The following is a 55,889-nucleotide window of genomic DNA, read 5'->3' as shown; positions in this document are numbered from 1 at the left end:
CATCTTACTCATACTACAAACTATCTACCTAACTGACTACACATCTTACTGAACACTGTCTCTTTCGTCTCTCACGTTCTATTCGTCTTTTTTTTTTTTTTCAAGCAGAAGACGGAATACGAGTTTTCTGCCTGTCTCGTGGGCTCGGAGATTTGTATAAGAAACAGGGGGTGCACACCGGCGACTCGGTCACCGTCGCGCCCGCCATGACGCTGACCGACCGGGAATACCAGCGGATGCGGGATCTGGGCATCGCGATCCTGCGCGAGGTCGGCGTCGACACCGGCGGCTGCAATATTCAGTTCGCGATCAACCCGACCGACGGCCGGCTGATCGTCATCGAAATGAACCCCCGGGTGTCCCGGTCCAGCGCGCTGGCCTCCAAGGCCACCGGCTTTCCGATCGCCAAGATCGCGGCCAAGCTGGCGATCGGCTACACCCTGGACGAAATCGTCAACGACATCACCAAGGAGACGCCGGCCTGCTTCGAGCCCACCCTGGACTATGTCGTGGTCAAGGCGCCGCGGTTCGCGTTCGAGAAGTTTCCCGGCGCCGACCCGACCCTGACCACCACTATGAAATCAGTCGGTGAGGTAATGTCGTTAGGCCGCAACTTCATCGAGTCGCTGGGCAAGGTGATGCGGTCGCTGGAGACCGACCGGGCCGGCTTCTGGACCGGACCCGACCCTGACGGCGGCGTCGATGAGGTGCTGACCCGGCTGCAGACACCGACCGACGGACGCCTCTACGACATCGAGTTCGCATTGCGGCTGGGCGTGTCGGTGGAACAGGTCGCCAAGGCTAGCGGGGTGGACCCGTGGTTCGTCGCCCAGATCGGCGAACTGGTGGCGCTGCGCGAGGAGCTGACCGCGGCGCCCGTGCTCGGCGCCGAACTGCTGCGACGCGGCAAGCACAGCGGGCTGTCCGACCGCCAGATCGCGGCGCTGCGACCGGAGTTGGCCGGCGAGGCCGGGGTGCGCTCGCTGCGCGCGCGGCGCGGCGTGCACCCGGTGTTCAAGACGGTGGACACCTGCGCGGCCGAGTTTGAGGCCAAGACGCCTTACCACTACAGCAGCTACGAACTGGATCCCGCCGCGGAGAGCGAGGTCGCGCCGCAGACCGAGAAGCCCAAGGTGCTGATCCTGGGGTCAGGACCGAACCGGATCGGCCAGGGCATCGAGTTCGACTACAGCTGTGTGCACGCGGCAACCACGCTGAGCCAGGCCGGTTTTGAGACGGTGATGGTCAACTGCAACCCCGAGACGGTGTCCACCGATTACGACACCGCCGACCGGCTCTACTTCGAACCGCTCACGTTCGAGGACGTCCTGGAGGTATTCTGGGCCGAAGCACAATCCGCGGAGGGCGGGCCGGGCGTGGTGGGCGTCGTCGTCCAGCTCGGCGGTCAGACTCCCTTGGGGTTGGCCCAGAGCCTGGCCGACGCCGGTGTTCCGATCGTCGGCACCCCGCCCGAGGCCATCGACCTAGCCGAGGACCGCGGCTCGTTCGGCGATGTGCTGACCGCGGCGGGGCTGCCGGCGCCGAAGTACGGCACCGCAACCACTTTCGTGCAGGCCCGCCGGATCGCCGACGAGATCGGCTACCCGGTGCTGGTCCGCCCGTCCTACGTGCTGGGCGGTCGCGGCATGGAGATCGTGTACGACGAAGAGACGCTGAAAAGTTACATCACCCGCGCCACCCAGCTCTCACCCGAGCACCCGGTGCTGGTCGACCGGTTCCTCGAGGATGCGGTCGAGATCGATGTCGACGCGCTCTGCGACGGCTCCGAGGTGTACATCGGAGGAATCATGGAACACATCGAGGAAGCCGGCATTCACTCCGGCGACTCGGCGTGCGCCCTGCCGCCGGTGACGCTGGGGCGCAGCGACATCGAGAAGGTGCGCCGCGCGACCGAGGCCATCGCGCACGGTATCGGCGCGGTGGGTCTGCTCAACGTGCAGTACGCTCTCAAAGACGACGTGCTCTACGTGCTGGAGGCCAACCCGCGGGCCAGCCGTACCGTGCCGTTCGTCTCCAAGGCCACCGCCGTTCCGCTGGCCAAGGCGTGCGCGCGGATCATGTTGGGCACTACCATTTCCCAGCTACGCGACGAAGGCATGCTGGCGGCCTCCGGGGACGGCGCCGCGGCGGATCCGTACGCCCCGATCGCGGTCAAGGAGGCGGTGCTGCCGTTCCACCGGTTCCGCCGCGCCGACGGCTCAGCCATCGATTCGCTGCTGGGCCCGGAGATGAAATCCACCGGCGAGGTGATGGGCATCGACCGCGACTTCGGCACGGCCTTCGCCAAGAGCCAGACCGCCGCCTACGGTTCGCTGCCCGCGCAGGGCACCGTGTTCGTCTCGGTGGCAAACCGGGACAAGCGCTCACTGGTCTTCCCGGTCAAGCGGCTGGCCGATCTGGGCTTCCGCGTGCTGGCCACCGAGGGAACTGCGGAAATGTTGCGCCGCAACGGAATTCCATGCGACGAGGTCCGCAAGCACTTCGAGGCGCCACGGCCCGGGAGGCCGGAGGTATCGGCGGTCGAGGCGATCCGGGCCGGTGAGGTCGACATGGTGATCAACACCCCGTACGGCAACTCCGGCCCGCGCATCGACGGCTACGAAATCCGTTCCGTCGCGGTGTCGGTCAACATTCCGTGTGTCACGACGGTGCAGGGGGCGTCGGCTGCGGTGCAGGGCATCGAGGCCGGCATCCGCGGCGACATCGGGGTGCGATCGCTGCAGGAGCTGCACAGCATGATAGGGCCGAACGGGTATGCTGACACGGCCCTGGCAAAGGGCGTCAGGTGACCGGGTTCGGGATCCGGCTGGCCGCGGCGAAGTCGAGCCGTGGGCCGCTGTGCCTGGGCATTGACCCGCATCCCGAACTGCTGCGGGCCTGGGGGCTGCCGACCACCGCCGACGGGCTGGCCAGGTTCTGCGACATCTGCGTCGACGCCTTCGCCGGATTCGCTGTCGTAAAGCCTCAGGTGGCTTTCTTCGAGTCTTACGGCGCCGCCGGCTACGCGGTGCTGGAACGCACGATCGCCGCGCTGCGCTCTGTCGGGGTGCTGGTAGTGGCCGACGCCAAGCGCGGCGACATCGGGACGACGATGGCCACCTACGCGGCGGCCTGGGTCGGCGACTCGCCGCTGGCCGCCGACGCGGTGACCGTCTCGCCCTATCTGGGCTTCGGCTCGTTGCGGCCGTTGCTGGAAACCGCCGCCGCGCACGACCGGGGGGTGTTCGTGCTTGCGGCGACGTCCAACCCGGAGGGCGGGACCGTGCAGCGCGCCACCTTCGACGGGCGCACCGTGGCCCAGCTGGTCGTCGACCAGGCCGCGGTGGTCAACCGGTCCACGCATCCGCCGGGGCCGGGTTACGTCGGGGTGGTGGTCGGCGCGACGGTCTTCGAGGCGCCCGATGTGAGCGCGCTGGGAGGACCGGTGCTGGTTCCCGGGGTAGGAGCGCAGGGCGGGCGTCCCGAGGCGCTTGGCGGCCTCGGTGGGGCCGCGCCGGACCAACTGCTACCCGCGGTGGCCCGCGAGGTGCTGCGGACCGGGCCGAAGGTGGTGGATCTGCGTGCGGTGGGCGAGCGGATGCTGGACGCCGTGGCGTACCTCAGCACCTGAGACAGCACCCGAAACGGCACCCCAGACAGCGCCCAGTAACGGCACCGCCGGCGACCCGGTTAACCGCTCGCGCCGGCTCCCGCGCCCGCATCCATGCGTCGACCTGGGGTTTGTCGGCTGCGCGACACGCGCGACGCGCCGCGGCAAATCGTGATCCCTCGCACGGCTACTTCCGAGCGTCGTCCGCCGGGCCGCGGGTGCCGCCGTCACCCCCTCCGGGCTGGGACACAAAAGTGCAGGTAAAGGTCGGATTGGCAGGTCATTTCGGGGCCGCGCAGCGCCCGCGCGAACACCGGATACGGACGTCGCCAGCGATGCCCGAGCATGGCCGCGCCCGCGTGCTTGGGCGGGGCACAAGCTGGGCATTTGAGCTCATAACCTGGGGGTCGGGTTAGATTTCGTCAGGAACCGTGAGTACGGTCGTCTCCGCTGGGCTCAAGAGCGCTCGGCCGAGACAAAAGATTGATCAGATACGGAGGAATCGTGGCCCTTCCCCAGTTGACCGACGAGCAGCGCGCGGCCGCGTTGGAGAAGGCGGCTGCCGCACGTCGAGCCAGAGCAGAGCTGAAAGACCGCCTCAAGCGGGGCGGCACCAACCTCACCCAGGTACTTAAGGACGCCGAGAGCGACGAAGTCCTGGGCAAGATGAAGGTGTCCGCGCTGTTGGAGGCGTTGCCGAAGGTGGGCAAGGTCAAAGCGCAGGAAATCATGACCGAGCTCGAGATCGCCCCGACCCGCCGCCTGCGTGGTCTCGGCGATCGCCAGCGTAAGGCCCTGCTGGAAAAGTTCGGCTCCGCCTAGCTTGCCGCCAATGCAGGCCGCATGGCCTGTGGGCGCACCCGCCGAGGCGCGCCAATGAGCGCCGATGGGGGACCGGACGTCGAGCACGTCGCGTGTCCTGAGTCAGCAGGCCAGGGTCGTGTGGTCGTGCTGTCCGGTCCCTCGGCGGTCGGCAAGTCGAGCGTGGTTCGGTGTCTGCGCGAGCGCATACCGAACCTGCACTTCAGCGTCTCGGCCACCACGCGGGCGCCGCGTCCCGGCGAGGTCGACGGTGTCGACTACCACTTTGTGAGCGCCGCCCGCTTTCAGGAACTGATCGACGAGGGCGCCCTGCTGGAGTGGGCCGAAATCCACGGCGGACTGCAGCGGTCGGGCACTTTGGCGGCGCCCGTACTGGCCGCGACCTGCGCGGGATTCCCGGTGCTCATCGAGGTGGACCTGGCCGGTGCTCAGGCGATCAAAAAGGCCATGCCAGAGGTCATCACGGTGTTTTTGGCGCCGCCGAGCTGGGAAGACCTGCACGCCAGGCTTGTCGGACGGGGCACCGAGACGCCCGAGGCGATGGCGCGCCGACTGGAGACCGCCCGGGTGGAACTGGCCGCCCAGGATGACTTCGACCGGGTGGTGGTCAACAGGCAATTGGAGTCTGCCTGCGCAGAATTGGTATCCTTGCTGGTGGGAAACGCGCGTGGCACGGCATGAGCCGACTCGCCAGGCGCGAGAATCAGGGTTTTAGCCGTTTCACCGCTCTTGAGCAGGTCAAGCGCCAGGAGAAAGTCTTAGTGAGTATGCCGCAGTTCAACACATCGCTGTCTGCCGTCGACCATTTCGATCCGTCGTCCGGCGTTCAGCACGCCTACGACACCCCGCTGGGCATCACCAATCCGCCCATCGACGAGTTGCTGGACCGCGTCTCGAGCAAGTACGCACTGGTGATCTACGCTGCCAAGCGCGCCCGGCAGATCAACGACTACTACAACCAGCTCGGCGAGGGCATCCTCGAGTACGTCGGACCGTTGGTCGAGCCGGGTCTGCAGGAAAAGCCGCTCTCGATCGCGATGCGTGAAATCCACGGCGACCTGCTCGAACACACCGAAGGCGAATAACGGGCCCGGGCCGGACGCGCCGTGATCATCATGGGCAACCGCTTCAGCGAGGAAGGGCCCGCATAGGTGGACCGCAAGCGGGTCGTAGTCGGCGTCTCCGGGGGGATCGCCGCGTACAAGGCATGTACCGTCGTTCGACAGCTCGCCGAGGCCGGCCATGACGTCCGTATCATCCCCACCGAATCCGCGTTGCGCTTCGTCGGGGCCGCCACTTTCGAGGCGCTCTCCGGCCACCCGGTGCATACCGGCGTTTTCTCCGACGTCCCCGAGATGCCCCACGTTCGGCTCGGCCAGCACGCGGATCTGGTGGTGGTAGCCCCTGCGACGGCCGACCTGCTGGCCCGCGCCGTGCACGGCCGCGCCGACGACCTGCTGACCGCGACATTGCTTACGGCGCGCTGTCCTGTGCTGTTAGCGCCCGCAATGCACACCGAGATGTGGCTGCACCCGGCCACGGTCGACAACGTGGCCACGTTGCGCCGCCGGGGCGCCGTGGTGCTGGAACCGGCATTCGGACGGCTCACCGGCGCCGACAGCGGCAAGGGCAGGCTGCCGGAGGCCGAGGAGATCACCACCCTGGCCCACCTGCTGCTGGAGCGCCCCGACGCGTTGCCGTACGACCTCGCCGGCCGCAAGCTGCTGGTGACCGCCGGGAGTACCCGCGAGGCGATTGACCCGGTGCGCTTCATCGGCAACCGCAGCTCGGGCAAGCAGGGCTACGCCGTCGCGCGGGTCGCCGCCCAGCGCGGTGCCGAGGTCACGCTGATCGCCGGGCACACGGTCGGGCTGATCGATCCGGCCGGCGTCGAGGTGGTGCACATCAGCTCGGCGCAGCAGCTGGCCGACGCCGTCTCCAAGCACGCACCCGATGCCGACGTGTTGGTCATGGCCGCCGCGGTCGCCGACTTCCGGCCGGCGCAGGTTGCTGCCGCGAAGATCAAAAAGGGCCCGAACGACAAAGACGAACCGCCGACGATCCGCCTGGTCCGCAATGACGACGTGTTGGCCGGCGCTGTGCGCGCCCGAGCCCACGGCGAGCTGCCCAACATGTGGGCTATCGTGGGCTTCGCCGCCGAGACCGGGGACGCCAACGGCGACGCGTTGTTCCATGCCCGGGCGAAGTTGCGCCGCAAGGGATGTGACCTGTTGGTCGTCAACGCCGTCGGCGACGGCAGGGCATTCGAGGTGGACAACAACGACGGTTGGCTGCTGGCGTCCGACGGCACCGAGTCGGCCTTGCAGCACGGGTCGAAGACGTTGATGGCCAGTCGGATCGTCGACGCGATCGCGACGTTCCTGGGGACAGCGGATAGCGCTCGGTTGCAATCGCCCGGCTCAACCGATTGAGTTGAGGGCGCCTAAAATAATTTGCCTAACTAACATTAGTCATGTATGGAAGGAAGACGCAGTGAGCGAAAAGGGTCGGCTGTTTACCAGTGAGTCGGTGACCGAGGGGCACCCCGACAAGATCTGCGACGCGATCAGCGACTCGGTCCTCGACGCACTTCTGGCGCAGGACCCCCGCTCACGTGTCGCCGTCGAGACGCTGGTGACCACCGGGCAGGTGCACGTCGTCGGCGAGGTCACCACGACCGCCAAAGAGGCGTTCGCCGACATCACCAACACCGTGCGCGAGCGCATCTTGGAGATCGGCTACGACTCCTCGGAAAAGGGCTTCGACGGTGAGACCTGCGGCGTCAACATCGGCATCGGCCGCCAGTCGCCCGACATCGCGCAGGGCGTCGACACCGCCCACGAGACCCGCGTCGAGGGCGCGGCCGATCCGCTGGACGCCCAGGGCGCCGGCGACCAGGGCCTGATGTTCGGTTACGCGATCACCGACACCCCGGAGCTGATGCCGCTGCCGATCGCGTTGGCCCACCGGTTGTCCCGGCGGCTGACCGAGGTCCGCAAGAACGGGACGCTGCCCTACCTGCGCCCGGACGGCAAGACCCAGGTCACCATCGAATACGAGGACGACGTCCCGGTGCGCCTGGACACCGTCGTGGTCTCCACCCAGCACGCTGACGGCATCGACCTGGACAAGACGCTGGACCCCGACATCCGCGAGCGCGTGCTCAAGTCCGTGCTCGACGAGCTGGCGCACGAAACCCTGGACTCGTCGTCGACCCGGGTGCTGGTCAACCCCACCGGCAAGTTCGTGCTTGGTGGCCCGATGGGCGACGCCGGCCTGACTGGCCGCAAGATCATCATCGACACCTACGGCGGCTGGGCGCGGCACGGCGGCGGCGCCTTCTCCGGCAAGGACCCGTCCAAGGTGGACCGGTCGGCGGCGTACGCGATGCGCTGGGTGGCCAAGAACATTGTGGCCGCCGGGCTGGCCGACCGGGTCGAGGTGCAGGTGGCCTACGCCATCGGCAAGGCCGCCCCGGTCGGGCTGTTCATCGAGACGTTCGGCACCGCGATCGTCGACCCGGTCAAGATCGAGAAGATCGTCCCCGAGGTGTTCGACCTGCGGCCCGGCGCGATCATCCGTGACCTGGACCTGCTGCGTCCGATCTACGCGCAGACCGCCGCGTACGGGCACTTCGGCCGCACTGACATCGAGCTGCCGTGGGAGCAGCTGAACAAGGTCGACGACCTCAAGCGCGCCATCTAGCCCGGCAGCGGGTGACTTGGGTCCTAGAGCGGGTAGCCCGTCGATGCTGTGCTGGTTGCGCTTGACGGCACGCACGTAGGTCTGCTCGTCCGCCTTGGCGTGGTAGGTGTGGTCCAGCACCGGACGGTCGTCGACGAGCTCGTAGTAGGGTACCGCGAATCCGCAGGCATCGGCGATGCGCTCCACGTCGACGACGATGGCGGCGCGAACACCGGCTGGTGCCCGAAATGCGTCAGCAGACCGGGGAATTCGTCATCATCCGGGCGCATCGCGCGCCCGGTGCCGAACAGCCGCAGGATCCGCGAGTTGCGGCTGAACGAGCAGAACATCAACGTGATCCGGCCGTTGTCGCGCAGGTGTGCGGTCGTCTCCACCCCGCTGCCGAACAGGTCCAGGTAGGCGACGGTGTGATCGTCGAGCACGGCGAAGGTGTCCCGATATCCCTTGGGGAGAGGTTGATTCGCCCACCCTCGGACGGCGCGGTGGCGACGAAGAAACATGGCCTGCCGATGATGAATTCTCGCAGCGACTCATCGCGACTCGAAAACTCCTTTGCCACGTGCCGAGCTTAGCGTCGCTCGTTCAACGGGCGTGGATCAACCGGCCGTGCGCGATCAGGCCGGCTTGCTTGAGCCGCTTGCTGCGGACGCTAACGTCGTAGGCCTGGATGTGGTCGACGGTGCCCAGACGCTGCGTCAGGTAGCCGTACAGATCCGCTGGCCCGCGGCAGATCACTACGACCATCACGTTGGCGGGCCACCTCGGGTCGGCGGACCAGCGCCTCGGCGAGCCGGGGGAGATCGTCCGGTTTTGCCCTGACGCGGACCCTCACTGGCATTCGCCGTATACCCCGTGGATTCACCACGCCGATCACGCGCAGCACCCCGTCGCGGCGCAGGCTCCGGTAGCGCCCCGTGCGACGGTCTGTTCACCGGTACCGATGAGCTCGGCGATGCGCCGGAACGACGCCCGCGACGAGACCTGCAGCGCGTGCAGAATATGTGCGTCAAGGGCTTCACATTATGCGTCAAGGGCTTCACATTATGCGTCAAGGGCTTCACATTATGCGTCAAGGGCTTCCATTATGAGGAAACTCTACGTATTACGCGCAGAGCGCGCCTATTTCTGACGATGAGAGGGGTTTTCCTCGCCAAACTAGATGGCGCACCTGACCATGGACTCACATCCTTTCGGCATCGGAGGTACCCGTGGTCGCGACCAATCTGCTGGCCGCCGTCAATACCGACATCAACGGGGAGGTTGTGCTGTGAAAGTGGGAGTTGGCCTGCCGAACCACATCGCCGACGTTTCCGGGCCCGCCATCACCCGATGGGCACGTCGCAGCGAAGAGGTCGGCTTCGAATCCGTCGCGACGATCGACCGGCTGTTCTACCCCGGCGTGGACTCACTGATTGCCCGGGCCACCGCGGCCGGCGCCACCGCCCCGACCGACCCTGATAACCAATGTGCTACTGGCCCCCTGTATCCGGCGGTTCCGCTGGCTAAGCAACTCGCCAGCCTGGCCCGGATATCCGGCGGTCGGATGGTCGTCGGACTGGGTGTGGGCAACCGACCAGATGGTACGCCAGCACGGGCGCCGATTTCCACGGATCCTAGACACGCAGGTAAAGCGGCTGCGCAGCCCGTGGGCCGGCGAAGCGGTTGCCCAGGCCACCCCGGTATGTCCTGTGCCCGTGCAGACTCCGCCGCTGTTCGTCGGACGGTCCGCCGCTGCGGTGCACAGAGTGATCACCCTCGGCGACGAGTGGGCGGCCGGTGCCGTGCGCGAGTACGACGAGCAGGCGGAGCTGGTGCGCATTCGCACCGGCTGGCAGGCCGCGGGGTCGGCCCGGCGTTCATACCTGCAGGAATCGGTGAACTTCGGGCTCGGACCGGCCGAGGCCGTCGCAGCGGGGAGGGATCAGCTGGAGTGGTACTACGGATTCGCTCCGCACTACGGACAGCTCAACGTCGCCGATATGGTCTGTTCGGCGGCCGACGCCCGCGACACCGTCAGCCGGTATCGAGACCTCGGCTTCGATCGGCTGCTCTTCCATCCGACGACCGAGTCGGTCGAACAGCTCGATCGCCTCGCGGATGCGATTCTCTGAGGTCGTTGCGGCGCAGCGATTTCAGGTGCCGACGCCCGTGAATCGGTAGTCGGCAAGGTCGATACGACGGCTACGCCAATGCGCTTCGAGCGTGGTCGACGGCCGGATCGGGACGTCACCGTTCTTGTCGAAGTAGTAACTGTTGGCCAGCTTGCAACTGTCCTGCCAGAAGATCTGCCGGTGCCACTTGCGCATCATCTCGGCGAAGTAGCAGGCGTTGGCCTGCTCGGTGACTTCGACGCGGGTCGCGCCGAGCCGCCGGGCCCGCTTGATACACCGCACCATGTGATGGGTCTGCGTCTCGATCAGCGCGAAATACGAAGAGCCGACGTAACCGTAGGGCCCCATCACGCTGAACATGTTCGGGAAGCCCGGAACGCTGACGACCTCGTAGGCCTGCAGCCGGTGCTGGCTCCGGAATTGGGCCAGTGTCACACCAGCACTGCCGGTGATCGCGAAGGTCGGCATGCTGTCGGGGTCCATCACCTGGAAACCGGTGGCTAGGATCAGCACGTCGATATCGTGGTGTTCGCCGTCGGTGGTGGCCACCGGTCCGGGGGTCACCTTGTAGATCGTTTTGGTGACCAGCCGCACGTTGTCGCGGTTGTAGGTGGCCAGGTACTCGTTGTGGAAGCCCGGCCGCTTGCAGCCCACCGCGTACCGGGGGTGAGCCGCTCACGCACGTCCGGATCCTCGACCTGCTGCGCAAGATAGCGGCGCCCCATCTCGCCCATCCGCTTGGCCAGCGGAACTACCGTGAAGTACTGCGCGGCGATGGTGAAGGTCAATTCGACGAAGGCCTGACTGAGCAGCCGCTGCACCATCGTGCCGCCCGGAATCCGCATCGCCCAGCGCGCCGCCGGCGGCAGTGGCACATGGAACTTGGGGAAGCACCATATCGGAGTGCGCTGAAATACGGTGAGCTGGTTGACAATCGGTGCGAGCGGGATCACCTGCACGGCGGATGCCCCGGTGCCGATGATGCCGACCTGCTTGCCGGTCAGATCCTGGTCGTGATCCCAGCGCGGTGTGCATGGTGACGCCGTCGAAGGAGTCCACACCGTCGATGTCCGGCAGGTTCGGCACGGTAAGCACGCTGCTGGCCGAGATCAGGAACCTGGCCGTGATTTCCCCGCACGGGTCGGTCTGCACCCTCCACACCGAGTGTTCGTCGTCGAACTCGGCGACAAGGACCTTGGTGTTGAACCGGATTCGCGACCGCAGTCCGTACTTGTCGACGAAGTGTTCTGTGTAGGCCTTCAGTTCCCGGCCCGGCGCGTAGGTGCGTGACCAATGCCGGCTCTGCTCGAAGGAGAACTGATAGGAGAACGACGGGATGTCCACGGCGATGCCGGGAAGGTGTTCCAGTGCCAGGTGCCGCCGACCCCGTCGCCCGCTTCGATCATCAGGTAGTCGTGCAGGCCGGCCTTGTCGAGCTTGATCGCGGCACCGATACTGGAGAACCCGGCGCCGACGATCACGGTCTCGTAGTCGGGTTTGATCTGGTGACGCATCGGAGGGCTCCGTTTTTCCTAGGGGTGCAACGCCTTTCGTAACGCCTTCAAGCCACGTTCGGTCGCAGCCGCGGCGCTGGGAACCACCGGGGCGAAGCTGGCATAGCCGTGCACCAGGGTCGGCTCGTTGCTTAGCTCGGTGGGCACGCCCGCGGCATTGAGCAGCTCGGCGTAGCGCGCGCCATCGTCGCGCAGCGGGTCGTGGCCCGCGGTGCCGATGAAGGCTGGCGCGAGTCCCGACAGGCTGGCGGCGTTGGCCGGGGCGAGGGTGACCGGCAGCGCCGCGGGGTCGGCGAAGTCGATGTGGGGCGGAAGGTACCAGGACAGGAAGGCGTCGATGCCCTCCCGGTCCAGGATCGGCGCGAAGGCGTTCTCGGTGTGCGACGGCAGCGACAGATCGCCCGTTGCGACGGGATACCACAGCAGCTGGAACGCCAGCCGGGGCCCGCCGTTGTCGCGGGCCAGCAGCGCCATGACCGCGGCGAGGTTGCCACCCGCCGAATCGCCGGCGACGGCGATGCGGTTCGGGTCACCGCCCAGCTCGGCGGCGTGCGCCCCGACCCACTGCAGGGCGGCCCAGCAGTCGTTGACCCCGGCGGGATACCGGTGCTCCGGGGCGAGCCGGTAGTCCACCGACACGACGATCGCCTCGGCGCCGACGGCGTGCGCGCGGGCAACGTGGTCGTGGGTGTCCAGGTCGCCCAGACAGAAACCGCCGCCGTGATAAAACACCACGACGGGTGAGAGCTTGGCGGCGGTGGGCGGCCAGTAGATCCGGGCCGGTATGTCGGTGAGGTCGCCGTGGCCGATCGTGCACTGTTCGATCCGCAGCTCGGGCAGCATCTCCGCCGGCACCTTGAGCAGCTTGAGCCGCTCACGGGCGAGCTCGACGCCGTCGTCGGCGCTGAAGGCCATCGGGAACGCGTCGAGCAACGCCTTGAACGTCGGATCGATCTCCGGTCGGGCGAGGTTAGACTCACTCATCAGACCACGGTACAACCGGCGACCATTGCTGCAGGGCGGCGCGCAGCGCGGTCAGACCCCGCTCCATTTCGGCGGTGGCGGCGGGCACCACACCCGCATAGCCGAGGTAACCGTGCACCAGCGTCTCGGCGTTGTGCACCTCGGTGGGCACGCCCGCGGCGGCCAGCAGCTCCCCGTACCGAAGGCCGTCGTAGCGCAGCGGGTCGTAGCCGGCCACCTCTGATATAGGTTGGCGGCAGCCCGGCCAGGTCCGTAGCCCGGCCCGGCGCCATCCCGACCGGCGGGTTGGCCAGGTCCGCGTCACCGACATACCAGCGGGAGAACTGTGCGATGGCCTTGGTGTCGAGGATCGGTGCGCTGGCGTTCTCGGCGAACGACGGCAGCGTTGCGTCCCAGAGCACCGACGGATACCACAGCAGCTGGAAAGCGAGCGTCAAGCCGCCCTCGTTGCGAGCCCGCTGGGCGACCGCCGCCGCGAGGGTTCCGCCCGCGGAGTCCCCGGCGACGGCCATTCGGGTGGGGTCGGCACCGTGCGCGGCCGCCGCGTCGCGGCCCACGCGTTCTCGACGGCCGCCGGATACGGGTGCTCGGGAGCCAGCCGGTAATCGACCGACACCACGACCCCGCCGGCGCCCACCGCGTGCTGGCGGGCGGTGCCGATCGCGGGTGTCCAGGTCGCCGATGACGAAAACCCGCCGCCGTGGAAATACACCACGACAAGCGGTGTCGCATCGGAATCGGTTGGCGGTCAATAGATCCGGATGTTGATGGGGCTTTCCGGGCCGTCGATGGTGAGATCCTCGACCCGCAGTTCGGGATGCACGGGCTGGCGCGGCAGATCGCGAAACCGCTGACGTGCGGCGTCGATGCCGTCGTCGGTGGATAGTCGGAACGGAACCGCGTCGAGTACCTTGTCGAGTACCTTCAGCAAGATGGGGTCGATAGGAGGTTTCTCGTCGGCTTTGTCGAAGCGGGGCATGGAGGTACCGTACGCACACTCCGCGTGCTGACGGGCGGCTGGGTGGCGGCCTGCTGGGCGGGCATCGCCTACGGCGTGTACCTACCGTGATCGCGGTGCAGTCCCCACCCGGGATGGCGCTCACCGGACAGTCCGCCGTTCAAGGCGCTGATGGCGTTGCTGCTGACCGTGGCCGCGCGCTCACCCCATCGTTAGCGAACGACGCTGGCTGATGCACGCGTTTTTACTGTCGGCTACCGGCGACTGGCGGCTGGCCATCCCGTGGTGGACCATGTCGTTCGTGCTGGGGCTGGCGGCGTTTTTGTGCGCGCACCTGTGCTTCATCGGCGCGATGTCCCCGCTGGTCGTTAAGGGCGTGCTGTCGCGGGCCTGGATCGTAGTGATAGTGCTGCTGTGTCTTACGCAGCCGCGCTGCTGGTCTGGTTCTGGCCGCATCTGGGCCAGGACAACCTGAAGTCCTGCCGGTGACGGTGTACGTCGTGGCCGGGCAGGGCCGCACCCGACGATGACGCCAAGCCCGTCGAAGGCTGACTGTCGGCGGTCGCTGCTACGGTGTGGCCACGAACGGTAATCATGGCGGCAAACAACGTATTTGGTGACTCGAGGGCGCCATGAGCGCGCGCACACCCGTCGAGGTGGAGTCGATTGCCCGGGTGCTGCCGATGCTGTCCGCGCCGCACCTGGATCGCGAATTCGACTACCTTGTGTCGGCCGAGCAGTCCGACGACGCGCAGCCCGGGGTTCGGGTGCGGGTCCGGTTCCACGGCCGGCTGGTCGACGGGTTCGTGTTGGAACGTCGCAACGACACCGATCACGCCGGCAAGCTGGGCTGGCTCGATCGTGTGGTGTCGCCCGAGCCGGTGCTTACCCCGGAAATCCGCCTACTCGTCGACGCCGTGGCCGCGCGCTACGCTGGGACCCGCCCGGACGTGCTGCGGCTGGCGATCCCGGCACGGCACGCCCGGGTCGAGCGCGAGGTCACCGCGATCCCGCCCCCCGCGCAGGTCGCGCCCGTCGACCCATCCTGCTGGGAGGTCTACGGCCGGGGCGCACAGTTTCTGACCGCGCTGGCCGAATCGCGGGCCGCCCGCGCCGTGTGGCAGGCGCTGCCGGGGGAGCAGTGGGCGGACCGGTTCGCCGAGGCCGCCGCGGAGACGGTCCGCGCCGGCCGCGCGGTGCTGGCGATCGTGCCCGATCAGCGGGATCTGGACGCGCTGTGGTTGGCCGCTACCGCCCGAATCGGCCCCGACAGCGTCGCGGCGTTGTCGGCGGGGATCGGCCCGGCCGCCCGCTATCGGCGCTGGCTGTCGGCACTGCGGGGCACGGCGCGGATGGTGATCGGAACCCGCAGCGCGGTCTTCGCACCGCTGACCGATCTGGGGCTGGTGATGGTCTGGTCGGATGCCGATGACAGCCTGTCCGAGCCGCGCGCACCGTACCCGCACGCCCGTGAGGTGGCGATGCTGCGCGCGCACCAGGCGCGGTGCGCGGCGCTGATCGGCGGCTATGCCCGCACCGCCGAGGCGCACGCCCTGGTGTGCAGCGGATGGGCGCACGACATCGTCGCCACCCGGCCCGTGGTGCGGGCACGCACGGCGCGGGTGGTCGCGCTCGACGACACCGGCTACGCCGCCGAGCGCGACCCGGCCGCGCGCTCGGCACGGATTCCGTCCATCGCATTGCGCGCCGCCCGTTCCGCGCTGGAGGGCGGCGCCCCGGTGCTGGTGCAGGTGCCCCGCCGCGGCTACATACCGTCGCTGGCCTGCAACCGCTGTCGCACCGTCGCGCGCTGCCGGCATTGCACCGGGCCCCTGTCGCTGGCCGAGTCGTTGCAGCAGGGCGGACCGGGCGCGGTATGCCGGTGGTGCGGACGGGGCGAGCCGGTGCTGCGCTGCGCGCTGTGCGGGTCGGAGTCGGTGCGCGCGGTGGTCATCGGGGCACGGCGCACCGCTGAGGAGCTGGGCCGCGCCTTCGCCGGGACGCCGGTGATCGCCTCGGCCGGCGACGCGGTCGTGGCCGAGGTCGCCGCCCGGCCCGCCCTGGTGGTCGCGACGCCGGGTGCCGAGCCCCACGCGGATGGCGGCTACGGGGCAGCGCTGCTGTTGGACACTTGGGCGTTGCTGGGCCGGCAGGACCTGCGGGCCGCCGAGGACGCGCTGTGGCGCTGGATGAGCGCCGCGGCGCTGGTGCGTCCCCGCGGCGGGGTGGTGACGGTGATCGCCGAGTCGGCCAACCAGACCGTGCAAGCGTTGATCCGCTGGGATCCGGTCGGTCACGCGGAGGCGGAGCTGACGGGTCGCGGTGAGGTCGGCCTGCCGCCCGCCGTGCACATGGCGGCCATCGACGGGTCGGCCGCCGCGGTGACCGCGCTGCTGGAGGCGGCTCGGCTTCCCGACGGCGCCGAGCTGCTCGGCCCCGTCGACCTGCCGCCGGGGGTGTGCCGCCCGCCTGGCACCCCGACCGGCTTGCCGGTGAGCAGGATGCTGGTGCGGGTGCGCCGCGAAGATGGCCTGGAATTGGCGACGAGTCTGCGGCGCGGCATCGGCGTGGTCAGCGCTCGGCAGGAGAATAAACCGGTCCGGGTGCAGATCGATCCGCTGCAAATCGGTTAGTGCGGCCACCGAGCGGAAACGCTTGTGCGCAGGATATTATGCATGAGAAATGGTCTTTTCCCTATGTCATTCGGGGCGGTGCACTTTCAACTGTTCAGCCCGGTTCCGGGCATGGGAAGGGAACGCTGAATGACCACGGAGGACGTGACGGAAGTCGACGATTCGCTGGATGTCATCAACTGATGCGCTGATCACCGCCCCCGGTTGCTGGTGAGCATCTCGGCGCGGGCGATCGCCCAGTTCGACGAAACCATCGCGATGGCACAATTTTGGACCCTGGTGATCCTGTCGCATCGCGGCCCGGTGAACCTGGCCACACTGGCCAATCTGCTGGGGTGCAGCCGTCGGCAACCGGGCGGATGGTCGATCGACTGGTCGCCGCCGGCCTGATCGCCTCCCGCACCCGACGTCGCGCCGCGAGCTGATCGCCGCGCTCACCAAACGCGGCCGCGACGTGGTGCGCCGGGTCACCGCGTACCGGCGCACCGAGATCGCCGCGATCGTGGAGAAGATGCCGCCAGCTGAGCGTCAGGGCCTGGTACGCGCCCTGACGGCGTTCACCGCGGCCGGCGGACCCGACGCGTCGGTCGATATCGATCTCTAGGGATCGCTACCGCCTTTCGGCGGTGACCAACAGGTACTCCCACCCCATGGTGCCGTCGGTCAGATACTCCTGCGCCAGTTCGATGAGCTGGGCGTCGAGTTCGGCGACCAGCACCCGATTGTGGGAGATGTTGGCGTAGGCCTCGATCGTCGGGCCGTAGTGATTCTTGAAGTAGTCGTGAACCGCTGTGGCGCAATCGAATCGGCGAACGTCCAGCGTGCTTCGCACCGTAGTGATGCGACCCACCCGATCGCCCAGGAGTCCGGCGACGTAGCGTTCACGTCCCCAGAGCGCCGCCGGCGGCACGGCCGGCGACAGGCTCGGCCGGTACGGCCGGATGGTGGCCAGCATGCGGCCGAAGAATCCTTCAGGGGTCCAGCTGATCACCCCGATCGTCCCGCCCGGACGGCAGACCCGGACCAGCTCGTCGGCCGCGCGCTGATGGTCGGGCGCGAATTGCACGCCGATCGCCGACATCACGACGTCGAACGCCCCATCGCCGAACGGCAGGGCGTGCGCGTTAGCCTCCCGGTAGTCCAGCGTTAACCCGCGCGCCGCGGCGCGGGACCGGGAGCGTGCCAGCAGCTCCGGCGTGAGGTCGGTGGAAACGACGGCGGCACCGGTCGCGGCCGCGGGCAGGGAGATATTGCCCGACCCGGCGGCGACGTCGAGAACTCGGACGTCAGCTCCAATACCTGTGGCGGACACCAAGATTGGGCCCAGCGGCGCCATCACTTCTTCGGCCATCAGGGCATAATCGCCCAGCGCCCACAGCGCCCGATGCATGGTCGCCAGGTCTTCGCGGCTGGTGGTGTCGAGCGTCATCGGACCTCCCGAGTCGGTGGCAGGGCACCGGCTCGCCAGTGAATAGTGCCCTTTAGAAATAGTATGTATAAACAACAATGTAGCTAGGTAACATTGGCGTTTGCTGAGCAGCGGTTGAAAGGCGGCTGGGAGCACGGATCGCGCGACGCGGATGCCACCTTCCTAGACTGTGCCCGTGCGTCTTGTCTTCGCCGGAAGCCCCGAACCGTCGCTGCCCTCGTTGCGCCGCCTCATCGATTCGCCTCGCCACGAGGTCGTCGCCGTGCTGACCCGGCCCGATGCCGCCGGGCGCCGCGGTACGCCGCAGCCGTCGCCGGTGGCCCGCGAGGCGCTCGACCGCGGCATCCCGTTGCTGCGGCCCTCGCGGCCGAAGTCGCCGGAGTTCATCGCCGAACTGGCCGAGTTCGCGCCCGACTGTTGCCCGGTGGTGGCCTACGGCGCGCTGCTACGCGAGGGGCTGCTGGCGGTGCCGCCGCGCGGGTGGGTCAACCTGCATTTCTCGCTGTTGCCGGCTTGGCGCGGCGCGGCGCCCGTCCAGGCCGCCATCGGCGCGGGCGACTCGATCACCGGAGCGACGACCTTTCAGATCGAATCCAGTCTCGACTCCGGACCGGTCTACGGCGTCGTCACCGAAACGATCCAGGCCACCGACACCGCGGGAGATCTGCTTGAGCGACTTGCCGTTTCGGGCGCGGCCTTGCTGTCGGCCACGCTGGACGGCATCGAGGACGGCACCCTGACGCCGCAGCCGCAACCATCCGACGGGGTCAGCATCGCGCCGAAGATCACCGTCGAGAAGGCGCGGGTGTGCTGGGACCTGCCGGCCGCGGTGGTGGAGCGCCGCATCCGCGCCGTCACGCCCAACCCCGGCGCCTGGACGATGATCGGCGACCTGCGAGTCAAGGTGTGGCCGGTGCATGTCGATTTGGATGCCCCAGAGGTGTTGCCGCCCGGCGCTATTCAAGTAGATCGCAAATGCGTGCGGATTGGGACTGGGTCGGAACCGGTGCGGCTGAACATGATTCAGCCGTCCGGCAAGAAACTCATGAACGCCGTCGACTGGGCGCGCGGGGCGCGTCTCGACGCGGGGACGCGGGCATCATGAGATCGGCCCCCAAACAGCGCCGGCCCGCCCGGCCGAGACGGCACAAACCGCTGGATCCGGCCCGGGCCGCCACTTTTCAGGTGCTGCGCGCCGTCAGCGAGCGCGACGCCTACGCGAACCTGGCTCTGCCCGCGCTGCTGCGTGACCGCGGCATCACCGGACGCGACGCGGCGTTCGCCACCGAGCTGACCTACGGCACCTGCCGTACCCGCGGGCTGCTCGACGCGGTGATCGCCGAGGCCGCCGGACGCCCGCCGGAGACGATCAATCCGGTACTGCTCGATCTGCTGCGGATGGGCAGCTACCAACTTTTGCGCACCCGCGTCGACGCGCACGCCGCGGTTTCCACCACGGTGGAACAGGCTGGTATAGAATTCGATTCGGCGCGAGCAGGTTTCGTCAATGGTGTGTTGCGCACCATCGCAGGGCGGGACGAGAAATCCTGGCTGGACGAGCTGGCTCCCGACCCGGCCCGCGACCCGATCGGGCACGCCGCGTTCGTACGTGCCCACCCGCGCTGGATCGCCCAGGCCTTCGCCGACGCGCTTGGCGCGGACGCCGGCGACCTCGACGCCGTGCTCGCCAGAGATGATGAGCGCCCACAGGTGCACCTGGCGGCCCGCCCGGGCGTGCTCAGCACGGCGAAGCTGGCCGATGCGGTCGGTGGCACGGTGGGCCGTTACTCGCCGTACGCGGTGTACCTGCCGGGTGGTGATCCCGGACAACTGGCACCCGTGCGCGACGGGCAGGCCCTGGTGCAGGACGAAGGCAGTCAGTTGGTGGCCCGCGCGCTCACCCTGGCGCCGGTCGATGGGGATACCGGACGGTGGCTCGATTTGTGCGCCGGGCCGGGCGGCAAGACCGCGCTGCTGGCCGCGCTGGGCGCCGAGCGCGGCGCCCGGGTCACGGCCGTGGAGCCATCGCCGGCGCGGGCGGAGCTGGTCGCCGAGAACACCCGGGGGCTCGACGTCGAGGTGCGGCGGGTCGATGGGCGCGAGAGCGGCCTCGAGCCGGGTTTCGACCGGGCGCTCGTCGATGTGCCCTGCACCGGGCTGGGGGCGTTGCGCCGGCGGCCCGAGGCGCGCTGGCGCCGACAGCGCTCCGACGTGCCGGCCCTGGCCAAGCTGCAGCGCGAGCTGCTGGGCGCCGCGATCGCGCTGACCCGCCCCGGCGGTGTGGTGCTGTACTCGACCTGCTCGCCGCACCTGGCGGAGACGCTCGGGGTGGTAGCTGACGCGCTGCGGCGGCATCCGGTGTCCGCCTTGGATACTCGTCCGTTGTTCGAGCCCGCGGAGTCGGGCGACGGACCGTATGTGCAATTGTGGCCGCACCGGCACGGCACCGACGCCATGTTCGGGGCGGCGCTGCGCCGCCTGGCGTGAGGGCAAGCGCCGGCCCTCGATAGGCTGGCGGATATGGCTGGCAGCACTGAAGGACCCCTGGTAGCGCCGTCGATCCTGGCCGCGGACTTCGCCCGGCTCGCCGACGAGGCGGCCGCGGTGCATGGCGCCGACTGGCTGCACGTTGACGTGATGGACGGCCATTTCGTGCCTAACCTCACGATCGGCCTGCCGGTGGTGGAGGCCCTGCTGGCCACCACGCGCATCCCGATGGACTGCCATCTGATGATCGACAACCCCGACCGCTGGGCACCGTCCTATGCCGAGGCGGGCGCCTATAACGTCACCTTCCACGCCGAGGCCACCGACAACCCGGTCGGGGTGGCCCGCGACACTCGCGCGGCCGGCGCCAAAGCCGGCATCAGCGTCAAGCCGGGAACCCCGCTGGAGCCTTACCTGGAAATCCTGCCGCAGTTCGACACCCTGCTGATCATGTCGGTCGAGCCCGGCTTCGGCGGCCAGAGCTTCATCCCCGAGGTGCTCAGCAAGGTCCGCACCGCGCGCAAGCTGATCGACGCGGAGGAGCTGACGATCCTGGTCGAGATCGACGGCGGCGTCAACGCGGACACCATCGCACAGGCCGCCGAGGCCGGCGTCGACTGCTTCGTCGCAGGTTCCGCGGTCTACGGCGCAGACGACCCCGCGGCGGCGGTGGAGGCGCTGCGGCGCCAGGCGCTCGCCGCGTCGCCGCACCTACGGCAGTGAGCGGCCATCAGGTCGAAAGTCTCGACGCCGCAATGCGTGTGGCGATCGAACAGTCGAACCTGGTCAAGGGTCGCACCCATCCGAACCCGCCCGTCGGGGCGGTGATCCTGGACGCCGACGCCCAGGTGGTCGGCGTGGGCGGCACCGAGCCGGCCGGCGGCAACCACGCCGAGGTGCTGGCGCTGCGCCGCGCGGGCAGCCTGGCGGCCGGGGGCACGGCGGTCCTCACCCTGGAGCCGTGTAACCACTACGGCAAGACGCCGCCGTGCGTGGACGCGCTGCTTGCCGCGGGTGTCGGGAAGGTCGTCTACGCCGTCGCCGACCCGAACGAGATCGCGGCCGGCGGCGCGGCCCGGCTGTCCGCGGCGGGGGTGAACGTGCAGTCCGGCGTGCTCGCCGACGACGTCGCCCGCGGGCCGTTGCGCGAATGGTTGCACAAACAACGCACCGGCTCGCCGCACGTCACCTGGAAGTACGCCAGCAGCCTCGACGGCCGCAGCGCGGCCGTCGACGGCACCAGCCAGTGGATCTCCAGCGAGGCCTCTCGGCTGGACCTGCATCGCCGCCGCGCCGCCGCCGACGCGATCATCGTCGGGACCGGCACTGTGCTGACCGACGATCCCGTGCTGACCGCCCGGCAGCCGGACGGATCACTGGCCGGCAAGCAGCCGTTGCGCGTGGTGGTCGGCACCCGTGAAATACCGCCCGAGGCAAAGGTTCTCAACGACGACTCGCGCACCATGGTGATCCGCACCCATGACCCGCTGGAGGTGCTCAAGGCGCTGTCAGACCGCACCGACATCCTGCTGGAAGGTGGTCCCACGCTGGCCGGTGCCTTCCTGCGGGAAGGGGTCATCGACCGGATCCTGACCTACGTCGCGCCGATCCTGTTGGGTGGCCCGGTCACCGTCATCGACGTCGGGGTGCCCACCATCACGCGTGCGTTGCGGTGGCGTTTCGACGGGGCCGACCGGATCGGTCCGGATCTGCTGCTGAGCCTGGTGCCGCAGATCGGCTAGCTAGTGCTTGCCCAGCGCAACAGTCTCCTGCGCGGGCAGTGCGGGCTCCTCGGCGTGGTGTTTGCGGCTGCCGAGCAGCAGACCCAGCAGCGCACCCACCACGCAGATGACGACCGTGGCCGCGAAGATGTCGCCGTACATCATGGCGAACGCCTTGATGTACAGCGTGGCCTGAGCGGCGACCCGTTCGAACAGGGTCGCATCCGGCGAGATCTTCGCCGACAGCCTCGCGATGATCTGGTTGAAGCGGTACAACCCCCAGGCACTCAGCGCCGCAACACCGATCAGCATGCCCGTCATCCGGGCCACCACCACCGCCGCGGACGCGATGCCGTGTTGGGCCGAGGGAACCACCCGCAGAGCGGCCGAGGTCAACGGCCCGATCACCAGGCCGATTCCCAGACCGGCCACCAGCAGGTCGGTGTGCACCAGCGGCAGGCTGACACCGAAGACGTCGTGGTGCTGGCTCATCACGTCTTGGCGCCAGTAGTGGATCAGCCAGTACCCGTACGCGGCGATCAGCAGCCCGATGAATGTCATTGCGCGGTCGCCGATCCGGGTCGCGATGCACCCGCCCAACACCGCCCCGACCGGCAGCGCGATCAAGAACCACAACAGCAAACCGGCGGCCGCCGTCTGGTCCATCTGCAGCACGCCCTGGCCGAACAGTTCAACGTTGACCAGCGTCACCATCAGCGCCGCGCCCGCGCACACCGAGGCGCCCAGGGCGGACAGGAACGGCCGGAAGTGCACGCCTGTCGGATTGATGAGCCGGGTGCGGGAAAAGCGCTCCCACAAGATGAACAGCACGCCGACGACGACGGCGCCGATCACCAGCGGTAGCCCGTAGCTGGGCAGGATGGTCTTGCCGTCCGGCTGTGGGTTATACAACCCGATGACCGCCAGGCCCAGCGCAATGGCCAGCAGCACCCCGCCGACCACGTCGACCCTCTCGGGATCGTCGACCTGCTGATGCGACGGCAAGCTGAACTGGATCGCCACCATCGCGATCAAGGTCAGCGGCACGTTGATCCAGAACACGTACTGCCACTCGTGGAACACCCAGACGATGAAGATTCCGTACAGCGGGCCCAGCACGCTGCCGAGCTCCTGGGCGGCACCGATGCCGCCCAGCACGCTGGCGCGGTTGCGCTGCGCCCACAGGTCGGCGCCCAGGGCCAGCGTCACCGGCAGCAGCGCGCCGCTGGCGGTGCCCTGCACCGTGCGTCCGGCGATCAACAGGTGGAAGTCACCCCGGTGCCCGGCCAGCGCGGTTATCACCGAGCCGATGATGAACAGCGCCAGGCTGACCTGCAGTACCAGCTTGCGGCCGAAGCGGTCCGAAGCCCGGCCCAGCAGCGGCATCGCGGCGATGTACCCGAGCAGGTACATCGTGATGATCCAGGTGATGCGCTGTAGCTGGTTGATCGGGATGTGAACGTCGCTCATGATGTCGCGCATGATCGTCACGACGACATAGGCATCCAGCGCGCCTAGCAGCACGGCCAAGCTGCCGGCGCTGATCGCGATTCCGGGTCCTGCCCGCATGCTGATCAGCTCACCGGAGGCTTGGTGACGGTGACCGGCTTACCCCAATCCGAGAGCGTAACCTGGAGCGAATTGCTCTGGCTTTTCTGCAGGTTGGCCTGGACCAGCTCGTGGTCGCCGGTCTCCTGAATCCACACCGTGGCGGGCATCGGCTGGGTCGCGCTCAGCGACGGGATGATCTTGTTCACCGCGTCCGGTGCGACGTTGCCGCTGATCTTGATCGTGGTTTGGCCGTTGATCGTCTCGCGGCCTTCGGCCTTGGCGTTGGTGAAGTTCGCCAGCACATTACCCAGGCCGTCCGCCGGGCTCAGCAGCACGGAGACGTCATAGACGTCGGAGGCCTTACCTAAGTCGCTCCACTTGTTCGGGGTCAGCGTGGCGTACAGCACCGAGTCGTAGACGACGAAGTTGGCGTCGATGTCGGAGCCGGCCATCGACAGCTGCGCGTTGCCCGAGGCCGCGGTGCTCGGGGTGGTGGTCAGGTCGCCGGTCAGTTTCTTGATCGGCAGCCCGGGGATCTTGCCTTCGGTCGACAGCACCAGGTGCACGCTCTTGACGGTCTTGGTGGTGTCGGCGGATTTCTTGACGAGAGCGGTGGCGTCGGGCAACAGCCCGCCGCTGTTCTTCGAACCCGACGAACAACCCGCGATCAGGACGGTGGCGAGGGTCAGGGAAGCAAGGACGGCCGTGAGACGGCGGCGTGTCTGCATACCGTGCATCGTAGAGGGTCTCAATTGACGGGCCTCCGGAACGCGGGGCCTCAACGGCCGTACGCCGCGGTCGCGTCTTCGGGCGGTCGTGGCCGCTCACCAGGCAAAGCGGGGGCGAATTAGCCTGGTGGAATGTTCACCGGAATTGTCGAGGAACTCGGAGAGGTAACCGGCCGAGATGTCCTCACCGATGCAGCACGCCTGACCATCCGCGGACCCGTCGTCACTGCCGACGCCGGCCATGGCGATTCGATCGCCGTCAACGGTGTATGCCTGACGGTCGCCGAGCTATTCGCCGACGGGCAGTTCACCGCCGACGTGATGGCCGAGACCCTCGACCGCTCCAACCTCGGTGGCCTGGACGTCGGAAAGCGGGTAAACCTGGAGCGCGCTGCGGCGGTCAACAGCCAGCTCGGCGGCCACATCGTGCAGGGGCATGTGGACGGGACCGGTCGGGTGGTGTCCCGCACGCCGTCGCAGCACTGGGAAGTGGTGCGCATCGAGATCCCGTCGTCGATCGCTCGCTATGTCGTGGAGAAAGGGTCGATCACCGTCGACGGGATTTCCCTGACGGTCTCCGACCTCGGCGCCGAACCCCGGGACTGGTTCGAGGTTTCGTTGATCCCGACCACCCGGGAACTGACCACGCTGGGGCACGCACCGGTCGGCACTCAGGTGAACCTCGAAGTCGACGTGATCGCCAAGTACGTCGAACGGCTGCTGGCCGCCAGAGACCAGTGAGCGTCCGATGAACGTCGTGGCGCTGCTCGCGGCCGGTGTCCTACTCGGGATGGCAGCGCTGGCGGGCGGTGGTGTCGCCGCCGCCGACGCAACCGAGGAAAAGGAAGCGTGCCAGCTGATGGACGATCCGGCGGGCCGCGACGCACGCTACCAACCTGCCGAATACGCGTTCATGGTGTTGCGCGGCAGGATGTCGGCCGGGGACGCCCGCAACGTCATCTCGCTTGCGGCGCAGGACTTCTGCCCGAATCACATCATCGATCTGCCGGCCAGCTGGCGCTGAGGCCGAGGCAAAAGATTACAGTTTCATAACGATAGTCACAATCGCACTACACCATGGCGACACGCCTGTTCTAAATCCCCGCGCAGCCCTTCGCAGGTACATTCTCAAATGACAGAGGCCGGCCGCACCATTTCAGCGAATGAGCAGCAGAAATGTACGTTGAAAGGTTGGCCGAGGCTGTCTACGAAGACCTCGCATTCGAAGCGGTGGCGACACTTGCCGGCCGGAAGGCCGAAGCGGAATCACGGGCCGTGTGGAGCAAAGAAGGCAACGACACCACGCTGACGATCGTCGAACACTGCGTGCGCGACCACACCAGCTACGAGTTGGTCGGCAACGACGGCCGCGACGTGTCGCTGGGGCGGTACTCCACGTACCCCTCCGTCACCGCCGCCGTCAGCCGGTGGACGCACTACATCGAGGCGGGTGGTTCGGTCGGCCGCTGGCTGGCCCACTACACGGTCGACTGCGCCGGCGTGCAAGTCATCCAAATGCTGGTTCGCCGCACCGTCTGACCACTTTCCGACACCTCGGTTGGCCTCAGACAGCTGTCTGCGCCACACGATCGCCCGCCCGAACAGGACCAGGACAACGGGCGCTGCATGAACGCCGCGCGACTTGCAACGTCGTCATCGATATGGTGCCGAAAGCCGCGAATAACAGGGTGCTCGGCGTGGTTCATACTTGATGCAATACGCGGGCTTCGCGTGTTGGTCGGTACGACAGCAAGGCAGCGCAGATGACGAGGTTGGACTCCGTCGAAAGGGCGGTTGCCGACATTGCGGCCGGAAAAGCCGTCGTCGTTATCGACGATGAGGAACGCGAGAACGAGGGCGATCTGATCTTCGCCGCCGAGAAGGCGACGCCGGAGATGGTGGCCTTCATGGTGCACTACACCTCGGGCTACCTCTGCGTTCCCCTCGACGGCGCCATCTGCGACCGGCTGGGCCTGCTGCCCATGTATGTGCTCAACCAGGACAAGCACGGGACCGCCTACACCGTCACCGTGGACGCGCGGCTCGGCGTGGGCACCGGCATCTCGGCATCCGATCGCGCCACCACGATGCGGCTGCTGGCCGACCCGGCCAGCAGCGCCACCGACTTCACCCGTCCCGGTCACGTCGTTCCGCTGCGCGCCAAGGACGGTGGTGTGCTGCGGCGGCCCGGCCACACCGAAGCCGCCGTCGACCTGGCCCGGATGGCCGGCCTGCAGCCGGCCGGCGCGATCTGCGAGATCGTCAGCCAGAAGGACGAAGGGGCGATGGCCCAGACCGATGAGCTGAGGGTATTCGCCGACGAGCACGACCTGGCGCTGATCACCATCGCCGACATCATAGAATGGCGCCGCAAGCACGAAAAGCACATCGAGCGCATCGCCGAAGCGCGCATCCCGACCCGGCACGGCGAGTTTTGGGCCATCGGCTACGCGAGCATTTACGAAGACGTCGAACACGTCGCGTTGGTCCGCGGCGACATCGCCGGGCCCAACGGCGAGGGGGACGACGTGCTGGTGCGCGTGCACTCCGAATGTCTGACCGGAGACGTGTTCGGCTCACGGCGATGCGATTGCGGACCGCAACTCGACGCGGCGATGGCGATGGTGGCCCGCGAGGGGCGTGGCGTGGTGCTCTACATGCGCGGTCACGAGGGTCGCGGCATCGGCTTGATGCACAAGCTGCAGGCCTACCAGCTGCAAGATGCCGGCGCGGACACCGTGGACGCCAACCTCAAGCTCGGATTACCGGCTGACGCAAGAGATTACGGAATCGGCGCTCAAATCCTCGTGGACCTGGGTGTGCGCTCGATGCGGCTGCTGACCAACAATCCGGCCAAGCGGGTGGGGCTGGACGGGTACGGGCTGCACATCATCGAACGCGTCTCCCTGCCGGTGCGGGCCAACGCGGAGAACATCCGCTACCTGATGACCAAACGGGACAGGATGGGGCACGACCTGGCCGGCCTGGACGACTTTTACGAATTCGTCCATTTTCCGGGCGAATTCGGTGGCGCTTTGTGAGTCGACTCGGAGAAGTGACGCAAATGAGTCGCGTTGGCGACGATGCAGAACGAAGTGATGAGGAGAAGCGACGCATATGAGTGGAGCCGGCGAACCTGACCTGGGCGAGCTCGACGCGTCCGGCCTGCGGCTCGGCATCGTTGCCAGCACCTGGCATAGCACGATCTGTGACGCACTGCTGGCCGGCGCCCAGCGGGTGGTGGCACGGTCGGGGATCGACAACCCCACCGTGGTGCGGGTGCACGGCGCGATCGAGATTCCGGTCGTGGCCCAGGAGTTGGCCCGCAATTACGACGCCGTCATCGCCCTGGGCGTTGTGATCCGCGGCGGCACACCGCATTTCGAATACGTGTGTGACGCGGTGACGCAGGGTCTGACCCGAGTGTCCCTGGACGCGTCGACGCCGGTCGCCAATGGGGTGCTGACAACCAACAACGAGGAGCAGGCACTGGACCGGGCGGGGCTGCCCAACTCCGCGGAGGACAAGGGCGCGCAGGCCGCCGGCGCCGCGCTGACCGCCGCGCTGGCCTTGCGTGACCTGCGCGCTCGGTCGTGACCAGGCCTGCCGACGGTGCCAACTGGGATGCCGAGCTGCGCCCGCATTGGACGCCGTTATTCGCTTACGGGGCAGCATTTCTGATAGCCGCGGCGCACATTGCCGTCGGCGTGGTGCTCAAGGTCAGCTCCAGCGGTGTGGTCTTCCAGACCGCTGACCAGGTGGCGATCGCCGTCCTCGGTCTGGTGATCGCCGGGGCGGTGCTGTTGTTCGCCCGCCCGCGGCTGCACGTCGGGCAACCCGGTGTATCGGTGCGAAACCTGTTGGGGGACAGGTTGATCCCGTGGTCGGAGGTCGTCGGCGTTTCGTTTCCCGCCGGGAGCCGCTGGGCGCACATCGACCTGCCCAACGACGAATACATTCCGGTGATGGCGATACAGGCCGTCGACAAGGACCGGGCCGTCGCGGCGATGGACACCGTCCGATCGCTGTTTGCCCGCTATCGTCCCGACCTCGGCGCGCGCTGAGCCACGAGCGGCGACTTTGTCGTAGAATCGCTCGATGACACGGCATTTGCGGGGGATCGCCGCATTCGGTCTTGGTCGCAGCGGCGTTGTGTGCGTGCACGACATCGGTCAGCGGTCGGGCGATCCGGGCACCCCGGAGCGTCCGGAGTGCTACGGTCGGCCGCACCCGCCTTCGCGCCGATTCCGTGCGCGGGATTTGCTGCTTCAGGGCGGGGCCAGCACCCCACTCGGCCCGGCCACGACGATGCCGGTGGGCGCCACGTACTTCACCAGTGTCACGCCAACCGAATGCAACGCGGCACTGCTGTTCAAGGGTTCGCCGCGCTCCGCCGATCACGCCGAATCGTCATATCAGGTCGACGGCCAAGCCCTGTACGCCGAATCCATCGACAACTACGACAAGAAGCTCAATCCGCACGACGTGGTGCGAAAGAGTTTTGGCGCTGTGTCGAAATGCCACGATGATGCCGTCGGCCACAGCCCGCAGGGCGACTTTCGGCCGATGCCGATGCACCTCAGCCTGTTCACCATCACCTCCGACAGGGTGCTGGTGTGGACGATGACCCGTTCCGACTGGACCTGCGACTACGGGCTGGTCGCGCTCGCGCGAACCGTCTTGCTGGCGTCGGCGTACGACGCCGAAAGCGGGTTTCCGATGGCCGACTGGGCATCGAAGCGCCCCGCCCAACTCGACAGCCGAACTACCTGAGACTCGCTCAGTAGTTCTTGCAGCTGATCATCATCTGCCGGAATATCGGGAAGGCCTGGTCGGCGCCCGGGTTGTTCCGAATCGCCTTCAGCAGATTCAGCCGCTCATCGGGCGTCGACGCCATGAACGTCCGCAGGAACTGCAGGTTGGGCGGCGACTGGTCGAGGTACTGCGCGGCCATCGGATTTTCGGCGTGTACGGCGCGCATCGCCTGGTCGTAGGTGCAGGTGGTGTTCACCATCGGACCGACATCGGGGATCGCCGACACAACCCCGGCCCCAACACTCAACGACAACGCCAAACAACCAATCCCCACGGCCAGCCCGGCCAACGGTCGTTTGCTCATGTGAAAGCTCCCTCCAGCTGTTGCACCCACTCTAGCGCCACAGCTAACACGGGGCTTAGATCAACTGAAGTCGCCCAAACGCCCAAACACTGTGCCTCGGGCGCGTCCGGTATTGCGCCGGCCGATTTGCGCCACGCGATCCCGGTTCGCCGGCCCCCGTTTTCCGGCTACTAGCCTGGATACGTGCCAGATCCCGTCACGTATCGCCCCGCTCCCGGATCCATTCCGGTCGAGCCCGGCGTCTACCGATTCCGGGACATGCACGGCCGGGTGATCTACGTCGGTAAGGCCAAAAGCCTGCGTAGCCGGCTCACGTCCTACTTCGCCGATATCGCGAATCTGCATCCCCGCACCCGGCAGATGGTGACCACCGCGGCCAAGGTCGAGTGGACGGTGGTCAACACCGAAGTGGAGGCCTTGCAGCTGGAGTACAACTGGATCAAAGAGTTCGATCCGCGTTTCAACGTCCGTTACCGCGACGATAAGTCCTACCCTGTGCTGGCCGTCACCCTCAACGAGGAATTTCCCCGGCTGATGGTCTACAGGGGCCCGCGCCGCAAGGGTGTGCGGTACTTCGGTCCCTACTCGCACGCGTGGGCGATCCGGGAGACGTTGGATCTGCTCACCCGGGTGTTCTCCGCTCGCACCTGCTCGCACGGAGTGTTCAAGCGGCACAAGCAGATCGACCGACCGTGTCTGCTCGGCTACATCGACAAGTGTTCGGCGCCGTGCATCGGTCGGGTCAGCCCCGAGCAACATCGGCAGATCGTCGACGATTTCTGTGACTTCCTGTCCGGCAAGACCGATCGCTTCGCCCGGGAGCTGGAGCAGCAGATGCACGCGGCATCCGATCAGCTCGACTTCGAACGGGCCGCGCGGCTTCGCGACGACATCGGCGCGCTGAGGCGGGCGATGGAGAAACAGGCGGTGGTGTTCGGTGACGGCACCGACGCCGACGTGGTGGCCTTTGCCGACGACGAGCTCGAAGCCGCGGTGCAGGTGTTCCACGTCCGCGGTGGCCGGGTTCGCGGTCAGCGCGGCTGGATCGTCGAAAAGTCGGCCGACCCACGCGATTCGGGCGAAGAGCAGTTGGTCGAACAATTCTTGACCCAGTTCTACGGTGATCAGGCCGAGCTGGGTGGTGCCGCCGACGAGGCCGTCAACCCGGTTCCCCGCCAGGTGCTGCTGCCGTGCCTGCCGTCCAACGTCGACGAGTTGGCCAGTTGGCTCACAGGGTTGCGCGGATCCCGGGTCGTGCTGCGGGTGCCGCGTCGCGGTGACAAACGAGCGCTCGCCGAAACGGTGCAGCGCAACGCGAAAGAGGCGCTGCAGCAACACAAGCTGAAGCGCGCCGGCGACTTCAACGCCAGATCCGCTGCGTTGCAGAATATTCAGGATGCGTTTGGGTTGGCCGACGCGCCGTTGCGGATCGAGTGTGTGGACATCAGCCATGTGCAGGGCACCGACGTCGTGGGGTCGTTGGTGGTGTTCGAGGACGGTCTGCCGCGCAAGTCGGACTACCGTCACTTCGAGATCCGGGAAGCCGCCGGGCAGGGCCGCTCGGACGACGTCGCCTCCATCGCCGAGGTGACCCGGCGCCGCTTCGCGCGTCACCTCAGCGAGCAGAACGACCCCAATATGCTTTCTCCGGAAGGCAAGTCGCGCCGGTTCGCCTACCCGCCAAACCTGTACGTCGTCGACGGCGGCTCCCCGCAAGTCAACGCGGCCAGTGCGGTGCTCGACGAGCTGGGGATCACCGACGTCGCGGTCATAGGCCTGGCCAAGCGGCTGGAAGAGGTGTGGGTGCCCGCCGAGCCGGATCCGATCATCCTGCCGCGCAACAGCGAGGGGCTCTACCTGCTGCAGCGCGTGCGTGACGAGGCACACCGGTTCGCGATCACCTACCATCGCAGCAAGCGATCGAAGCGAATGACCGCCTCGGCGCTGGATTCGGTGCCAGGATTAGGAGAATACCGCCGCAAGGCGCTGGTCACCCACTTCGGATCGATAGCCCGCCTCAAGGAGGCCACCGTCGACCAGATCACCGCCGTTTCGGGTATCGGCGTGGCAACGGCCACGGCTGTCCTAGAGGTGCTCCGACCCCCACCGGCCGAGCAGCCCGGACAAGCCGAACAGTCCGGAGCCGGCGCATGACGAGCCGGGTCGGGGACAGTGACCAGCAGCAGGGCCCGGTGGCGGGCATCGACGTCGTCCTGGTCACCGGGTTGTCCGGGGCCGGGCGCGGTACGGCGGCCAAGGTGCTCGAGGATCTCGGCTGGTACGTCGCCGACAACCTGCCGCCCCAACTCATCACCCGGATGGTCGATTTCGGGCTGGCCGCCGGGTCACGGATCACCCAGCTCGCGGTGGTCATGGACGTCCGGTCCCGCGGCTTCACCGGCGACCTCGACGAGGTGCGCAACGAACTGGCCACCCGCAACATCAACCCGCGCGTGGTGTTCATGGAGGCGTCCGACGACATGCTGGTCCGCCGCTACGAACAGAACCGGCGCAGCCACCCACTGCAGGGCCAGCAGACGCTGGCCGAGGGCATCGCCGCCGAACGCCGGATGCTGGCGCCGGTGCGCGCCACCGCCGACCTGATCATCGATACCTCCACCCTGTCGGTGCGGGGCCTGCGGGAGAGCATCGAGCGGGCGTTCGGCGGCGACACCGATCTGTCGACCAGCGTCACGGTCGAATCGTTCGGCTTCAAGTACGGGCTGCCGATGGATGCCGACATGGTGATGGACGTGCGCTTCCTGCCGAACCCGCACTGGGTCGACGAGTTGCGCCCGCTGACCGGGCAGCACCCGGCGGTGGCCGATTATGTGGTGGGCCAACCGGGGGCGGCGGATTTCCTCGACGCCTACGATCGGTTGCTGGCCCTTGTTGTCGAGGGTTATCGCAGGGAGGGCAAGCGCTACATGACGGTCGCGATCGGCTGTACCGGCGGCAAGCACCGCAGCGTGGCGATCGCGGAGGCGTTGATGCGGCGGCTGCGGGCCCACCAGACTGGAGCCCAACTGTCGGTGCGGGTGCTGCACCGGGATCTGGGCCGCGAATGAGCCCACCACATAGCGAGGGCATCGTCGCGCTCGGCGGCGGACACGGCTTGTACGCGACGCTGTCTGCCGCTCGCCGGCTGACCCCCTACGTCACCGCGGTGGTGACCGTCGCCGATGACGGCGGCTCGTCGGGCCGGCTGCGCAGCGAGCTGGATGTCGTGCCACCCGGCGATCTGCGAATGGCCTTGGCAGCGTTGGCATCTGACAGTCCGTACGGGCAGTTGTGGGCGACCATCCTGCAGCACCGATTCGGCGGCAGCGGGGCGCTGGCCGGGCATCCGATCGGCAACTTGTTGCTGGCGGGCCTATCCGAGGTGCTGGGCGACCCAGTCGCCGCCCTCGACGAACTGGGCCGCATCCTCGGGGTCAAGGGCCGGGTGCTGCCGATGTGCCCGATAGCGCTGCAGATCGAGGCCGACGTTTCCGGGCTGGAGGCCGATCCACGGATCTTCCGATCGATCCGCGGTCAGGTCGCCATCGCGACGACGCCGGGAAAGGTGCGCCGGGTGCGGCTGCTGCCGCCGGATCCGCCGGCGACCCGGCAGGCCGTCGACGCGATCATGGCCGCGGACCTGGTGGTGCTGGGCCCCGGTTCCTGGTTCACCAGCGTGATCCCGCATGTGCTGGTCCCGGAGCTGGCGGCCGCGCTGCAGGTCACCCCGGCCCGCCGGGCGCTGGTGCTTAACCTGGTGGCCGAGCCGGGGGAGACGGCGGGCTTCTCGGTGGAGCGGCACCTGCACGTGCTGGCCCAGCACGCGCCCGGTTTCACCGTGCACGACATCATCATCGACGCCGATCGCGTTCCCAGCGAACGAGAGCGCGAGCAGTTGCGCCGCACCGCGACCCTGCTCAGGGCCGAGGTCCACTTCGTCGACGTGGTCCGACCTGGTACACCTTTACATGACCCGGGCAAGCTCGCGGCGGCCCTGGACGGGTTTCGCACAGGCCGTGCGGGCCCGGCAGCGCCTTCGGCGAAGGCCACCGCAGAGATTCGGGTCGACGGTGAACCTCACCGACGGCGTGAACGGACCGGCCAGCAGCGGACCAAGGGGTGACGACGCGTGGCGATGACGACCGAAGTCAAGGACGAGCTGAGCCGCTTGGTAGTGAAGTCGGTCAGTGCCCGCCGAGCGGAGGTCACCTCCCTGCTGCGGTTCGCCGGCGGCCTGCACATCGTGGGCGGCCGGGTGGTCGTCGAGGCCGAAGTGGACCTGGGCAACATCGCCCGCCGGCTGCGCAAGGACATCTTCGATCTGTACGGCTACAACGCCGTCGTGCATGTGTTGTCGGCGAGCGGGATTCGTAAGAGCACCCGCTATGTGCTGCGGGTGGCCAACGACGGCGAGGCGCTGGCCCGGCAGACCGGATTGCTGGACATGCGCGGGCGCCCGGTGCGCGGCCTGCCGGCCCAGGTCGTCGGGGGCAGTATCGCCGACACCGAAGCCGCCTGGCGGGGTGCCTTTCTGGCGCACGGGTCGCTGACCGAGCCGGGCCGTTCCTCGGCCCTGGAGGTGAGTTGCCCCGGACCCGAGGCCGCCCTGGCGTTGGTCGGCGCGGCCCGCCGGCTCGGGGTCAGCGCCAAGGCCCGCGAGGTGCGCGGCGCCGACCGGGTGGTGGTTCGCGACGGCGAGGCGATCGGCGCTCTGCTGATTCGGATGGGTGCCCAGGACACCCGGCTGATCTGGGAGGAGCGCCGGATGCGGCGCGAGGTGCGGGCGACCGCCAACCGGCTCGCCAACTTCGACGACGCCAATCTGCGCCGCTCGGCTCGGGCCGCGGTCGCTGCGGCCGCCCGGGTGGAGCGGGCGTTGGAAATCCTGGGCGACAGCGTCCCCGACCATCTGGCGTCGGCCGGCAAGCTTCGGGTGGAACACCGTCAGGCTTCGCTCGAGGAGCTGGGCCGGCTGGCCGACCCGCCGATGACGAAAGATGCTGTGGCGGGCCGTATCCGGCGATTGCTGTCGATGGCCGACCGGAAGGCAAAGGTCGACGGCATTCCGGACACCGAGTCCGTGGTAACGCCGGATTTGCTCGAAGACGCCTGAGGAGATTGTCGGCAATCCCTCGACGCGGTTTGCTGGCGGGGTCTACGGTCTTCGCATGAAGCAGCTTTCGAGTGTCGATGCGGCGTTTTGGTCTGCCGAGACTGCGGGTTGGCACATGCACGTGGGCGCGCTGGCGATCTGCGACACCACCGATGCACCCGAGTTCAGCTTGCGTGGCTTCGCCAACTGCGGCTGCCCCGAGCTGCCGCAGCTGCGCTGGCGGGGTCACCGGATCACCACTCGGTCTGGACCGGCCCTGGTTCGTCGAGGACGAAGACCTCGACGTCGACTTCCATATCCGCCGCATCGGGGTTCTCACCCCAGGCTGCCGGCGCGAGGTAGACGAACTCGTCGGCCGGTTGATGCCCTACAAGCCGGACCGTTCCCGGCCGCTCTGGGAGCTCTGGGTGATCGAGGGGGTCACGTCGCGACGCTGACCAAAATGCATCACGCCATCGTCGACGGTGTGTCGGGTGCCGGCCTGGGTGAGATCCTGTGCTGGACGTCACCCCCGAACCCCGGCCGGCGTAGCACGAGACGGTCGGCTCCCTGGTGGGCTTTAAGCTCCCCCGCCTGGAGCGCCGGGCAATCGGGGCGCTGATCAACGTCGGGGCCATGACGCCGTTCCGCATTGCGCGGCTGGTGGAGCAGACGGTTCAACGCGCCCGTCTCGCCGCATCGCCAGATGATCACCGGCACCCGGGTGGAATTGGCGCGCGCCAAGGACGTCAAGGACGCGATAGGCGTCAAGCTCAACGACGTGGTGCTGGCGCCGGTGGCCGGCGTGGCGCGGGAGTATCTGCAAAAGCGGGGCGAATTGCTCACCAAGCCGCTGATCGCGCAGATCCCGGTGTCCACTCGGACCGGCGACTCGCAGTCCGACGTCGGCAACCAGATCGGCTCGATGACGCGTCGCTCGTGACCGACATCGCGGACCCCGCCGAGCGGTTGCGCGCGATCTTCGAAAGTACGGAGAGCGCAAAGGAAATGGCCAAGGCGCTGTCCACCCATCAGATCATGGGCCTGACCGAGACCACGCCGTCCGGGCTGTTGCAGCTGGCGGCTCGGGCCTACACGGCCACCGGGCTGTCCCGGAACCTGGCCCCGATCAATCCTGGTGGTGTCGAACGTTCTCGGTCCGACGATGCCGGTATACATGGCGGGCGCCACCGCTTCGGCCGACCAATGTGCCCGCGGGGAACTGAAGATGTCGAAAGCGTGCTGGGCGCTGGGCAATTCGGCATAAGAGACCGGCGACTTGGACACCGCCCGCAGTTCTTCGACGAACTCGCGGGCCTCACCGACCGGGATGAGCGAGTCGTCGTGGCCGTGCAGAACGGCGGCGCGTCGGTCCGCACCCGCCGGAACGGCGACGCGTCGACGTGGATGTCGCGGTTGGTGGCGAATTTCCGCTTGAAAACGAACTTTTCGAGCAGTTCGATGAACTCGCGGCAGCCTTCACCCTCGGTGGAGAACCAGCCGTGCCGGCCGTACACTGGGGACGGACGCGACGCCCGAGGTGTCGGCGTCTTCGAAGCCCGGCTGAAAGGCGGGATCGTTGGGCGTCAGCGCGGCCAGCGTGGACAGGTGCCCGCCCGCTGATCCGCCGGTGATGGCGACAAAGTCGGGATCCCCGCCGTAGTGCGCGATGTTCTCCTTGACCCAGGCCAGCGCCCGTTTGACGTCGACGATGTGATCGGGCCAGGTGTGCATCGGGGACACCCGGTAGCCGATGGACACGCAGATCCAGCCGCGGGCAGCGAGATGGCTCATCAGCGGTGTAGGCCTGCGGCCGGCGCATCCCGATCACCCACGCGCCCCCGGGAACTTGCACCAGCACCGGCGCCTTGACGTCGCGGGGCAGGTCCCGGCGACGTCAGATATCGGCGCGATTCGCCCGGCCGTGCGGCCCTTAGGTGACAACGTTGGTCTTCGTGACGTAGCGTCGGCGGGCCATGGTGTTGATCAGCGGCAGGTTACGCCGACCGCGGCGCTGCGGCGTGGTGGTCGGCAGGTCGGTCAGCGCCTCGGTGTAGTCGGGTCCCAGTTGTTCACGCAGCCCGGCCTCCAGCACCGGTCCCGGAGTGGTGACGCCGCGATAGCGGATCACCGCGAGGATCGCCCATGACGCGGCGGTCAGTATCAGCGCGGCGTTGCCGCGGCGCCCGGCGAAGTCGCCGCGCCGGGCGCGGCGAAGCGCGTCGAGCAGCGAGGCGGTGAAGTACATGCCGGGCACTTCCGAGGTCGGCCAGCCGAACGCGAACACCAGCACGGTGCTGTAGCCCTTGCGCACCAGCGGAAGTAAGCCGTTGGCGGCGTTGAGGAGTTCGACGGCCGCGCGCATCAGCTGCTCACCCGTGCTTGCAGTTCGGCCCGCAGGATTTTGCCGGTGCTGCCGCGGGGAGTTCGTCGATCACCGAAATCTAGCGTGGCACTTTGTAGTTGGCCAGATTATCGCGGAAGTGCTGCTTGAGTGTTTCGACAGTGGCGGCTTCATCGAGTCGAGCGCCGGGCGCGAACACCACGAACGCCGTCAGCCGCTAGCCGTACTGCTCGTCGTCCACGCCGATCACCACGGCCTCGGCCACCTCAGGGTGGGCCGCGAGCGTTTCTCCACTTCGATCGGATAGATGTTCTCGCCGCCGGAGACGATCATCTCGTCGTCATGGCCGACGGCGAATAGTCGTGCGTTCTCGTCGAGGTACCCGACGTCGCCCGAGGACATGAACCCGGCGTGAAAATCCTTGGTGACACCCGAGGTGTACCCGTCGAATTGGGTGTCGTTGCGGACGTAGATGGTGCCGACCTCGCCGGTCGGGACCTCGTCGAATTCCTGGTCCAGAATTCTGATCTCGGTTCCGCCGGCCGGCTTGCCGGCGGTGTCGGGCGCGGCGCGTAGGTCGGCGGGTGTGGCGGTGGCGATCATGCCCGCCTCGGTTGAGTTGTAGTTGTTGTAGATCACGTCGCTTAATTGGTCCATGAACGCGGTGACGACGTCGGGGCACATCCGCGATCCCGAGGCCGCGACGAGGCGCAGGGAGCGGCAGCTGTAGCGGTTGCGGACGTCCGCGGGTAACTCCATGATCCGGTCGAATCGAGGCGGCGAAGATCAGCTGTGAGAAGCTCCACGCGTGGAACATGGGTCCACGCGTGGAACATGGGCGCCACGATCACGATCGTCTCCTCGGCGCGCCACGGGGTGCGGTCCAGAATCGCCTTGTGGGTGCCGATGTCGGCGCCGCCGGACTGCTTGGCGCCCTTGGGTCTTCCGGTGGTGCCGGATGTCAGCAGGATCATCTTGCCGGTGCGGCCGGTCCGCCGGGGCCGCTCGCCGGCGTGGCCGGCGATGAACTTTTCGACGGTCAGGTCGTGCCGGCCATTGGTCTAGGCTACGATGCGGGTGGCGCCCGGCCGGTCGGCCAACGCGCGGTCCAACCGTCGCGGTGAACTCCTCGTCATAGATGGCGGCGTCGACGCCTTCGCGGTTGACCACGTCTGCCATCGCCGGCCCGGCGAAGGACGTTTTCAGCAGCACCACGTGGAGCCGATCCGGTTGGCGGCGACCAGCGTCTCGACGAACCCCCGGTGGTTGCGGCACATGATCCCGATGACCTTCGGCTGACCCGAGGACAGGCCCTGCAGCGCAGTGGCCAACGTGTTGATCCGTTCGTCGAGTTCTCGCTAGGTCAGCGTGCCCAGCTCGTCGATCAGGGCGGGACGGTCCGGGCAGCGCTGCGCGGTGCCGGCGAAACCCACGGTCATGCCCATGCCTTCGCGGCGCATCGCGGTGGCCATCTTCAGATAGCGGTCGGGCCGCATCGGCGCGATCATCCCGGCCCGGCGCAGCGTCGCCACCACGCCGGTAGCGCAACGAACCCGTTCGTATATACGTTCATATATATATTCATATATAGAGGCCATCGATTAGCCCCAGATCGGGAATCGGCGCTTGGCGGCCAGCGCGGTCAGGGCCTCTTGCATCCGAGCGCACGTACTCGTCGACCTCATCGATGTCCGGGTTGGCACCGAACCGCTCAGTGAGATGGATCGGCTCGAGCACCTGCGTGACGATCTTGGTAGGTAACGGCAGGTTGGGCGGGATCGGGCGCTGAACCCGAAGGGGAAGCCGAACGAGAGCGGCAGAATGGCGCTGCGCAGCAGGCGCTTGATGCCCAGTCGTTCGGCCAGCCATGCCTGCGGGTCAGATAGAGCTGGGGTTTCCTGCCCCCTGATGGACACCCCCGGAACGATCGGCACCCCCGGCTTCGATCGCCGTGCTCACATATCCCTTGCGGCCGTTGAAGTCTATCACGTTCTCGGCGAGCGTGGGGTGGTAGGCGTCGCGTAGTCACCGCTTGGAAACACCACGACACGCCGCCGGACCGCAACGCCTTGGCCGCGTTGTCCCCCGGGTCGCGCGGATGTAGCCGGTCCGGCGGAACAGCCTACCCGTCACGCCGAGGAACAAGATGTCGTGGCTGAGTGTGTAGACCGGCGCTGGTAGCCGAACCTTTCGTAGAAGTCGACGAAGTCGACGCTGAAGATCGGGACGTCCATCGGGAACATGCCGCCGGAGTGATTGCCGACCACCAGCGCGCCGCCGGATGGGAAGGCTTCCAGCCCGTGCACCTCGGAGCGGAAGTACCTCTTCAGGATGGGGCGCAGCACACCCATCAGTCGCTGGGTCAGCGCCGGGTCGAACTGGCCGCCCTCGGGATCGTCACCCTCGGTATCGCTCACCGGCGCCCCCTTGTGGCTGTGTCTTGCAGCTGGCGGGTCCCTAGATGGTAGCTAGGGCCTCCCAGTCCGAAGTCATCAGGCAACATCGCCGCCTCCGCCGCGCCGGGGCGCACCCGCGACCGGGGCCGGCGACCGTAGCGAAGCCCGCGCAGTCTCACCCCGCCGACAGCGCCCGGCCGAAAACCGTTACACCGCACGGCGAATCTGACACGTCTTCACCGATGTTCCTGGCCAGAATTTTGTAGAAAATGGTTAACCGAGTTGCACATTCGGATATCCGACGACATCTCAGGTTCTAACCTCGTTAGCGTGCAACGGAATTGCTGCGCGCTGCCGTGCGTGCCGCAGCCGTAAAATATTCGTGGCGCGACATCCGGACACCTCGGTATCGATAGATAAAAACTCTCAGCGGCTGACCTGAGAATAACGTAGCGGAGATGGTGCCAAAGTGTATGCAGTGTGAGAATATGCGACATACGCAACTCGCCGAAGCGTATGGCGTTGGCCACTTTAGGGGAGTTATCGTTACTCCGCTTACTCCAGAACCGTCGGCCGAGAGAGACTCAATGGACTTCGCTAGTTTGTCCGACGAACGGGATACACGTCCGGTTGCAACGCACATGCCGAGTGGTGCCCGGGACCGCCGCGGGTTTCCGCCGCCGAGCTCCGTGGTCCGTCCCCCCATGGGGCACGTTCGTCCGACGGGACCCGCGCCCGCACGGTTGACCGCGAACCGGCCGCCCAGTGCACTGGATCGTCCCGCCGCGGACACCGCGGATCAACGGCAGGCCGACTACTTTCTCCGGCTACTCATCCAGAACCGTCTGCTGATCAAACAACGGATCGACGGCTACTACAAGGCGATCGCTCTAGCCGAGGCCAAGAATGACGAGAAGACGGCATCCATCTTCCGTCACACGGCCCGGATCGAAGAGCAGGAACGCGAAACCCTCGACACCCTGATCGAGAACCTGCACCGGCGATTCCCCATCCGGCTGGCCCTGGACGCCGCCCCGGCGGCTCCGCGGGGACCGCGGGTACTTGCTCGCTAGAGCCGCGTCACTCGTCGCGTCAACACCCGTTCGCGTCGGGCCGGTGCCGTTGTCGTTACCGGCACTCGCCGTACCGTCGCTGCCCCGCACCGGTGAACTGGGCAGTGTACGGACATGTCGTCCGCAAAGGTCCGGGACTTCTACCGGCCCCACTGCCGTTGTCAGCGCTGTTCTAGGCTGAGGGCCAAAGGTTTTACCAGGAGAAGCGAAGGCGAGGGAGACACAAGTGACGGTCCGAGTAGGCATAAACGGCTTCGGTCGAATCGGACGGAACTTCTACCGTGCGTTGCTGGCTCAGCAGGAGCAGGGTGGTGCCGAGGTGATCGCGGTCAACGACATCACAGACAACAGCACGCTGGCACACCTGCTGAAATTCGACTCCATCCTGGGCCGGCTGCCCCACGATGTGAGCCTCGAGGGCGAGGACACCATCGTCGTGGGCCCGGCCAAGATCAAGGCGCTCGCGGTTCGCGAGGGTCCGGCTGCGCTGCCGTGGGGCGACCTGGGCGTCGACGTCGTCGTCGAGTCCACCGGCATTTTCACCAACGCCGCCAAGGCCAAGGGCCACCTGGACGCCGGCGCCAAGAAGGTGGTGATCTCGGCGCCCGCGACCGACGAGGACATCACCATCGTGCTCGGCGTCAACGACGAGAAGTACGACGGCAGCCAGAACATCATTTCCAACGCCTCGTGCACGACGAACTGCCTCGGGCCGCTGGCGAAGGTCCTCAACGACGAGTTCGGCATCGTCAAGGGTCTGATGACCACCATCCACGCCTACACCCAGGACCAGAACCTGCAGGACGGCCCGCATAAGGACCTGCGCCGCGCCCGGGCCGCCGCGCTGAACATCGTGCCCACCTCCACCGGCGCGGCCAAGGCCATCGGCCTGGTGCTGCCGGAACTGAAGGGCAAGCTCGACGGGTACGCGCTGCGGGTGCCGATCCCCACCGGTTCGGTCACCGATCTCACCGCCGAACTGTCCAAATCTGCCAGCTCCGAGGACATCAACGCGGCGTTCAAGGCCGCCGCCGAGGGCCGGCTCAAAGGCATTCTGAAGTACTATGACGCGCCGATAGTCTCCAGTGACATCGTCACCGACCCGCACAGCTCGATTTTCGACTCCGACTTGACCAAGGTGATCGACAACCAGGCCAAGGTGGTCTCCTGGTACGACAACGAGTGGGGTTACTCCAACCGCCTCGTTGACCTGGTCGCGTTGGTTGGCAAGTCTCTCTAATCGTGGGCGTTCCGAACCTCGAAGACCTTCTGTCCGAAGGTGTTTCGGGTCGACCGGTGTTGGTGCGATCCGATCTGAATGTTCCACTCGACGACGCGAGCGCGATCACGGACCCAGGCCGGATTACGGCGTCGGTTCCGACGCTTCGGGCGCTGCTGGACGGCGGCGCCAAGGTGGTGGTGACCGCGCACCTGGGTCGCCCCAAGAACGGGCCCGACCCGAAGCTGTCGTTGGCGCCGGTCGCCGCGGCTCTGGGGGAGCAGTTGGGCCGGCACGTGCAGCTGGCCGGTGATGTCGTTGGGACCGATGCGCTGGCCCGCGCCGAGGGGCTGACCGACGGCGACATCCTGCTGCTGGAGAACATCCGGTTCGACCCGCGCGAGACCAGCAAGAACGACGGCGAGCGGCTGGCACTGACCCGCCAGCTCGCCGAATTGGTTTCGCCAGGAGGAGCTTTCGTCTCCGACGGGTTCGGGGTGGTGCACCGCAAGCAGGCCTCGGTGTACGACATCGCCACGCTGCTGCCGCACTACGCGGGCACGCTGGTGGCCGACGAGATCCGGGTGCTCGAGCAGTTGACCAGCTCGACCGCCCGGCCCTACGCGGTGGTCCTCGGCGGCTCGAAGGTGTCCGACAAACTCGGCGTCATCGAGTCACTGGCCACCAAGGCCGACAGTATCGTCATCGGCGGCGGCATGTGCTTCACTTTCCTTGCCGCACAAGGATTTTCGGTCGGAAAATCACTGTTGGAAGAGGAAATGGTGGACACCTGCCGCCGGCTGCTGGACACCTACGTCGACGTGCTGCGGCTGCCGATGGACATCGTGGTCGGGGAGAAGTTCGCCGCCGATTCGGTGCCGCAGACCGTGGCCGCCGTCTCCATACCGGACGACACGATGGGCCTGGACATCGGGCCGGAGTCGGTGAAATGGTTCGCCCTGTTGCTGTCCAACGCCGAGACGGTGTTCTGGAACGGTCCGATGGGCGTCTTCGAATTCCCGGCCTTCGCGGCAGGCACTAGGGGGGTCGCGGAGGCGATCGTCGCGGCGACCGGCAAGGGCGCGTTCAGTGTCGTGGGCGGTGGTGATTCCGCTGCCGCCGTCCGCGCGCTGGGCATCCCTGAGGATGACTTCTCGCACATCTCCACCGGCGGTGGTGTGTCGCTGGAATACCTGGAGGGCAAGACACTACCCGGCATCGAGGTGCTGAACCGGCCTCAGCCAAGTGGGGGAGCCGCATGAGCCGCAAGCCACTGATCGCCGGCAACTGGAAGATGAACCTCAACCATTTCGAGGCCATCGCGCTGGTGCAGAAGACCGCCTTCGCGTTACCGGACAAGTACTACGACAAGGTCGATGTCACGGTGCTGCCGCCGTTCACCGACCTGCGCAGCGTCCAGACGCTGGTCGACGGCGACAAATTGCGGCTGACCTACGGCGCCCAGGACTTGTCGCCGCACGATTGGGGCGCGTACACTGGCGACATCAGCGGCGCCTTCCTGGCCAAGCTGGGTTGCAGCTTCGTCGTCGTCGGCCACTCGGAGCGGCGTACCTACCATCACGAGGACGACGCCCTGGTGGCCGCCAAGGCGGCCACAGCACTGAAGTACGAGCTGACGCCGATCGTGTGTGTCGGCGAACACCTCGACATTCGCGAGGCCGGCCAGCACGTCAGCCACTGCGAGCGGCAGGTGCGTGAGTCGCTGGCCGGGTTGTCGGCCGAGCAGATCGCCAAGACCGTCATCGCCTATGAGCCTGTGTGGGCCATCGGGACCGGGCGGGTGGCCAGCGCAGCCGACGTGCAAGAGGTGTGCAAGGCCATCCGCGGCCAGCTGGCCGAGCTGGCGTCGCGGCAGGTCGCCGACACCGTGCGGGTGCTCTACGGCGGTTCGGTCAACGCCAAGAACGTCGGCGAGATCGTCGCGCAGGACGACGTCGACGGCGGTCTGGTCGGGGGAGCGTCGCTGGACGGCGAGCAATTCGCGACCCTGGCCGCCATCGCCGCGGGCGGCCCCTTGCCGTAACCGCCGCGTGCGTCGGTTTCGGCGCCGGCAACCGCATTAGGTAGGGTGGGTGCATGCAATTGGCCCTGCAAATCACCCTGGTGGTCACCAGTATCCTGGTGGTCCTGCTGGTGCTGCTGCACCGCGCCAAGGGCGGTGGTCTGTCCACGCTGTTCGGTGGTGGCGTGCAGTCGAGCCTGTCGGGCTCGACGGTGGTGGAGAAGAACCTGGACCGGTTGACGGTGTTCATCACCGGGATCTGGCTGGTCTGTATCATCGGCATCGCGCTGATGATCAAGTATCGCTGATCACTCGGCGGGCGCCTGGTCTATCCTCACCGATGCTGGGACGCATGGTTGAGGTTTCCGAGCTCCTTTCCGGGCTGGGTGTCCGACGCCGCGCCGGCGCCGATCTCGGCGCCGGCGCGGCGTACCCAGGTAGGCCGCGAGGCGACCGAACCGATGCACGCCGACATCCGGATGCTCGGCAGTATTCTCGGCGACATCGTGCGCGAACAGAACGGCGACGTCGTCTTCGATCTCGTCGAACGCGCCCGGGTGGAATCGTTCCGGGTGCGGGTTCGCCGAAGATATCCACCCGGCGCACCGGCGCACGATTCACATCGACGCCGGTGAACCGCCATACGACAGCAGCCTGGCTGCCACCTACGCGAAATTGGACTCCGCGCAACTGGATTCAGCCACCGTGGCCGAGGCGCTGCGCGGCGCCCTGGTTTCGCCGGTGATCACCGCGCACCCCACCGAGATCCGTCGGCGCACTGTCTTCGTCGCCCAGCACCGCATCATCAGTTGATGCGCCTGCACGCACAGGGGCACCGGGAGACCGCCGACGGCCGCAGCATCGAACGCGAGCTGCGCCGCCCTGTGGCAGACTGCGCTGAACCGGGTGACCCCGAGGCCGACCTGCTGTCCGACCCCATCCTGCAACCGGGTTCCTGGATCGGCGGCGACCGTGACGGGAACCCCAACGTGACCGCTGCGGTGGTACGAAGGGCCACCGCGAGCGCCGCGTACACCGCGCTGGCGCATCACCTGTCCGAGCTCACCGATCTCGAACAGGAGCTCTCCATGTTTGCGCGGCTGGTCGCCGTGAGCCCCGAGCTCACCGCGCTGGAGCAGAGCTGCCCGGACGCGGCCCCGGGCCGACGAGCCGTACCGGCGGGGCCGTGCGGGTGATCCGGTAGGCATTTCACCGCTGTTCGAGACGATCGACGATCTGCACAACGGCGCGGCGATCCTGCAAGCCGTGCTGGAGCTGGCGCTGTCACCGCGGTCGTGGCCGCTTGCGGTGACAGCCAGGAGGTGATGCTCGGGTATTCTGATTCCAACAAGGACGGCGGTTACCTGACCGCGAACTGGGCGGTGTACCGTGCCGAACTGGCGCTGGTTGACGTGGCCCGCAAGACCGGAATCCGGTTGCGGCTCTTCCACGGCCGCGGCGGCGGTCCGAGCTACCAGGCCATCCTCGCGCAGCTGCCGGGGGCGGTGAACGCGTCGCTGCGCCTCACCGAGCAGGGCGAGGTGGTCGCGGTAAAGTACGCCGAACCGCAAGTGACGCAACGAAACCCGGAGAGCCTGGTGGCGGCGACGCTGTAGTCGACAGCTGTTGGACGTCGAGGGGCTCGGTGGCGATCCCGAGCCCGCTTACGCCGTGCTCGACGAGATCGCAGTTTTGGCGCGCCAGGCCTACTACGAATTGGTGCACGACACACCGGTTTTCGTCGACTACTTCAAGGCCTCCACGCCGGTCAGCGAGATCGGGGCGCTGAACATCGGTAGCCGCCCGACCTCGCGCAAGCCCACGTAGTCGATCTCCGATCTGCGTGTCATCCCGTGGGGCGATGGCGTGGAGTCAGTCGAGCGTCATGCTGCCCTGCTGGTACGGCACCGGATCGGCGTTCCAGCGGTGGATCGGGGCGAGGCCCGAAAGCGAGGACGAGCGCGTCGAAATCCTGCACGCCCTCTATCAGCGCTGGCCGTTCTTCCGTAGCGTGCTGTCCAACATGGCGCAGGAGAGGCACCGCGTACTGTGCGGCGGCTGCGTGACGCCGGTTTGGATCGGTTGATCATGCTCACCGGAGACCGACTTGAGCCCACCCGTGAAATTGCTTCCGTTCTGGGATTGGACGATGTTCGCGCTGAGCAGACACCGGCCGAGAAATACGCTGCGGTGCATGCCGAAAGTGAGCGGGCGCCGACGGTGATGATCGGTAACGGAATCAATGACGCTCCCGCGCTAGCGGCAGCAACGGGTCGGTGTTGCCATGGGCGCCCGGGGCGCCACTGCTTCCTCCGAGGCCGCCGACGTGGTGTTGACCACCGATCGGATCGATCGACTCGCCGACGCGATGAACATTGCCCGCTGGTCTCGGCACATCGCAGTGCAGAGCGCGGTCGTCGGCATGACTTTATCGGTGATCGCGATGGGAATCGCCGCCCTCAGCTGGTTGCCGCAGGGGCGCTGCTGCAAGAAGGCATTGATGTCGCGGTGATCCTCAACGCGCTGCGGGCACTGCGCGGCGACCCGGCCCGCGGAGGTGCCGTTGGCACTGGGAACCGAAGAGATGCTGCAACGCTTTTCCGTCGAACATGACGAACTTCGCGATGCAATTGGGCTCTTGCGCGACACTGCGGATCGGCTTGTCGCCAGGCCGGGTGACGTCGCGTTGCAATCTTTCAGCAGCGCACGCCGTACTCGCCGATCGGATTCTGCCCCACGAGATGCCCGAGGAAACCCAGCTCTACCCCGCTCTGGCACGCCCTTTGGGTGGCGAAGCCACCGCGGCAATGAGCCGGATGCATGCCGAGATCCGGAGGCTTTCGGACCGCATCGCGACACGCTTGGCCCTGGCCCGATCGGAAGGGACGATTCAGCCAAATCAAGTCGACGACTTGCTGGCGTGCCTCTACGGCCTCTACGCACTTCTGCGGCTGCACTTTGTGCAAGAAGAGACTACTTCGTGCTAGCACAGGACGGGCACGCTCGTCACGAAAAGCACTGTCCGACAGGGTGATCTGCCAGGACCTTGGATCCCCTCGCCGACCAGGTGACGAAAGGTCCTTACGACCCGCTCAGGGGAGTGTTGTGTGCCTACCTCGCTGGTACACCCAGATGTGGCCCAAAGTCCCTTCGATCGAGGCCGTCATTCCCTCGTGCGAGTGCGGGGTATCCGGCATCGTCGGCCTCAGCACTTAGGAGGGGACGAATGGCCATGAACACGCGATTTCCTGATGCGGGCACCATCCGCACGGTCCTGGCTCTGACATCGCGGGCGCCCTCTGTCCATAACACCCAACCCTGGCGCTGGGTGGTGGGGGAGCAGAGCGTGCATCTGTATTCCGACGCGGATCGCCAGCTCCCGATGACCGATCCGGACGGACGGGACTTGATGTTGAGCTGTGGTGCGGCGCTCAATCACTGCGTCATCGCCTTCGCGGCGGTCGGGTGGCACGCCAAAGTATCCCGGCTGCCCAATTCTGCGGACCCGAATCACCTTGCCGCGATCGAACTTTCCCAGCACAAGGCCGACGCCGCAGACATCGCACTCGCGGCCGCGATACCCCGCCGGCGAACCGACCGCCGGCACTACAGTTCCTGGCCGGTGCCCGTCAGTGACATCGCGCTGATGGCGGCGCGTGCGGCGCGTCATGGCGTGACGCTGTGCGAAGTAGAAGATACCGAGAAGCTGCACAAGATCGTGGTGCAATCCGTCTGGGACCACATGAACCGCGACTACCTCCTCGAACTGACCGCCTGGAGTGGCCGCTACGCGTCAACCGCGGGAGTTCCGGCCCGCAATACACCGAAATCGGACCGTCACGCCAAGATCCCGGGTCGGTTCTTTGCCGGTCCCGTGCTTGCCGAGCCACCCGGTTCATCAGCCACGGAAGACAACGCCGTGGTCCTGGCGTTCGGCACGCGCACAGACGACCCGCTTGCCCGGTTATGCGCCGGCGAGGCCACCAGCGCGGTTCTCCTCACCGCGACGTCGATGGGTTTGGCCAGTTGCCCCGTCACCGAACCGCTGGAGATCGCCGAAACGAGCGCGGCCGTGCGGTCGGAGATCTTCGGGGATACCAGCTATCCGCAAATGCTGCTGCGCGTGGGTTGGGCGCCGATCAACGCCGACCCGTTGCCGTCGACGCCGCGGCGCGAACTCGGCGAATTCGTCGAATGGATGGCGGACCGCGACGTAGTCTGATATTTAGACACCTTGCGCACGAAGGATTTCCGATGGAGACGTTCACGGTGGATCCACACTCCTGGAAACTCGCCCGCATATTCGGGCGCAACGCGCTGCTTCGGTGCACCGACCGCATCGAGGCCCTGGTCACGGTGTTCGCAATGGCCTTGTCCCTGTTGGCAATTCCGCTCGCCGGTAGCGGCCGGGATGACCTACAGTGCGCGGGAGCGGGTGTACACCCAACAGGTGTAGCAGCGGCACGCGGCGCAGGCAACGGTGACCCAAGCCGCGACGGATGAGTCGGGTATCCCTGTCGCGCAAGTGACGTGGCCGATCGCGGACGGCGAGCGCAGCAGTGCGTTGGAACTCGCCCATGTGCCCAAGGTTGGTGATCAGACGAGCATCTGGATCGATCAGGACGGCGATCTGGTACCGCCGCCCACCCCGACGTGGCAAGCGGGGGTGGACGCGTTTGCCGCCGCGCTGGCCATCTTGCTGGTGGTCGGGGTGGCAGTGCTCGCGCTCGTGATGAACACCCGCTCGTGGCTCGATCGATCCCGCAGCGCCGAATGGGACCGTGAGCTCAGGTGCCTCCAGGAAGACGGCGGGCCGAACTTCCGCTTGACGACGAATGCTCCTATGCGTTGTGCCCCTGACGGGACGGATGATATGTCGATGGCAGGCTAGAATGCCCAGGTCGCCGTCTTTGATGCGGTCAACATCAGGCGCCTCATCGAGGTGCTGAAGGGCCGGAGCTACCGTGTCGTCGGCCCGGTGCTTCGCGACGACGCGATCGTCCTGGTTGAACTGGACTCGGCGAACGACCTGCCCTGGGGTTGGGGTGTCGACGTGGGCCCGGGGCACTATCGGGTGCGCCACCGCGATGACGGCACGGCATTCGGGCATTCGGCGGGTCCCCAGTCCTGGAAACAATTTCTGTACCCGCCGTGGCAACGACTGTGGGCCGGCACTCGCGATTGTGACAGCGATGCCTAATCCGAAACTGAGATTCCCCGATATGCATTTCCTCGGGGTACGAGGATGTGACCTCGCCCCCATCGATACCCTCGAAGGCGTTCTCGGCGCGCGGAATATCCCGACGGCTCTTCGTCGGGCGGCGACGGCAGATCTTCGTGATCGCGGTGAAATGCACCGAACCCGGCGGACTGTGTTTCTACGCGTCGATGGGAACCGGTCCCGCCGTGGGACCCGGTTACGATCTTGCACTCACCGAGCGAGTCGACGACGCCACGGTGTCGTATCTTGTCGACGTCGGTAGCTCGGAGGGCGCCGACGTGCTCGCGCAGCTGCCACACCGACCAGCCGGTCGGGACGAAATCGATTGCGCGCGAGGTGCTGTCGATCGCATCGCATCGGATCGGACGACAGATGCGCGACACCGATCTGAGGAACCTGTTGATCCAATCCCGCGAGTCTCCCTAGTGGGATGAGGTGGCCGCCCGCTGCCTGACTTGCGGCAAATTGCACGATGGTGTGTCCGACGTGCTTTTGCACCAGCACCGAGGACGTCAGCGACCTCACCGGCGAGCATGCCGAACGCTGGCGGCACTGGGCGTCGTGTTTCGAATTCGACTTCACGTTCATCCATGGCGGGGGCAGTGTTCGCCGGTCCGGCGCCTCGCGCTACCGGCACTGGCTGGCGCACAAATTGGGTACCTGGCACGACCAGTTCTGCACGTCCGGCTGCGGTCGCTGCATCGCGTGGGTGTCCCACCGGGATCGATATCACCGCGGAGATGAACAAGATGGCCGGCAAGGTCGTCGATGAGTGACATCGCGGCCGGCCGCCGCGCCGACGCCTTATCGAGTGCTTAGCCGGATCGTGGAGCCCGGACTCGGCCACGCTGTGCCTGGACCCGGTGCAGGAAACACTGCGTATACCTCATCCACCCGATCAACGTGCGGCTGGGCGGGTTCTATTCGGTGCCCCACACGATCGGACTTCGCACCGATCGCCGAACAGCTGCGCCGGGCGCTGGACGACGCCGTGGCCACCGTCGAGTGGGTAAGTGGATTCGACTTCCCAGCCTTCGACCTCGAGCATGAGTTCTTGGCGCTCAGGGACAACGCGGGGTATCCGATCGAAGACGGCAGCACGGAGTGCGGGACAGCCTTTTCCGGTGGCCGATTTCACTAGCCATGTCACCGAATCGCAGGTGCCCTATTCCACGGCGCTGCACGCAACCCTCGACGGCGGCCGTTACCTGACCGGGCCGTTGGTGCGGTATTCGCTGAATTCGGCGGCGCTGTCGCCGGTCGCCGCATAGGCGGCTGCGAGCGTGGGGCTGGGGCCGAATGCCGAAACCCCTTCCGTAGCATCGTGGTCCGTGCTGTCGAAGTGGTCTACGCGATCGAAGAGGCGTTGCGCATCATCACCGATTACCGGCGCCCAGCACGCCCGTTCGTCGACACCCCGGCCTGACGTGGCGTCGGACACAGTGTCAGCGAGGCGCACCGCGGGCTGCTCTATCACCGGTATGAGATCGACGCCGACGGACTGGTTTCGTCGGCGTCGTGTGCAGGAATCTGTCACTGGATGATGCCGCACTGACGGCGTTGTGCGAGAAGACGGCGTTGTGCGAGAAGGTGATCCTTAGCTACCCCATGCATCTCGTGCTCGACGTATTTCCTGACGTTGACGATGCAGGGGTATCAACCCCAATCAGCCTTCAGCGAGGCGATCGCGGCGCCCAAACTTAGCGGTGGCCTCATCGGCGATGGCAATCAGCCCTGGTTCGCCGGTGACCTCGACCAAAAGGGTCGGATCCATCGCTTCGACGATCGTCGTGCCCTGCTTGTTCTGGTCCGCGCGCACCAACACGTTGCAGGGCAGCAGCAACCCGATTTCTCGATCGATGTTGACCGCGCAGTGTGCCAGCGCGGGGTTGCACGCACCGAGTATCAGGTAGTTTTACATGTCCACACCGAGCTTGGCCTTGAGCGTTGCTTTGATGTCGATCTCGGTCAGCACGCCAAACCCCTGTCTTTGGAGGGCTTCTTGGGTGCATTTGACCGCCCGTTCGAAGTCCGTCGCCAAGTGGGTCGACAGCGCAATGCCCATAGCGGTTATCTGATCGTCTTGACGCTGCACGCGGTAGGGGCGAAAGCCCCGAGGTTCTCCCGGCCCGTCTAACGGGATCGACGAACGGACACGGCGGGCCGGCTGAAGCGAGCCGCTAAGCGGTGAATGCGGTGGGAGCGTCCCCGGGTCCGGGTCAGTCGATGGGTGAGGTGCAGCGCATCGGCATAAAACCATCGCTTGGTGATTTCCACCAGCACCAGATAGGCAACAGTGAGACTGAGGAGGGCAGCGAAGAATTGCCAGGGCAGTGCCCGGAATCCGAGGTCGGCGGCCAGCGGTGAAACGGTCAGGGCTACTCCAAGCACGATGTTCGACAGGGTGGCCGCGGTGAGCAAGGCACCGGGTCTGCTGCGGAGGAACGGCACCCGCCGGGTGCGAATCGCGAAAATGATCAGAGTCCGGGTGGCAAGAGATTCCACCAACCAGCCGGTGCGGAATTCAACCGGGCCCGCGTGCAATACCCCCAGCATCAGTCCGAAAGTGAGGAAGTCGAACGAATTGATCGGACCGAACGACAGTATGAAGCGCCGGATGAATGCGACGTCCCAATGCGCAGGTGCGTGCAACTGCTCGTCGTCCACCCGATCGGTCGGAATCGCGAGCTGCGAGGTGTCGTAGAGCAGGTTGTTGAGCAAGATCTGGCTCGGCAGCATCGGTAGGAACGAGAAAATGGCGGATGCCGCAGCCGCGCTGAACATTTTTCCGAAATTGCTTGAGGTGACCATCAATACGTATTTTATAGTCTTGGCGAAGATACGCTGCCCTTCGGCCAACATACCGAGGTCCTTCTGCAGCAGGACCACGTCGGCTGCGTCCTTGGGCAACGTCGGTGGCGGTGTCGACCGAGATGCCGACGTCAGCCGAACGTAGAGCCAGGGCGTCGTTGACTCCGTAGCCGAGAAATCCGACCGACCGCTGGGCGTGCCGCAGTGCGGAAATGACGCGGGCCTTCTCTCCGGTGAAATGCGGGCGAAGGTCGTGTGGCGTTGTGCGGTCGCGGTGAGTTCCTCGTCGTTCAGCCGCTGCAGTTCGGCGCCAGTGATGGTGCCCTTTGACGGCAATCCGATGTCCTCGCAGACCTTTTCGGCGACCCTGGGATTGACGCCCGTCGCCACCTTGACCTCGACGCCCAACGCTTTGAGCCGTGTCAGCGAATCACGCACGTTTGCTTTCGGGGTGCCCGCGAAGATCAGGAAGCCTTCGAGTGTCAGGCCCGTTCGTCGGCGGCAGACAATGTCTCCTGACCGGGTGCCGCCTTGCTGGGGTCTGGTGCTGACGACAGCGGGCAGCAGCTGAGGGGTGATACCGACGGCGATGGCCAGGCCGAAGAGTGCCGATTCGATCAGCGGACGTCGCAGCAGCAGATTGGTGACGATGATGACGGCGGTGAGTGTGAGCGCCACTTTCAGCAGCAGATAGGAGAAGCGCCGCAGTCCCCGCTGAAAGTCGGTTACCGGTTGGTGTTCACCCAAACCAGCTGCATACGTCCGAATTCGGCTGCGGTACCGGTTGCATAGACGACCCCGGTCGCTTCGCCGGCGCTGACGACGGTGCCCATGAACGCCACACTCGATGCATCCGTGACCGTCGCATCGGGAGCGGCGGGCTCAGCCGACTTCTCCGACGGGGTCGACTCGCCGGTGAGAATGCTTTCGTTGCATTCCAGCCCGTTCACCGCGATCAATCGGACGTCGGCCGGCACCAATTCGCCGAGCTGCAGCCAGATTACGTTTCCACGAACGCTCGGTGACATCGACGCGTGTGAACTCGCCGCCGCGGCAGGCCACCGCGCAGTGACGGATGCGGTCGTGCAGGGCGGCCGCGGTCCGCTCCGCACGAAATTCGTTGTAGAACGAAGGCCGACGCTGATCAGGAGGATGATGCCGATGATGACGGCCTGCGTATCGTCGCCCAGAACCGCGGTGATCGCCAGCAGCGCCGGCACCGCGTTGTTGAGCTGACGGCCAAGGCCGGCCGGAAAGTCGTGGCCGTCATCAGCTGGCCGCGTGGCTCTATCCGGCGACATACGCATCTACCCATGATGGGTGCTGCGCCGGGGTTGTTCTAGGTCGGAAGGCGGATCGGGTCTTCGCTGAAAGTCACCAGCTGTTAAGGCATTAAGTCCCTAGTTTCGACTGACTGCGCTGCCCTCCGTGTCAAGCAGCCAACAGCCCGTGGAGATTTCAAGGTGCCTGAAGCTATTCCGCTCGGACGGTTTGCGGGCTTGCAGGAGCGGATGACTCCGGCCAGCCGGGTTCTGGTCATGGAAGGCGGCGCGGTTGTCGGGATTGTGACTCCGACTGATCTGGCTCGGCTGGTCGACGCCTATCGGCTCGCCCGCCCGGCAACAATCGCTGATCGTCACGACACCGAACCGAATTGGAACCTGCGGCCCGTCACCAGGTCAGGAAGTATCCGGACATAGTGGGACTTCCGAAGTCGTCCACGGCAGCACCTGAGCGCGCTCCGCTTCCTTGATCTCTTCGTCGCTACGCAAGCGTACGAGCGGTGCCCCTCACGATCACACTCCACCCCGCTGCGACGTTGTGATCATCGACCTCGAACACCACCTCGTTGTTGATCGCGGCGCTAACCAACTTGGTGCCTTCGGCGGTACGAAACAGGATCGTTCGGCGCTGGACGGCGTAGTTGACGGGGAAGATCTGCGCCCGGCCGTCCACGCTGGTGACCAGCCGCCCCAGCGTCATGCTCGCGAGCATGTCCGTCGTTCGACAACGCATGGCCAAGACGTGCCCGCCCGGCAAGGGACACCGCCGCGCCGGTGGTCACCAGTGTTGTGCGCCAACCGTGTGGCTGCTCGGGAGTGGTGGTGCTGGGCGAGCACCTCGCCGTGCAAGGGTCGGCAGCGCTGGGTCTGCGGGTCGCCGTCGTCACGATGGTGTCGTCCACCGTCGCGTTGGCGCGGGATCAATCGCCGGGCGGCGCGGCCACGAAAGACGTTGGCGTTGCGCGCGCTAACAAAGGCGACGTGATCCACACCTAGTCGGTGGCGCGCGAGACCGCCGCCTCCTCGAGAAGATCGGCAGTGCGCGCACTGCTCTCGTCGGATTTCGTCATCATCGCGGCGACCTCGCGCGCCCGCTCCGTGCGTTCCGGGGCCAGGACGCCACGCAGGTCCGCTACCACGGAGTCCAACGTGCTTTCCATGAAGGCCCGGCCGAGGCCGGCTTTGAGCTGTGTGATCCCGGACGCCCACACCGGTTGATCGAGCCAGAACCACAGCACCAACGTGGGGATCTCGGCCCGCAGGCCCGCGGCCGTCGTGCCGGCGCCACCGTGATGGACCGCGGCGCGGCACAGCGGGAAGATCGCGGCGTGGTTCACTTCGGCCACGATCTTGACGTGGTCATCCATTGCGTCCGGAATATCGTTGGGGCCCATGCAAATCAGCGCTCGTTCGCCGACCCGCGCGCACGCCTCGCCGACCACCGCCACGGTCTCTGCGGGGGAACCCAGCGGTGTGCTGCCGAAGCCGAAGTAGATCGGCGGGGTGCCGGACGAGATCCACGCCGCGACGTCGTCGTCGGCCGCACCGGGCAGTCCCAGCGTGAGCGCACCGACGAATCGTTGCGGGGCGTTCGCATCCAGCCAGTCGGCCGCCGTTCCGGGCAGGCAGAGCTCGTCATAGGCCTGGATTTCCAGTGTGGGTCGCGCTCGGTCCCCGATGAGCTCCGGTAAGCCGAGTGCGCGACGCTGGGCGTCGTCGGTCTCCTTGGTCACCTGCGGACCGTAGACACCGGATCCCAGGATCCGCGGCGGGAAATAGTGCAGTACCCCGAGCGGAATATTGTGGTACTCCGCGACATTCGCCGCCACGCCCTCCTCGTTGAAGGCGGCCACCAGCAGGTCGGCTCCCCGCGCCAGCGGCGCCAGCACAGCCGTCTTCTCCGCCTTGACCTGGTTGAAATGCTGGGTGATCTCCGACCACATGGTGACCGGGTTGTGGACCTTCCCGACGAAATCGGCGGCAAAATCCATCTGTTCCCGCGAATCGCGACCGTAGGCGACCGCGGGCAGACCGGCGGATTCGACGAACGCCATCATGTTCGGCGCGACGGCCATCTGCACGTCGTGGCCGCGGCGCATCAGCTCACGGCCGGCGGCCGCCAACGGCTCGACATCCCCACGGCTGCCGTAGCCGACCAACACACATTTCATCGGTGAGACCGCAGCAACGCTCAGCGCAGCCGGTCGGCCGCATACGACGCGGCCTGATCCGTCATGCCGGACTGAATGTACGACACGTGCGCCATAATGTTCCCGCCGCCGGAACAGATCGGATCGTCGGGCGCACAAGCTGATGGTCTTGCTGCTCTAGATCGGGGGTTGATCGTCGGTAACAGTTGTCCGCCCCATAGCATGCTGGAGAACTGGTTGGTGGGCTCACCGAACAGGGCGACCGGGGCGGACATCGCCTGAGTGGCCAGATCGATCACGGTGGAGCCCTGGGAGTAGCCGCCGAGCACGACCTTGGTGTTGGGGCAGTCGGCGACGATGCCCCGAATGTGGCCGCTGGCGTCGTCGGCACCGATGGGCGCGCTGTTGCGGTAGTCGTCGTTAGCCGGATAGTTGACGGCGTACACTCCGACGGACTTCCCACCGACCTTGGAGGTCAGCGAGTCCGTGAACGCCCGGCCGATGTTGCCCAGGCCCGGGTCTTGGTGGGTACCACGAGCGGCGAACACCACCTCGACGTCGGAGCAGGGGTCGGCTGCCGCGGTGGGCGCGATCGTCGGCGCGCCGGCCAGCGGCCCGATTAGCGCGGCCACGGCGCCGACGATTCGAACAACTCTGCGTGCACTCATCCCCAAATGCTGACACACCTCCCGATAAAGCCATACCGGCGGCTCTGGAGACCGGATGCGAGATAACTGGCCGGCACAGGTAGGAAAAGAATTGCTTTCGGGTGGGAGGAAAGGTCAGTTTGAGCGTAGGTAGCCGGCGAAAGGGCAGGAAGCGTACGGATAGGGGTGCAGCTGTGGGAGGGCGGGACACCTGACTACCAAACGTGGCGTCGGGCGGTGCTGCGTGCCGAAGAACTC

General features: G+C 66.8%; 44 protein-coding genes and 18 pseudogenes. 42 read left to right on the top strand and 20 right to left on the bottom strand.

Annotated elements, in window-relative coordinates; genetic code table 11:
• Positions 1–167 precede the first annotated feature (167 nt).
• From carB to metK, 7 genes and pseudogenes are all read left to right on the top strand, one after another.
• A pseudogene (gene carB / locus FQ389_RS08860) lies at positions 168–2,810 on the top strand (carbamoyl-phosphate synthase large subunit); the annotation flags it as partial.
• Positions 2,807–3,631: an orotidine-5'-phosphate decarboxylase gene (gene pyrF, locus FQ389_RS08855; RefSeq protein ID WP_144206885.1), complete on the top strand. Its 825-nt coding sequence runs from the start codon at positions 2,807–2,809 to the stop codon at positions 3,629–3,631. The pseudogene carB and the gene pyrF, both read left to right, overlap by 4 nt.
• A 483-nt stretch (positions 3,632–4,114) precedes the next feature.
• Entirely contained in the window at positions 4,115–4,432 is a 318-nt protein-coding gene (mihF, locus tag FQ389_RS08850) for an integration host factor, actinobacterial type (RefSeq protein ID WP_003407240.1), read from the top strand.
• 54 nt (positions 4,433–4,486) lie between these two features.
• The gene (gene gmk / locus FQ389_RS08845) at positions 4,487–5,113 is read left to right on the top strand and encodes a guanylate kinase (RefSeq protein ID WP_144206883.1); all 627 of its coding nucleotides are present in this window, start codon (positions 4,487–4,489) and stop codon (positions 5,111–5,113) included.
• An 86-nt stretch (positions 5,114–5,199) separates the two neighbouring features.
• On the top strand, positions 5,200–5,517 hold the full coding sequence (gene rpoZ / locus FQ389_RS08840) for a DNA-directed RNA polymerase subunit omega (RefSeq protein ID WP_407662823.1): 318 nt from the start codon (positions 5,200–5,202) through the stop codon (positions 5,515–5,517).
• Between the two features lie 66 nt (positions 5,518–5,583).
• Entirely contained in the window at positions 5,584–6,864 is a 1,281-nt protein-coding gene (gene coaBC, locus FQ389_RS08835) for a bifunctional phosphopantothenoylcysteine decarboxylase/phosphopantothenate--cysteine ligase CoaBC (protein ID WP_144206879.1), read from the top strand.
• Positions 6,865–6,925: 61 nt separating this feature from the next.
• A complete protein-coding gene (metK, locus tag FQ389_RS08830; RefSeq protein WP_144206877.1) occupies positions 6,926–8,137 on the top strand; it encodes a methionine adenosyltransferase in 1,212 nt (403 codons plus the stop codon).
• 23 nt (positions 8,138–8,160) lie between these two features.
• Here the strand turns inward: metK and FQ389_RS08825 are convergent, their stop codons facing one another.
• From FQ389_RS08825 to FQ389_RS19550, 3 genes are all read right to left on the bottom strand, one after another.
• Entirely contained in the window at positions 8,161–8,559 is a 399-nt protein-coding gene (locus FQ389_RS08825; protein WP_260860605.1) for a hypothetical protein, read from the bottom strand.
• Between the two features lie 160 nt (positions 8,560–8,719).
• The gene (locus FQ389_RS19555) at positions 8,720–8,884 is read right to left on the bottom strand and encodes a hypothetical protein (protein WP_260860604.1); all 165 of its coding nucleotides are present in this window, start codon (positions 8,882–8,884) and stop codon (positions 8,720–8,722) included.
• Positions 8,885–9,007: 123 nt separating this feature from the next.
• A complete protein-coding gene (locus FQ389_RS19550) occupies positions 9,008–9,124 on the bottom strand; it encodes a hypothetical protein (RefSeq protein ID WP_407662822.1) in 117 nt (38 codons plus the stop codon).
• 172 nt (positions 9,125–9,296) lie between these two features.
• Here FQ389_RS19550 and FQ389_RS19545 point away from each other — a divergent pair.
• Positions 9,297–9,653: pseudogene (locus FQ389_RS19545) on the top strand (hypothetical protein); the annotation flags it as partial.
• A gap of 43 nt (positions 9,654–9,696) precedes the next feature.
• Entirely contained in the window at positions 9,697–10,248 is a 552-nt protein-coding gene (locus FQ389_RS08815) for a hypothetical protein (RefSeq protein WP_260860606.1), read from the top strand.
• 21 nt (positions 10,249–10,269) lie between these two features.
• Here the strand turns inward: FQ389_RS08815 and FQ389_RS08810 are convergent.
• The 5 genes and pseudogenes from FQ389_RS08810 to FQ389_RS22320 all read right to left on the bottom strand — a co-directional run bounded on the left by FQ389_RS08810 (position 10,270) and on the right by FQ389_RS22320 (position 13,725).
• A pseudogene (locus FQ389_RS08810) lies at positions 10,270–11,750 on the bottom strand (flavin-containing monooxygenase).
• Positions 11,751–11,780: 30 nt separating this feature from the next.
• Positions 11,781–12,746: an alpha/beta hydrolase gene (locus tag FQ389_RS08805; RefSeq protein ID WP_144206875.1), complete on the bottom strand. Its 966-nt coding sequence runs from the start codon at positions 12,744–12,746 to the stop codon at positions 11,781–11,783.
• Positions 12,739–12,963, bottom strand: coding sequence for an alpha/beta hydrolase (locus FQ389_RS22330; protein ID WP_407662818.1), 225 nt, complete (start codon positions 12,961–12,963; stop codon positions 12,739–12,741). Before FQ389_RS22330 ends, FQ389_RS08805 begins: the two co-directional genes overlap by 8 nt.
• Positions 12,964–13,027: 64 nt before the next feature.
• Positions 13,028–13,476 (bottom strand): annotated as a pseudogene (locus FQ389_RS22325) (alpha/beta hydrolase fold domain-containing protein); the annotation flags it as partial.
• Between the two features lie 18 nt (positions 13,477–13,494).
• A complete protein-coding gene (locus FQ389_RS22320) occupies positions 13,495–13,725 on the bottom strand; it encodes a hypothetical protein (protein WP_407662817.1) in 231 nt (76 codons plus the stop codon).
• On the opposite strand from FQ389_RS22320, the pseudogene FQ389_RS21205 reads away from it, so the two are divergent.
• The 3 genes and pseudogenes from FQ389_RS21205 to FQ389_RS08785 all read left to right on the top strand — a co-directional run.
• A pseudogene (locus FQ389_RS21205) lies at positions 13,724–14,207 on the top strand (lysoplasmalogenase family protein); the annotation flags it as partial. The gene FQ389_RS22320 and the pseudogene FQ389_RS21205 sit on opposite strands and share 2 nt — an antisense overlap.
• Before the next feature lie 129 nt (positions 14,208–14,336).
• Positions 14,337–16,337, top strand: a complete 2,001-nt coding sequence (locus tag FQ389_RS08790) for a primosomal protein N' (protein WP_186296329.1) — start codon at positions 14,337–14,339, stop codon at positions 16,335–16,337.
• A 129-nt stretch (positions 16,338–16,466) separates the two neighbouring features.
• A pseudogene (locus tag FQ389_RS08785) lies at positions 16,467–16,941 on the top strand (MarR family winged helix-turn-helix transcriptional regulator).
• A 6-nt stretch (positions 16,942–16,947) separates the two neighbouring features.
• Here FQ389_RS08785 and FQ389_RS08780 read toward each other — a convergent pair.
• The gene (locus tag FQ389_RS08780; RefSeq protein WP_144206874.1) at positions 16,948–17,766 is read right to left on the bottom strand and encodes a class I SAM-dependent methyltransferase; all 819 of its coding nucleotides are present in this window, start codon (positions 17,764–17,766) and stop codon (positions 16,948–16,950) included.
• Between the two features lie 175 nt (positions 17,767–17,941).
• On the opposite strand from FQ389_RS08780, the gene fmt reads away from it, so the two are divergent.
• Genes fmt through ribD form a run of 4 tightly spaced genes read left to right on the top strand, consistent with a single transcriptional unit; the run spans position 17,942 to position 21,995 of the window.
• Positions 17,942–18,871 (top strand): methionyl-tRNA formyltransferase, encoded by a 930-nt coding sequence (gene fmt, locus FQ389_RS08775; protein WP_144206872.1) that lies wholly within the window; start codon positions 17,942–17,944, stop codon positions 18,869–18,871.
• On the top strand, positions 18,868–20,253 hold the full coding sequence (locus tag FQ389_RS08770; RefSeq protein ID WP_144206870.1) for an RsmB/NOP family class I SAM-dependent RNA methyltransferase: 1,386 nt from the start codon (positions 18,868–18,870) through the stop codon (positions 20,251–20,253). Before fmt ends, FQ389_RS08770 begins: the two co-directional genes overlap by 4 nt.
• A gap of 33 nt (positions 20,254–20,286) precedes the next feature.
• Entirely contained in the window at positions 20,287–20,976 is a 690-nt protein-coding gene (gene rpe / locus FQ389_RS08765) for a ribulose-phosphate 3-epimerase (RefSeq protein WP_407662815.1), read from the top strand.
• A gap of 32 nt (positions 20,977–21,008) precedes the next feature.
• Positions 21,009–21,995 carry a bifunctional diaminohydroxyphosphoribosylaminopyrimidine deaminase/5-amino-6-(5-phosphoribosylamino)uracil reductase RibD gene (gene ribD, locus FQ389_RS08760; RefSeq protein WP_407662821.1) on the top strand — a complete coding sequence of 329 codons (987 nt, stop codon included), beginning with the start codon at positions 21,009–21,011 and terminating at the stop codon, positions 21,993–21,995.
• On the opposite strand, the gene FQ389_RS08755 is transcribed toward ribD, so the two are convergent.
• Both FQ389_RS08755 and FQ389_RS08750 read right to left on the bottom strand, forming a co-directional pair.
• The gene (locus FQ389_RS08755) at positions 21,996–23,543 is read right to left on the bottom strand and encodes an MFS transporter (RefSeq protein ID WP_144206864.1); all 1,548 of its coding nucleotides are present in this window, start codon (positions 23,541–23,543) and stop codon (positions 21,996–21,998) included.
• Positions 23,544–23,548: 5 nt separating this feature from the next.
• Positions 23,549–24,253, bottom strand: coding sequence for an LppX_LprAFG lipoprotein (locus tag FQ389_RS08750; protein ID WP_186296328.1), 705 nt, complete (start codon positions 24,251–24,253; stop codon positions 23,549–23,551).
• Between the two features lie 132 nt (positions 24,254–24,385).
• Between FQ389_RS08750 and FQ389_RS08745 the strand changes: the two genes are divergently transcribed.
• From FQ389_RS08745 to FQ389_RS08715, 7 genes and pseudogenes are all read left to right on the top strand, one after another.
• Entirely contained in the window at positions 24,386–24,994 is a 609-nt protein-coding gene (locus FQ389_RS08745; protein ID WP_144206860.1) for a riboflavin synthase, read from the top strand.
• Between the two features lie 7 nt (positions 24,995–25,001).
• Positions 25,002–25,277 carry a hypothetical protein gene (locus FQ389_RS08740; protein ID WP_144206858.1) on the top strand — a complete coding sequence of 92 codons (276 nt, stop codon included), beginning with the start codon at positions 25,002–25,004 and terminating at the stop codon, positions 25,275–25,277.
• A gap of 167 nt (positions 25,278–25,444) precedes the next feature.
• Positions 25,445–25,792, top strand: coding sequence for a hypothetical protein (locus tag FQ389_RS08735; protein WP_144206856.1), 348 nt, complete (start codon positions 25,445–25,447; stop codon positions 25,790–25,792).
• Between the two features lie 224 nt (positions 25,793–26,016).
• Positions 26,017–27,294 carry a bifunctional 3,4-dihydroxy-2-butanone-4-phosphate synthase/GTP cyclohydrolase II gene (locus tag FQ389_RS08730; RefSeq protein WP_144206854.1) on the top strand — a complete coding sequence of 426 codons (1,278 nt, stop codon included), beginning with the start codon at positions 26,017–26,019 and terminating at the stop codon, positions 27,292–27,294.
• Positions 27,295–27,370: 76 nt separating this feature from the next.
• Positions 27,371–27,850 (top strand): 6,7-dimethyl-8-ribityllumazine synthase, encoded by a 480-nt coding sequence (gene ribH / locus FQ389_RS08725; RefSeq protein WP_144206852.1) that lies wholly within the window; start codon positions 27,371–27,373, stop codon positions 27,848–27,850.
• A complete protein-coding gene (locus FQ389_RS08720) occupies positions 27,847–28,317 on the top strand; it encodes a PH domain-containing protein (RefSeq protein ID WP_144206850.1) in 471 nt (156 codons plus the stop codon). The genes ribH and FQ389_RS08720 overlap by 4 nt, the downstream gene beginning before the upstream one ends.
• Positions 28,318–28,388: 71 nt before the next feature.
• Positions 28,389–29,026: pseudogene (locus tag FQ389_RS08715) on the top strand (hypothetical protein).
• 7 nt (positions 29,027–29,033) lie between these two features.
• Here the strand turns inward: FQ389_RS08715 and FQ389_RS08710 are convergent.
• A complete protein-coding gene (locus tag FQ389_RS08710; RefSeq protein WP_144206848.1) occupies positions 29,034–29,372 on the bottom strand; it encodes a hemophore-related protein in 339 nt (112 codons plus the stop codon).
• 183 nt (positions 29,373–29,555) lie between these two features.
• Between FQ389_RS08710 and uvrC the strand changes: the two genes are divergently transcribed.
• The 5 genes and pseudogenes from uvrC to FQ389_RS08685 form a co-directional block, all read left to right on the top strand.
• Positions 29,556–31,526 carry an excinuclease ABC subunit UvrC gene (gene uvrC, locus FQ389_RS08705; RefSeq protein WP_144206846.1) on the top strand — a complete coding sequence of 657 codons (1,971 nt, stop codon included), beginning with the start codon at positions 29,556–29,558 and terminating at the stop codon, positions 31,524–31,526.
• A complete protein-coding gene (rapZ, locus tag FQ389_RS08700) occupies positions 31,523–32,440 on the top strand; it encodes an RNase adapter RapZ (RefSeq protein ID WP_144206844.1) in 918 nt (305 codons plus the stop codon). Before uvrC ends, rapZ begins: the two co-directional genes overlap by 4 nt.
• Positions 32,437–33,511: pseudogene (locus FQ389_RS08695) on the top strand (YvcK family protein). Before rapZ ends, FQ389_RS08695 begins: the two are co-directional and overlap by 4 nt.
• Positions 33,508–34,485: a DNA-binding protein WhiA gene (gene whiA, locus FQ389_RS08690; RefSeq protein WP_144206842.1), complete on the top strand. Its 978-nt coding sequence runs from the start codon at positions 33,508–33,510 to the stop codon at positions 34,483–34,485. The pseudogene FQ389_RS08695 and the gene whiA overlap by 4 nt, the downstream one beginning before the upstream one ends.
• A gap of 55 nt (positions 34,486–34,540) precedes the next feature.
• Positions 34,541–35,653, top strand: a pseudogene (locus FQ389_RS08685) (wax ester/triacylglycerol synthase family O-acyltransferase); the annotation flags it as partial.
• Here the strand turns inward: FQ389_RS08685 and FQ389_RS08680 are convergent.
• From FQ389_RS08680 to FQ389_RS08670, 3 pseudogenes are all read right to left on the bottom strand, one after another.
• A pseudogene (locus FQ389_RS08680) lies at positions 35,650–36,829 on the bottom strand (alpha/beta hydrolase); the annotation flags it as partial. The pseudogenes FQ389_RS08685 and FQ389_RS08680 sit on opposite strands and share 4 nt — an antisense overlap.
• Positions 36,829–38,316 (bottom strand): annotated as a pseudogene (locus FQ389_RS08675) (AMP-binding protein). The pseudogenes FQ389_RS08675 and FQ389_RS08680, both read right to left, overlap by 1 nt.
• Positions 38,317–38,409: 93 nt before the next feature.
• Positions 38,410–39,159: pseudogene (locus tag FQ389_RS08670) on the bottom strand (lysophospholipid acyltransferase family protein).
• Between the two features lie 788 nt (positions 39,160–39,947).
• Between FQ389_RS08670 and FQ389_RS08665 the strand changes: the two are divergent.
• The 13 genes and pseudogenes from FQ389_RS08665 to FQ389_RS08615 all read left to right on the top strand — a co-directional run.
• Positions 39,948–40,277 (top strand): hypothetical protein, encoded by a 330-nt coding sequence (locus FQ389_RS08665; protein WP_144206840.1) that lies wholly within the window; start codon positions 39,948–39,950, stop codon positions 40,275–40,277.
• A gap of 226 nt (positions 40,278–40,503) precedes the next feature.
• On the top strand, positions 40,504–41,517 hold the full coding sequence (gene gap / locus FQ389_RS08660; protein WP_144206838.1) for a type I glyceraldehyde-3-phosphate dehydrogenase: 1,014 nt from the start codon (positions 40,504–40,506) through the stop codon (positions 41,515–41,517).
• 2 nt (positions 41,518–41,519) lie between these two features.
• On the top strand, positions 41,520–42,758 hold the full coding sequence (locus FQ389_RS08655) for a phosphoglycerate kinase (RefSeq protein WP_144206835.1): 1,239 nt from the start codon (positions 41,520–41,522) through the stop codon (positions 42,756–42,758).
• Positions 42,755–43,540, top strand: coding sequence for a triose-phosphate isomerase (tpiA, locus tag FQ389_RS08650; protein WP_144206833.1), 786 nt, complete (start codon positions 42,755–42,757; stop codon positions 43,538–43,540). Before FQ389_RS08655 ends, tpiA begins: the two co-directional genes overlap by 4 nt.
• 53 nt (positions 43,541–43,593) lie before the next feature.
• On the top strand, positions 43,594–43,827 hold the full coding sequence (gene secG / locus FQ389_RS08645; RefSeq protein WP_069401223.1) for a preprotein translocase subunit SecG: 234 nt from the start codon (positions 43,594–43,596) through the stop codon (positions 43,825–43,827).
• A 48-nt stretch (positions 43,828–43,875) separates the two neighbouring features.
• The gene (locus FQ389_RS22315; RefSeq protein ID WP_407662814.1) at positions 43,876–44,154 is read left to right on the top strand and encodes a hypothetical protein; all 279 of its coding nucleotides are present in this window, start codon (positions 43,876–43,878) and stop codon (positions 44,152–44,154) included.
• A pseudogene (locus FQ389_RS08640) lies at positions 44,057–45,551 on the top strand (phosphoenolpyruvate carboxylase); the annotation flags it as partial. The gene FQ389_RS22315 and the pseudogene FQ389_RS08640, both read left to right, overlap by 98 nt.
• A gap of 2 nt (positions 45,552–45,553) precedes the next feature.
• Positions 45,554–46,506 (top strand): annotated as a pseudogene (locus FQ389_RS08635) (heavy metal translocating P-type ATPase); the annotation flags it as partial.
• Positions 46,507–46,751: 245 nt separating this feature from the next.
• Positions 46,752–47,741 carry an Acg family FMN-binding oxidoreductase gene (locus tag FQ389_RS08630; RefSeq protein WP_144206887.1) on the top strand — a complete coding sequence of 330 codons (990 nt, stop codon included), beginning with the start codon at positions 46,752–46,754 and terminating at the stop codon, positions 47,739–47,741.
• A 258-nt stretch (positions 47,742–47,999) separates the two neighbouring features.
• Positions 48,000–48,410 (top strand): hypothetical protein, encoded by a 411-nt coding sequence (locus FQ389_RS08625; protein ID WP_144206831.1) that lies wholly within the window; start codon positions 48,000–48,002, stop codon positions 48,408–48,410.
• Between the two features lie 51 nt (positions 48,411–48,461).
• Positions 48,462–48,719 (top strand): hypothetical protein, encoded by a 258-nt coding sequence (locus tag FQ389_RS22310; protein WP_407662813.1) that lies wholly within the window; start codon positions 48,462–48,464, stop codon positions 48,717–48,719.
• A gap of 493 nt (positions 48,720–49,212) precedes the next feature.
• Positions 49,213–49,512, top strand: a complete 300-nt coding sequence (locus FQ389_RS22305) for a 4Fe-4S dicluster domain-containing protein (protein WP_407662812.1) — start codon at positions 49,213–49,215, stop codon at positions 49,510–49,512.
• A gap of 116 nt (positions 49,513–49,628) precedes the next feature.
• Positions 49,629–50,391: pseudogene (locus FQ389_RS08615) on the top strand (Ni/Fe hydrogenase subunit alpha); the annotation flags it as partial.
• 5 nt (positions 50,392–50,396) lie between these two features.
• Here the strand turns inward: FQ389_RS08615 and FQ389_RS08610 are convergent.
• The 3 pseudogenes from FQ389_RS08610 to FQ389_RS08595 form a co-directional block, all read right to left on the bottom strand.
• Positions 50,397–50,805, bottom strand: a pseudogene (locus FQ389_RS08610) (DUF302 domain-containing protein).
• A 68-nt stretch (positions 50,806–50,873) separates the two neighbouring features.
• Positions 50,874–52,525 (bottom strand): annotated as a pseudogene (locus FQ389_RS08605) (HAD-IC family P-type ATPase); the annotation flags it as partial.
• Between the two features lie 662 nt (positions 52,526–53,187).
• Positions 53,188–53,567, bottom strand: a pseudogene (locus tag FQ389_RS08595) (pyridoxamine 5'-phosphate oxidase family protein).
• 41 nt (positions 53,568–53,608) lie between these two features.
• On the opposite strand from FQ389_RS08595, the gene FQ389_RS08590 reads away from it, so the two are divergent.
• The gene (locus FQ389_RS08590) at positions 53,609–53,830 is read left to right on the top strand and encodes a hypothetical protein (RefSeq protein WP_144206827.1); all 222 of its coding nucleotides are present in this window, start codon (positions 53,609–53,611) and stop codon (positions 53,828–53,830) included.
• Here the strand turns inward: FQ389_RS08590 and FQ389_RS08585 are convergent.
• Positions 53,827–55,005, bottom strand: a complete 1,179-nt coding sequence (locus tag FQ389_RS08585; RefSeq protein ID WP_144206825.1) for a glycosyltransferase — start codon at positions 55,003–55,005, stop codon at positions 53,827–53,829. The genes FQ389_RS08590 and FQ389_RS08585 overlap by 4 nt on opposite strands.
• Positions 55,006–55,025: 20 nt before the next feature.
• The gene (locus FQ389_RS08580) at positions 55,026–55,652 is read right to left on the bottom strand and encodes a cutinase family protein (protein WP_144206823.1); all 627 of its coding nucleotides are present in this window, start codon (positions 55,650–55,652) and stop codon (positions 55,026–55,028) included.
• Positions 55,653–55,889: the final 237 nt, after the last annotated feature.

The organism is Mycobacterium tilburgii (genome assembly GCF_902168065.1).
GTDB lineage: Bacteria > Actinomycetota > Actinomycetes > Mycobacteriales > Mycobacteriaceae > Mycobacterium > Mycobacterium tilburgii.
The sequence above is the reverse complement of the archived record's forward strand: the minus strand, read 5'-3'. Positions and strand labels throughout refer to the sequence as shown.

Bases quoted from the DNA above. Each gene is read 5' to 3' on its own strand.
- gmk (WP_144206883.1), top strand. From the start codon at position 4,487: ATGAGCGCCGATGGGGGACCGGACGTCGAGCACGTCGCGTGTCCTGAG.
- rpoZ (WP_407662823.1), top strand. From the start codon at position 5,200: ATGCCGCAGTTCAACACATCGCTGTCTGCCGTCGACCATTTCGATCCG.
- FQ389_RS08805 (WP_144206875.1), bottom strand. From the start codon at position 12,746: ATGAGTGAGTCTAACCTCGCCCGACCGGAGATCGATCCGACGTTCAAG.
- FQ389_RS22320 (WP_407662817.1), bottom strand. From the start codon at position 13,725: ATGCCCCGCTTCGACAAAGCCGACGAGAAACCTCCTATCGACCCCATC.
- FQ389_RS08790 (WP_186296329.1), top strand. From the start codon at position 14,337: ATGAGCGCGCGCACACCCGTCGAGGTGGAGTCGATTGCCCGGGTGCTG.
- FQ389_RS08780 (WP_144206874.1), bottom strand. From the start codon at position 17,766: ATGACGCTCGACACCACCAGCCGCGAAGACCTGGCGACCATGCATCGG.
- FQ389_RS08770 (WP_144206870.1), top strand. From the start codon at position 18,868: ATGAGATCGGCCCCCAAACAGCGCCGGCCCGCCCGGCCGAGACGGCAC.
- rpe (WP_407662815.1), top strand. From the start codon at position 20,287: ATGGCTGGCAGCACTGAAGGACCCCTGGTAGCGCCGTCGATCCTGGCC.
- ribD (WP_407662821.1), top strand. From the start codon at position 21,009: ATGCGTGTGGCGATCGAACAGTCGAACCTGGTCAAGGGTCGCACCCAT.
- FQ389_RS08755 (WP_144206864.1), bottom strand. From the start codon at position 23,543: ATGCGGGCAGGACCCGGAATCGCGATCAGCGCCGGCAGCTTGGCCGTG.
- FQ389_RS08750 (WP_186296328.1), bottom strand. From the start codon at position 24,253: ATGCAGACACGCCGCCGTCTCACGGCCGTCCTTGCTTCCCTGACCCTC.
- FQ389_RS08745 (WP_144206860.1), top strand. From the start codon at position 24,386: ATGTTCACCGGAATTGTCGAGGAACTCGGAGAGGTAACCGGCCGAGAT.
- FQ389_RS08740 (WP_144206858.1), top strand. From the start codon at position 25,002: ATGAACGTCGTGGCGCTGCTCGCGGCCGGTGTCCTACTCGGGATGGCA.
- FQ389_RS08730 (WP_144206854.1), top strand. From the start codon at position 26,017: ATGACGAGGTTGGACTCCGTCGAAAGGGCGGTTGCCGACATTGCGGCC.
- ribH (WP_144206852.1), top strand. From the start codon at position 27,371: ATGAGTGGAGCCGGCGAACCTGACCTGGGCGAGCTCGACGCGTCCGGC.
- FQ389_RS08710 (WP_144206848.1), bottom strand. From the start codon at position 29,372: ATGAGCAAACGACCGTTGGCCGGGCTGGCCGTGGGGATTGGTTGTTTG.
- rapZ (WP_144206844.1), top strand. From the start codon at position 31,523: ATGACGAGCCGGGTCGGGGACAGTGACCAGCAGCAGGGCCCGGTGGCG.
- whiA (WP_144206842.1), top strand. From the start codon at position 33,508: ATGACGACCGAAGTCAAGGACGAGCTGAGCCGCTTGGTAGTGAAGTCG.
- tpiA (WP_144206833.1), top strand. From the start codon at position 42,755: ATGAGCCGCAAGCCACTGATCGCCGGCAACTGGAAGATGAACCTCAAC.
- secG (WP_069401223.1), top strand. From the start codon at position 43,594: ATGCAATTGGCCCTGCAAATCACCCTGGTGGTCACCAGTATCCTGGTG.
- FQ389_RS08630 (WP_144206887.1), top strand. From the start codon at position 46,752: ATGAACACGCGATTTCCTGATGCGGGCACCATCCGCACGGTCCTGGCT.
- FQ389_RS22305 (WP_407662812.1), top strand. From the start codon at position 49,213: ATGGTGTGTCCGACGTGCTTTTGCACCAGCACCGAGGACGTCAGCGAC.
- FQ389_RS08585 (WP_144206825.1), bottom strand. From the start codon at position 55,005: ATGAAATGTGTGTTGGTCGGCTACGGCAGCCGTGGGGATGTCGAGCCG.
- FQ389_RS08580 (WP_144206823.1), bottom strand. From the start codon at position 55,652: ATGAGTGCACGCAGAGTTGTTCGAATCGTCGGCGCCGTGGCCGCGCTA.